Consider the following 56228-nt stretch of genomic DNA (forward strand, 5'->3'; position numbering starts at 1 on the left):
GGGGCGGCCGGTGTTCGCGATGCCCGGGGACGTACGCCAGGAGGAGGCGGCCGGCTGCAACGCATTGCTGCGGGACGGGGAGGCGGCGGTTTGCCTGGGCCCGGATGATGTGTGGAGGGTGCTGAAAGTCGACCCTCAGGCGGCGGTTCCTCCTGGGACGATGGGCTCATGGGAGGACCTCTCCGCGGAAGCGAAGGGGGCCTTCGCGATGTTGGACCGGGTTCCCCGGAGCTTCGACGAGGTGCTGGTCGGCAGCACCTTCTCACCGGCGGCGCTCGCCAGCGCGCTGGTGGAGTTGGAATTGACGGGGCTGGTCATCCAGCACCCCGGAAGGCTGTACGAGAGAATCTAGGTAGGAGAGTCATGGCCACGCGGACGAAGAAGAAGGTGGAAGAGACTGAGGCGGCCGAGGAGAAGGCGCCCGCCAAGAAGGCCGCCGCCAAGAAGGCCGCCAAGAAGAAGCCTGCGGCCAAGAAGAAGACCGCCGCCAAGAAGACGGCGGCCCGCCGCCGCACCAAGAAGGGCGACGAGGACGACCTCCCCACCGTGGAAGCAGACGCGGAGGAGGAGGCCACGCCCCGTGGCAAGGGCCCACACTACCTGGTCGTCGTGGAGTCTCCCGCCAAGGCGAAGACCATCAAGAAGTACCTGGGCTCCGGCTACACGGTGAAGGCCTCGGTGGGCCACGTGAAGGACTTGCCCAAGAGCAAGATGGGCGTCGACGTGGAGCACGACTTCCAGCCCGAGTACACGGTCATCAAGGGCAAGGAGAAGGTCCTCAACGAGCTCAAGAAGATGGCGAAGTCGGCCGACCGCGTGTTCCTGGCCACGGACCCCGACCGCGAGGGCGAGGCCATTGCGTGGCACATCAAGGAGGAGCTGGCGCATCCCGACGCGCTCCGGGTGACCTTCAACGAAATCACCAAGAAGGCCATCCAGGAAGCCATCGCCCAGCCGCGCCAGCTCAACCAGGACAACTACGACTCGCAGCAGACGCGCCGCATCCTCGACCGGCTGGTGGGGTATCAAATCTCCCCGCTGCTCTGGAAGAAGGTGCGCCGTGGCCTGTCCGCCGGCCGCGTGCAGTCCGTGGCGGTGCGCCTCATCGTGGAGCGCGAGGACGAAATCAAGGCCTTCGTCCCCGTGGAGTACTGGACGCTGGACGCGCTGTTGGAGGGCCCCTCCGGGCCGCCGCCGTTCAAGGCCAAGCTGTCCAAGGTGGACGGCAAGAAGGTGGAGCTGAAGGACCGCGCCATCACGGAGGGCCTGGTCGCCGAACTCCAGACGGCCAGCTTCTCGGTGGCCAAGGTGGACCGCCGCGAGCGCCGCCGCAACGCGCCCGCGCCCTTCATCACCTCCAAGCTCCAGCAGGAGGCGGCCAACCGGCTGTCCTTCACCGCGAAGAAGACGATGACGCTGGCGCAGCGCCTCTACGAAGGCGTGCCGCTGGGTGACGAAGGCCAGACGGCGCTCATCACGTACATGCGTACGGACTCCACCCGTCTGTCCGACGACGCGGTGAAGCAGGTGCGCGAGTTCATCGACGGCAAGTACGGCAAGGACTTCCTGCCCGACGAGCCCATGGTGTACCGCAGCAAGAAGAGCGCCCAGGACGCGCACGAGGCCATCCGGCCCACGTCGCTGGAGTACCCGCCGGAGCGGGTGAAGCCCTTCTTCGAGGCCATGGGCGAGGAGGACATGTACCGCCTCTACGAGCTCATCTGGAAGCGCTTCGTCGCGTGTCAGATGAAGCCCGCCGTCTATGACCAGACCAGCGCGGACATCGCCGCGGGCCGGGCCACCTTCCGCGCCTCCGGCAGCACGCTGAAGTTCGCCGGCTACCTGGCGGTCTACGGTGCCGGCCTGACGCCGGAGGAAGAGGCGGAGAAGGAGAAGGCCAAGGCCGCCGGTGACGAGAACGCCGAGGGCGCAGACGCCGTGGGCGAATTGCCGGTGCTCAACGACGGTGACGCGCTGAACCTCCAGAAGCTGCTCCACGAGCAGCACTTCACCCAGCCGCCCCCGCGCTTCAGCGAGGCCACGCTGGTGAAGGAGCTGGAAGAGCGCGGCATCGGCCGCCCGTCCACCTACGCCGCCATTCTCTCCACCATCCAGGACAAGAAGTACGTGGAGAAGCTGGAGGGCCGCTTCCGGCCCACGGACCTGGGGAACATGACCAACGAGATGTTGGTCAAGCACTTCCCCCACGAGTTGGACGTCACCTTCACGGCGACGATGGAGGAGAAGCTCGACCAGATCTCCGAGGGCGGCGCCAACTGGAAGTCCGTGCTGCACGACTTCTACGGGCCCTTCAAGGAGACGCTCGAGAAGGCCGAAGCGGAGATGCGCGACGTCAAGCGGGAGGAGATCAAGACGGACATCCCCTGCGAGAAGTGCGGCAACCTCTTCGTCATCAAGTTCGGGAAGATGGGGCACTTCCTCGCGTGCTCGAACTACCCGGACTGCAAGAACACGAAGGACTTCAAGCGGGACGCCGAAGGCAAGATCGTCATGGTGGAGGAGGAGACCACCGACGAGGTTTGCGAGAAGTGCACCAAGCCCATGGTCATCAAGCGGGGCCGCTTCGGGCGCTTCCTGGCCTGTTCCGGCTACCCGGACTGCAAGACGTCCAAGCCCATCTCCATTGGCGTGTCGTGCCCGGAGTGCAAGGAGGGCTACCTGACGGAGCGCCGCAGTGGCCGCGGGAAGATCTTCTTCGGGTGCAACCGCTACCCGGATTGCAAGTTCGCCGCCTGGGACCGGCCGCTGGCCGAGCCGTGCCCCACCTGCGCGTCTCCCTACCTGCTCCAGAAGTTCTCCAAGCGGGACGGCCCGTACGTGGCGTGCCCCAACAAGGAGTGCGACTACCGGCGCGAAATCACCGAGCAGCCCGGGGGCCCGGGTGGGTCACCCGAAGCCTCCTCGGCTGCTTGAAAGCCCTGTAGTTACATGGGCATGGCCCGCCCTCGGCTTGACAGCCTTGGCGGGCCCGCCCTAGAAGTCCAGGCTGCTCCCTCCCCGGGAACGTCGAACGGGTGCCCGCCTCCGGATGGGCGCGCCCCGGGGGGCGGGCGTCGAAAGGACTCTGGGCGCAATGATTCCCTCGGTAAGCGAGCTGCTGCTGGATGTGACCCTCGCGGCCACGGAAGGGGGCAAGCTGGGCGTCACGGACTCCGTCATCAAGTTCTTCAAGGATGGCGGACCGTTCATGTTCGTGAACCTGTTCTGGCTGGCGTGCTCGCTGGCGGTCGCGCTGGAGCGCATCGTCACCCTGGTGTTCCGCTACAACCTCAACGCGCCGCCCTTCATGGAGCAGATTGCCAAGCTGGTGCGCAGCGGCAACCTGGACCGCGCCGTGAAGGTGTGCGCCATGGCGCCCAACGCGCCGCTGGCCAAGGTGGTCCGCGCGGGCCTGGTGAACGCCAATCGCGGTGAGATTGAGGTCTCCAAGGCGGTGGAAGAGGCCATCGTCGAGCACAGCCCGAACGTGTCCAAGCGCATCCCCTGGCTGTGGTCCCTGGCGAACATCGCCACGTTGGTGGGACTGGTGGGCACCATCTTCGGCCTCATCGGCACCTTCCAGGCGCTGGGCAACGTGCCGGCGGAGCAGAAGCAGGTGCTGCTGTCGGACGGCATCTCCAAGGCGATGAACAACACCGCCTTCGCGCTCTCCATCGCCGTCATCTGCATCATCTTCCACCTGTTCCTCACGTCGTACGCGAAGAGCATGGTGGAGGGGCTGGAGCTCAACGCGCTCAAGCTGGAGAACCTCCTGTCGCGCCGCGGTTCCGTGGACCCGGCCGCCACGGAGCTTGAGGCGCGCGCTTCGTAGAGCGCAAGGGCACGCGGCCATGGCGTTCCACTACTCCCGGCGCAAGCTGAAGGTCCGTGAGGAAGAAGAGGCGGGCGAGCTGAACATCGTCCCGTACCTCGACATCCTCATGAACCTCATCATCTTCATGCTGCTGTCCATCACCGGCCTGGCGACGTTCGGCATCATCAACGTCAACGCCCCCGCCTATGGTGCGCCGACGACGGGCATGGCCCAGGAGAACCCGGACGATGCGCCGAAGCTGACGCTGTCCGTGCTCATCTCCAAGAAGGGGCACTTCGTCAGCAGCGAGAACGCCATCCTCGGGGAGGCGGGTACGCCCACCATCCCCGTGAAGGCGGACGGCGCGCACGATTTCTCCGCGCTCAACGCGAAGATGGTGGAGATCAAGTCCGCCTTCCCCAAGGAGACGAAGGTCATCGTGGGCGCGGACCCGGACGTCCCCTATGAGACGCTGACGCAGACGCTGGACGCCATCCGTGAGACGCAGGGCCGCGAGCGCCGGCTGCTGTTCCCGGACGTCACCCTGGGAGCCATCTGAGCCATGGCCGACCCGACGACATCCGCCGTGGACACGCCCGACGCGGAGACCGTGGCGCGGCTGAGCTACCGCCGGGCCCTGGCGCGCAAGAAGCGCAAGGAGCGCGAGGCGGCGGGGGAGATCAAGGAGCTGAACATCACCGCGATGATGGACATGATGACCATCCTCCTGGTGTTCCTGCTCAAGTCCTTCGCCTCGTCATCCGCGGCGGTGACGGCGTCCGAGGACGTGCGTCCGCCCGTGTCCTCCACGCGCGCCACGCCCAAGGACACCGTGGCCGTCACGATTACCCCCAGGAACGTGCTGGTGGGTGAGCGGGAGGTCCTCCGGCTGCAGAACGGTCAGTTCCCGGCCGACACGCTCCAGGGGCGGCTGGTGCTGCCGCTGGATGCACAGCTGAAGAAGGAAGTGGAGAAGCTGAAGTACATCGCCGCGCGCAACCCGTCGGCGCCCTTCAGCGGGGAGCTGTCCGTCATCGCGGACAAGAAGATTCCCTACGACATGCTCCTCACCGTGCTCTACACGGCGGGGCAGAACGAGCTGGAGAACTACCGCTTCGTGGTGCTCCAGAAAGAGGGCGAATAGCACGCCCCCGGGGCGGCACCGGGAGCGCGCGCTCGCATCGCCTCAGAGAGACGGGCTGGCCATGGGGCCGCCGCGCGTCTCGAGTTCGTGGATGGTGGCGTCCTCCTCGCAGCGGATGGCGAAGGGCAGGGCCTCCAGGCGTTCGATGGGAATCTCGAAGCCGCAGTCCACGCACTCGCCGAACACGCCCATCTCCATGCGGCGCAGCGCCGCGTCGATGAGCATGATTTCGCGCCGCTGCGATTCCATCAGACTGGAGAGGGTGTAGTCGGCCAGCTCGGACTGGGCGTTTTCTTCGTATTCGGGGTCCCGCTCCTGGTTCTTCAGGGCGGTGAGCTCGCGGTGCGCCCCCTCGTTGGCGCTGAGGATCTCCCGGCGGCGCCGCTGCAGGAGTTCGCGGATCCGGTTCAGGTCCAGGGTTCGGCGGGTCGCCATGGCTACGGTCCTCCCAGTCTACGAGTTCAGTGGCGCTCGCCCGGATGCAGGCCGCCCCCGAGCGGCGAACGCGAGAAACGTAGGGGTGCAACCCAGGTAGGGAAACCGCGCCTTCCAGCGGGAGGCGGAGGTGGGCCGGTGGGCAGCCGGCCATGCGCGAATCCGGAGCGAGCGCGTGGAGTCGCCCACGGTTGAATCGACGCTGGGCCAGGGCGTGTCAGTCCTGCTAACAGTTGCAGGACGCCGCGCGGCGCGGGCCTGGAGGAAGCGGATGGCGGATCAGAAGCAGCGGGTGACGGTGATTGGCGGCGGCCTGGCGGGGACGGAGTGCGCCTACCAGCTCGCCCGCCGCGGGGTGCCGGTGGTGCTGCGGGAGATGAAGCCCCAGAAGCGTTCGCCCGCGCACAAGTCGGACACGCTGGCGGAGCTGGTGTGCAGCAACTCGCTGCGCTCGGACAACCCGGAGAGCGCCGTTGGCCTGCTGCACGCGGAGCTGCGCGCGCTGGGCTCGTTGGTGCTGAGCGCGGCGGACGCGAACCGGGTGCCCGCGGGGGACGCGCTGGCGGTGGAGCGTGAGCGCTTCTCCGCCGCGATTACGGAGTCCCTGCTGCGCCAGCCCGGCGTGGAGCTGGTGGCCGGCGAGGTGGAGCAACTGCCCGAGGACGGCCCGGTGGTGATTGCCACGGGACCGCTCACGTCGGACGCGCTGACGCGGGAGCTGGAGCGCCACGTGGGCACCAGGCTCTACTTCTATGATTCCATCGCGCCCATCCTGTCGGCGGACTCCATCGACATGAACGTGGCGTTCCGCCAGAGCCGCTACGGCAAGGGCGGAGGGGACGACTACCTCAACCTGCCGATGACGAAGGACGAGTACTACCGCTTCATCGCCGAGGTGAAGGCGGGGCAGAAGGTGGTGCCGCACGCTTTCGAGGAACCCAAGTACTTCGAAGGGTGTCTGCCCATTGAAGTGATGGCCGAGCGTGGCGACGACACCCTGGCCTACGGGCCCATGAAGCCGGTGGGCCTGAGGGACCCGCGCACGGGCCAGGAGCCCTACGCGGTGGTGCAGCTGCGCATGGAGGACGTGGGCGGCACGTCCTGGAACATGGTGGGCTTCCAGACGCGGCTGACGTGGGGTGAACAGAAGCGCATCTTCAGCGGCTTCATCCCCGGACTTCAGCAAGCGGAGTTCCTCCGGATGGGGCAGATCCACCGGAACACCTTCATCGACTCGCCCCGGCTGCTGGCGAAGGACTTGTCGCTGAAGACGGAGCCCCGGCTCTACTTCGCGGGGCAGATCTCCGGCGTGGAGGGCTACGTGGAGAGCGCGGCATGTGGATACCTGGTGGCGTTGGCGCTGCACGCGCGGCTGACGGGGACGGAGTTCGTTCCGCCGCCAGCCACCACGGCGATGGGCGCGCTGCTGCGGCACGTGACGGGCGAAGCGCACCCGCCGGACTACCCGCACCAGCCCTCCAACATCAGCTTCGGCATCTTTTCGCCGCTGACCGGGCGGATGAAGAAGGCGGAGAAGCGCGCGGCGTATTCGGCGCGAGCGAAGCAGGACCTGGCGGCATGGCTGCCGCATGCGGGCGTCCCGGCGGCGGGCGCCCCCGAGCACGTGGACCAGAGGAGCGCATGATGCGGATGCGGCAGGGGCGGCTGTGGACCGCGGGCCTGATGGCCTCGCTGGTGATGGCGGGCACGGGCTGCAAGCAGGGCGAAAATGGCGGCTCGGAGGCCCCGGGCGTGCGGCGCGCCAAGGCCGCCGCGGCGGCGGAGAAGCCACCTCCGCCCGGTGCCCCCGGCGCGGGGCAGGGGAAGCTCCTGGCCTCGGGCCGCGTGACGGACCTGCGCGTGACGGCGGATGGCCGCTTCGCCACGTACCTGGTCAACGGGAAGAAGCCCGCGCTGGACGGCATTCCGCCGCAGATGGTGCTGGGCGAGCTGTACGTCGTGCCCGTGGAGGGCGGCGAGCCGCGCAAGCTGGGCGAGGGCGTGACGAACGTCCCCGGCGGACAGTTGGTGGCGCCGGGCTCGAAGCACGTCCTCTTCCTCACCGGCTACAACCCGGCGACGCAGTCGGGCGCGCTGAACGTGGCGTCGCTGGATGACGCGAAGGCGGCGCCCGTCATGCTGGGCACGGCGGTCAGCTACATGCTGCCCAGCCCGGATGGGACGAAGCTGGCCTACGTGGATGGCGGCAAGCTGAAGCTGGGCGCGCTGCCGTCAGGGCCCTTCACGGACGTGGCGGGGGAGGTCAGCACCGCCCAGTTCACGCCGGACAGCAAGACGCTGCTCTTCAAGCGCCGGCTGTCCGCGGCGGGGGGCATGGCGGCCATCTCCGTGGAGACGCCGGACGCGCCGCCCGTGAAGGTGGGGGACCAGGTGGGGGACTACGAAGTCTCCCCGGATGGTCAGCGCGTGGCCTTCCAGGTGCGCAGCGAGTCGGTGCGGGGGCTGTATGACTTGTACCTGGCAGAGCTGCCGGAGCTGAAGGTGAAGCGGCTGGCGGTGGCCTCGGGTGTGTTTGCCTTTTCGCCCGACGGCAAGTGGCTGGCCCGCACGGAGAACGGCAAGCCGAACGTGCCCGGGGACTTGTACCTGGGCCCGGCGACGGGGGGCGCGGGGCGCAAGCTGGGCGTGCAGGTGGAGAAGCTGGCCTTCTCGCCGGACTCGCAGGCGGTGGGCTTCCTGGAGAAGTATGACTCGACCGCGAACGCGGGGCTGATGTCGGTGGCCGCGCTGCCGGACGGCACGACGAAGCAGGTGGGCGGCCGCGTGCCCAACTTCGTCTGGGGCTCGGACGGGCGCCATGTGGCGTTCCTCTCGCGCATCCTCAAGCCCGCGTACTCGGTGGACCTGATGCTGTACACCCTGGGGGAGGAGCGGGCGGCGAAGGTGCAGCAGGGCGTCTTTGGCTATGGCTTCACGCCGGGCAACGCGCAGGTGGTGTTCCGCTCCAACTGCATCCGCAATGGACGCTCATGTGACTTCATGGCCATGGACCTGCCCCGGCAGGCGGACCCCCGCACGTGGCTGCAGGGCATCTTCAGCTACAAGCTGTCCGAGGACGGCCAGCGGGTGCTCGTCACGTATGCCCGCATGGACTCGGACACCTACGATGTGGCGGTGTACGACGTGAAGACCCAGGCGCGGAAGACGCTGGACCAGGGCGTCCAGGTGCCGGTGTCTTTCGGGGGCAAGAACGACTCGCTGGCCGTGTACGCGATTACACAGGGCCCGAAGGCCGGCATCTACAGCGTCCCCGCGACGCTGTAGCTTTTGACTGTTGAGGTTCGTGCGATTCGCCGGGCGGTGTGCTTACTTCCTCCGCCTGCATGGCTTCGCTCATCTATCGCCGCTACGGCGGCTCGCTCCAGGTCGACATTCCCTCCTTCGATGTGCTGGTGGAGGCGATCCGCATCCCCGAAACGCAGTGGATCGCCACGGCGTGCCCGTTGGAGGGCTTGAGCTGTGATCCACGCCTGCTGACGTTGATGGACGCGGACGGCAACGGCCGCATCCGCGTGGCGGAGGTGCGCACGGCGGTGGACTGGGCCGCCAGGCAGCTCAAGGACCGGCGCGGCGCGGATGCCTCCAGTGACGTGCTGGAGTTGAACGCGCTCAGCGAGGAGGCGCGGCCCCTGCGCGGCGCGGCGGAGATGATTCTCCGGACGCTGAAGGCGACGGACGCCGGGCGCATCTCCCTGGCGCAGGTTCGCGAGAGCGAGAAGGCCCTGCGCGAGGCCGGGCAGAACGGCGATGGCATCGTCGCTCCCGAGCACCTGCCCGAGCACCTGCGGCCCCTGGCCCAGGAGCTGATGGCCAGCTTTCCCGCGCTGACGAACCGGGCAGGCAAGGCGGGCGTGGACGCGGCGCTGGTGGCGCGCTTCCGCGAGGAACGCGCGAAGCTGCGGGAGCACCGGGAGAAGCAGGGCACGGCGTTCGTCTGGGGTGACATCAGCCTGGAGACGGCCAAGCGCGTGCGCGACGTGGCGCCGCTGCTGGATGCGTACTTCGTGCAGTGCCGGCTGGTGGCCGCGCAGCCCGAAGCGGCGGCGAGCCTGCGCCTGCGCGCGGAGCGGGTGGAGGGCGCGCTGGGTGACATGGCGGCGCTGGGGAAGGCGGCGGGGGACCTGCCCATCGCGCCGCCGGATGCGTCGGGTGTGCTGGAGTGGTCCCGTCTCCTGCGCGGGCCCGCGTACGAGGTGCTGGAGGCGTTCCACACGGACGTCGCCACGCCGATGACGGGGGATTCGCAGCGGCTGTCGGACTCGGCGTGGCGGGGGCTGGCGGCGAAGGCGGATGGCGTGCTGGCGTGGCAGGCGCAGCTCGAGGCGAACCCGGTGCGCAAGCTGATGGACACGCTGCCGTCGGTTTCGGACGCGGACCTGGATGCGCTGGAGGCCGCGAGCGCGGCCGACCTCGCGCTCAAGCCCACGCTGGATGCCATCAACGAGCTCGAGCGGTTGGTGCTCTACCAGCGCTGGCTGCTGCTGTTCTCGAACAACTTCATCAGCATGCCCAACCTCTACATGCCCAAGCGGTTGGCGCTGGTGGAGAAGGGGACGCTCATCCTGGGCGGGCGCAAGTACACGCTGTCGGTGCTGGTGACGAACCGGGCCGCGCACTCCGCGCTCACCTCGCTGGGGACCACCTGCATCCTCTACGTCCAGGTGGCGCCGAAGGACGGGACGCCCGGGTATGAAGTGGCGGTGCCGGTGACGAGCGGCCGGAGCACGGAGCTTGCGGTGGGCAAGCGGGGCGTCTTCTACGACGTGGACGGCGTGGAGAGCGACGCCATCGTGACGCAGGTGGTTCGTCAGCCCGTGTCGCTGTGGGAGTCGATGACCATGCCCTTCGCGCGCATCGGCCAGTTCATCACCAGCAAGGTGGAGGGCCTGGCGTCGGCGGGCGAGAAGACGTTCGATTCGACGCTGGAGCAGGGCTACACGCACGCGACGAATGCGCCGCCGGTGGCGCCTTCTCCGGCGGCGGGCGCGGCTCCCGCTGCAGCCGCCGCAGCACCTCCAGGGGGCGGGCTCGCGGGCATCGTGGCGGCGGGCGGCCTGGCGGCCGCGGCGCTGGGTTCGTCCTTCGCGTTCATCATGACGCAGGTGAAGTCGCTGACGCTGGTGGACCTCATCTCCGCGGCGACGCTGATTGCCATTGTCGTCATGGCCCCGGCGGGGCTCCTGGGCTGGCTGAAGCTGCGCCGACGCAACCTGGCGCTGCTGTTGGAAGGCTCGGGCTGGGCGCTGAATGACCGGCTGATGCTGACGAAGGAGCTGTCCTCGCTGGTGACGCGCCGTCCGAAGCTGCCTTCGAACGCCCGGGTGGACCGCTTGGACATGGTGCGCTCGGCCCTGGTCCGGCAGCAGGAGGACGACGAGGCGGAGGGCGCGTCCGGGTGGACGAAGCTGGCCATCACGCTGGCGGTGATTTTCGTGTTGCTCTGGCAGGTCCGGATTCCGTTGCTGACCTGGTTCTGCCACGCGGGCTGGTTGTCTCAGGACACCTGCCTGGCGCTGTTGCCGTCCCAGGCGGAGCCGGCTCCGGCGGCGGCGGCAGCGCCTGCCGCGGCTCCGGCCAAGGCACCGTAGGCGCACCGCGAATCTTGCCAGGACTTCTCCGGCCCGTAGGCTCATCCTCGATGACGAGCCTGTCGCCGCTGCTGGAGAAGTTCCGCGCCCACCTGGAGGACGAGAAGGGCTCGTCCCCGCACACGGTGCGCAACTACCTCATCGACCTGGTGGACTTCGAGCGCTACCTGGTCGAGCGAATGAAGCTGTCGCTCCTGTCGGGGACGCACGCGGCGATTCGCGGCTACCTGGGCACGTTGAGCACGGACCACGCCCCGGCGAGCCGGGCGCGGCGGCTGGCGAGCATCAAGTCATTCTACAAGTACCTCGTTCGGCAGAAGCTGTTGCCCGCGAGCCCCGCGAAGCTGGTGAAGAGTCCGAAGCTGCCGAAGACGCTGCCCAAGGTGCTGCCAGTGGAGGAGGTCTTCGCCATCCTGGACATGCCTGACGTGAAGACGGTGCTCGGGCTTCGGGACAGGGCGATTCTGGAGCTGCTCTACGGCGGCGGCCTGCGTATCAGTGAGTTGTGCGGGTTGGACCTGCTGGACATCGACCGCAGCGGGCGAATCGTCCGGGTGATGGGCAAGGGGAGCAAGGAGCGGCTCGTGCCCGTGAACGCGCAGTCCATCCGGGCATTGGAGGCGTACCTCACACGGCGGGGGGAGCTGTTGGCCACGATTCGGAAGGATCAGGCGCCAGAGGCGATGTTCCTCAACTTCCGGGGAGGACGCCTGACGCCGAGGAGCATCGCGCGGCACCTGGACACGTACGTGCTGAAGTGCGCGCTGACGCGGAAGGTGAGCCCGCATGCCATGCGTCACTCCTTCGCCACGCACCTGCTGGGCGGGGGCGCGGACATCCGCAGCATCCAGGAGTTGCTGGGCCATTCGAGCCTGTCCACCACGCAGCGGTATACCCAGGTGACGTGGGAGCAGCTCCAGCAGGTCTACGACTCCGCGCATCCGCGGGCGTGACTGCATTGAGTCCAGGAGGTGCGACGTGATGCAGACCGTGGCCGCCATGGCGAACGGGCTTGCCTGGTTCCTCCTCGCACTGGGCGTGTTGACCGACGGGGCCACCGTGTTCCTGTTGGTGACGACAGCACGCAGAAAGCGGATGGCTTCGGGCGTTCCCGTGGTTGCATTGCTGTTCTACGCCCAGTTCTGCTCCATTCGTTCGGCGTTGTCCCTGTCCTGTTTTGCCCCGGTCCTCGCGGCGCTCTGCCTCGTCCATCTGGGCGTGCAGTGGGGCTTGCCGGTGCTATTGGCGCGCCAGCGGTCGTGACGTCGAGCCTGGGGCGCGGGCTGGGCGTTGGGGTAGCGAATCCCCACGTGGGGTGGCATAGCTGTTCGATGTGACCCTTCCCGCGCTCATCACCCTTGGCGTCCTCGTCGTCTCCCTGGTGCTCTTCGTGAGCGACCGGGTGCGGCTGGACATCGTGGCGTTGCTCGCGCTGCTGTCGCTCCTCCTCTTCGACATCGTTCCCGTGGAGGATGCGCTCGCGGGTTTCAGCAACCCGGTGGTCATCATGCTGGTGGGGCTCTTCGTGATTGGCGGCGCCATCACGGAGACAGGACTGGCGGGGTGGCTGGGACAGCGGCTGGGGCACCTCGCTGGGGAAGGGGAGGGGCGCACCATCGCCGTGGTGATGCTGGCCACCGCCTCGCTGTCTGCCTTCATGAGCTCCACGGGGACCGTGGCCATCCTGATGCCAGTGGTGGGAACGCTCGCCCTTCGCCGCGGAATCGCGCCTGCCCGCATCTACCTGCCCTTCGCCTTCGCCGCCCACCTGGGCAGCATGCTGACGCTCATCAGCACCCCGCCCAACCTCATCGTGAGTGGGGCGCTCCGGGACGCGGGCCATGAGCCGTTCCGCTTCTTCACCTTCTTCCCCATCGGCGTGGTCATGCTCGCCGCGGGCATGCTGTTCCTCATCTTCGCTGGCAAATACCTGCTGCCCTCGACGGCGCAGGGGCAGGTCGCGGCGCAGGCCGTGCTGTCGCCCGAGGACTTCGCCACGGAGTACGGCCTGGGGACGTTGTTGCATGCCCTCCGCGTTCCCCGTGGCTCGAAGCTCGTGGGCCGGACGCTCGGCGAAGCCAACCTGCGCTCCGCGCACGCGGTGAACGTGGTGGGCATCTCCTTGGCGGGCGCCGCGCATCCGGTGGTACCGCACCGTCCCTTCGGAGCGGACGAGGTCCTCGTCGTCCAGGGCCATGAGGAGGCCGTCGTCGCGACGGTGGAGCACTGGGGGTTGGAGCGGCTCCCGTCCCTGCAATCCCTGTCACTGCCCCCCGAGGAGTCGCTCGCGGAGGTGGTGATTCCGCGCCGCTCGGCGCTGGTGGGCCGGACGCTCCGGCAGGCGCGCTTTCGTGACCAGTTCCGGGCCACGGTGCTCGCGATTCGCCGGGGCACGGACGCGGTGGTGGATGCCTCGTCTCCCGCACTCAAGGACTTCACGCTGCGGCGCGGCGACACCCTGCTCGTGAAGGGCCGCAAGAAGCACCTGCGCAACCTGTCCGAGGCCCGAAAGGACCTCATCCTGCTCGCCGAACCTGATCCACGCACCGACCGCCTCGCGGATCCTCGGCGGGCGGCGCTCACCGTCGTCATCACCCTGGCGATGCTGACGGTGATGGCCCTGGGGCTGCTGCCCAACGTGGTCGCGGTGCTGCTCGCGGCGGTGGCCATGGTGCTCACGGGCTGCGTGCGCTCCGCGGACGTCTACCGCACGGTGAACTGGGAGAGCGTCGTGCTCATCGCCGGAATGTTCCCGCTGGCCACCGCGCTGGAGCGGACCGGCGTGACACAGTTGGCGGTGGCGGGCCTGGAGCGGCTCTTCACTGGCGCCAGCCCTCATACCGTCGTGGCGGTGCTCGCCATCGTGACGTCCACCCTGGGCTTGTTCATCTCCAACACGGCCACCGCCGTCCTCGTGGCCCCGGTGGCCCTCCGCATCGCGGAGTCCATGGAACTCCGGCCCGAGCCGCTGTTGATGGCGGTGGCCATTACCGCCTCGGCGGCGTTCGCCACGCCCATCGCGTCGCCCGTGAACACGCTGGTCATGAGCCCTGGGGGCTACCGGTTCGCCGACTATGCCCGGGTGGGCATCCCGCTCCAGGTGCTCATCGTCGCGCTGGCGGTGCTGGTGGTGCCGTGGGTGCTTCCTTTTTGAAGTCTGGGAGCAGACAGCCAGTCACTGTTCCTTGGAAACGCCGCGCCCGGCTTGTTAAACCCCGGGTCCTATGTTCCACGGCACCACCATCCTCTGCGTGCGGCGTGACGGGAAGGTCGCCATCGCCAGCGACGGCCAGGTCTCCCTCGAAAAGACCGTGATGAAGAACACGGCGAAGAAGGTCCGCCGGCTGGGCGAAGGCCAGGTGCTCGCCGGCTTCGCTGGCAGCACCGCGGACGCCTTCACGCTCTTCGAGCGCTTCGAGGCCAAGCTCAAGGAGCACCAGAAGAACATGGCCCGCGCCTGCGTGGAGCTGGGCAAGGACTGGCGCACCGACCGCTTCCTCCGCCGGCTGGAGGCGCTCCTCATCGTCGCCGACAAGGAGAAGACGTTCATCCTCTCCGGCGCGGGTGACGTGATTGAGCCCGACTACGGCATCGCCGCCGTGGGCAGTGGTGGCCCCTACGCGTTCGCCGCCGCGCGCGCCCTCATGGCGCACACGCAGATGTCTGCTCGCGACGTGGTGCACCAGTCGCTCACCATCGCGGGTGAAATCGACATCTACACCAACGCCAACATCTCCATCGAAGAGCTCTAGGAGACACACCCCGTGGCCGAATCGCGCAAGTTGTCCGCCTTCACGCCTCGCGAGGTCGTCAGCGAGCTGGACCGCTACATCGTCGGGCAGAACGCCGCCAAGCGCGCCGTCGCCATTGCCCTGCGCAACCGGTGGCGCCGCCAGCAGGTCAACGACGACCTGCGGGACGAAATCCACCCGAAGAACATCATCATGATTGGCCCCACCGGCGTGGGGAAGACGGAGATTGCCCGCCGCCTGGCGAAGCTCGCCCAGGCGCCCTTCGTCAAGGTGGAGGCCTCCAAGTTCACCGAGGTCGGCTACGTCGGCCGTGACGTCGAGTCGATGATCCGCGACCTCGTCGAGGCCGCCATCGCGCTGGTCCGCGAGGAGGAGACCGAGAAGGTCGGCCCCCGCGCGGAGGAGCTGGCCGAGGACCGCTTGATCGAGCTGATGCAGGGCGGCGGCGTGAAGTCGTCGTCCGCGACGCCGCCGTTCGGCTTCGCCCCACCGCCCCCTCCACCGGTCCAGCGGGTCAGCGACACCGCGCGCGAGAAGTTCCGCGCCCAGCTCCGCGCCGGCACCCTGGATGACGTGGAGGTGGAGGTGGAGACCGCGGAGTCGTCGCCCACCTTCATGCGGGGCTTCTCCGGCCAGGGCATGGAGGAGATTGGCGTCAACCTCCAGGACCTCTTCAAGAACATGCCGGGCATGAACAAGACGCGCCGCCGTCGGGTGCGCGTGCCCGAGGCGCTTCAGCTCCTGCGCAAGGAAGAGGCCGCCAAGCTGGTGGACCCCGACCGCGTCCAGCGCGAGGCCGTGGCCCGCGCCGAGATGAACGGCATCATCTTCATCGACGAAATCGACAAGATTGCCAGCCGCGAGGGCGGCAAGGGTGGGGGCGGCCCGGACGTGTCCCGGGAGGGCGTCCAGCGGGACATCCTCCCCATCGTCGAGGGCTCCAGCATCAACACCAAGTATGGCGTGGTGAAGACGGACCACATGCTCTTCATCGCCGCTGGCGCCTTCCACGTCTCCAAGCCCAGCGACCTCATCCCGGAGTTGCAGGGCCGCTTCCCCATCCGCGTGGAGTTGGAGCCCCTGACGGGCGAGGACCTGGTCCGAATCCTCCGGGAGCCGAAGAATTCGCTCTTGCGACAGTACACGGCCCTGCTCAGCACAGAAGGTGTGCGTCTGTCCTTCACCGACGACGCGGTGACGGAGCTGGCGCGCATCGCCCAGCAGGCCAACGAGAGTACGGCGAACATCGGCGCCCGGCGGCTGCACACCATCCTGGAGCGACTGCTGGACGAGGTGTCCTTCTCCGCCAGTGAGATGGGCCCCCGGGATTTCCAGGTGGACGCCGCCTACGTGCGTGAGCGCCTGGCCGCCATCGTCCAGGACGAGGACCTGTCGCGCTACATCCTGTAGCGCGCTATATGCGGAGGGGCACCGTACCGCACGAAGGATGACTGCCTTGTCGCAATCCGAGCCGTCCCTCTCCGCATCGTCCGAATCCTCCACCGACGCCCTGGTCCAGAAGGCGAAGCGCCACCTGCTGCAGAACTACAAGCAGCCGCCCTTCGTCCTGGCTCGGGGCCAGGGGGCTCGTGTCTGGGACACGGATGGCCGCGAGTACCTGGACCTGATTGGTGGCATCGCCACGTGCGCGCTGGGACACTGCCACCCGGACGTCGTGGCCGCCGCGAAGGCGCAGCTGGATTCCTTGTGGCACGTCTCCAACGTCTTCTATTCGCAGCCCCAGATTGACCTGGCCGAGCAGCTCACCGAGTGGTCCGGCCTGTCGCGCGCGTTCTTCTGCAACTCGGGCGCGGAGGCGAACGAGGCGCTGCTCAAGCTGACGCGCAAGGTGATGAAGGACCGCGGTACGCCGGAGCGCTTCGAGGTCATCTCCTTCGACAGCAGCTTCCACGGCCGCACCCTGGCCACCGTCACCGCCACCGGCCAGGCGAAGTACCAGAAGGGCTTCGAGCCGCTGCCCGCCGGCTTCACCCACGTGCCCTACGGCGACCTCGAAGCGGTGCGCAAGGCCGTGGGCCCGGCGACCGCCGCCATCCTCGTGGAGCCCATCCAGGGGGAGGGTGGGGTGCGGATGGCGCCCCTGGGGTTCCTCGCCGGTCTGCGCGCGCTGTGTGACGAGCACGGGCTGCTGCTGCTGGTGGACGAAGTCCAGACGGGCATGGGCCGCACCGGCAAGCCGTTCGGCTTCATGCACGAGGGCATCGTCCCGGACGGCATCAGCGTGGCGAAGGCGCTGGGCAACGGCCTGCCGATTGGCGCCATGCTCTGCAAGGAAGCATTGGGCGCCAGCCTCACGCCGGGCACGCACGGCTCCACCTTTGGTGGCAACCCGGTGGCCGCGGCCGCCGCCAATGCCGTGGTGCGCATCCTCCGCCGTCCCGGCTTCCTGGAGGAGGTCCAGGAGAAGGGCGCCTATCTGCTCGCCCGGGCGCGTGAGCTCCAGGGCCGGCTGCCCGCGGGCCGCATCCAGGCCGTGCGCGGCCAGGGGCTGCTGGTGGGCGTGGAGTTGGATCGCGAGGTGGCGCCCGTCATCGCCCAACTGCGCGGCGAGGGGCTGCTGGTGAATGCCGCTGGCGACCGCACGCTGCGCTTCGCGCCGCCCTTCATCGTCACCGTGCGCGAGTTGGATGAAGGCCTGTCCATTCTCGAGCGCGTGCTCGCCGCCAACTGACCGGCGTAGCCGTGGTCCACCGCATGGGGAAGGGTTCACGGACGTTTGACGCCCTGCGTCCGGAACCCTAGTCTGGAAACTCCAGAAGGCTTTCCTCGGACTGTCACTGTGAGTGCGCCAAACACGATCATCGGGCTGGGGGCCCTGACGGATCACATCGCCACGGTGCCCCAACTGGATGCAGCGCGTCTCCAGCTCACCGCGGAAGAGGGCTCAGTGCTCCAACTCGTGGGGCGCGTGGAGCGCATCGACCAGGTGCTGGCGCGCTCCAAGCTGGGCGAGCCGCGCACCATCGCCGTGCTGCTGGCGCTGCGGGCCAAGGGCGCCATCGTCCCCGCCCGGGTGGTGCCTCGGGGCGCGCCCGCGCCCGTGGTGGACGCGGCCATGGCCGAGGAGGTGGACCTCGAGCCGGAGCGGAAGAAGGAGATCATCGAACTGGAGCGCTCGCTCGACGCGATGGACCACTTCGCCGTGTTGGGGCTGAAGCCCGGGGCTCCCGCGTCGGAGGTGAAGCAGGCGTATTACAACGCCTCGCGCCGCTTCCATCCGGACCGCTACTTCGGGAAGAACCTGGGCAGCTTCCGCGCCCGCATGGAGCGCATCTTCCGGCGCCTCACGGACGCGCACAACGTGCTCATGCAGCCCGACAAGCGCGAGGCCTACCTGCGCGCGAATCCGGCACTGGCTCAGGCCGAACGCGCCGCCGCGCCGCCGCCCCCCGCCGCGCCGCCTCCGTCCGTGCCTTCGCAGGAGCTGCTGACGCCAGAGCCGCCGCCCGTGCATCAGGTTTCATCGCCTCCCCCGGCGCCCCGTCCGCCCGTGGCTTCCAGCGGGCCTTCATCCATTCCGCCGCCGTCGCGTCCGCTGGCGCCACCGCCGGATGATGGCGCGTCCGAAGCGCGCCGGGCGGAGCGGCAGGCCCGTTTGGCCCGGCATCCCTACCTGGCCCGCACGGGCCGGCTGGCCGAGCTGATTGCCCGGGGCAAGGCCGCCATCGCCAGTGGCGACTGGGAGCGGGCCTATCACGACTTCCATCAGGTCCAGACGATGGACCCGAAGAACCGCGAAGCCGCGCTTCTCCTCGTCAAGGCGCGCCGGGGGCATGACTCACAGCGGGCGACCATCGAGGTCGCTCGAGGGCGGGAGATGGAGCGGCATGGCGACACGCATGGCGCCATGTCGGCCTACCGGCTCGCCTGCTCGCTGGACGACCAGAACGCCGAGGCGGCCTGGCGCTGCGCCCGCCTGGGGCACCTGTTGGGGCAGGATGCAGCCGAAAGCCGAGGGCTGGCGCAGCGCGCCGTGGAGCTGGAACCCGACAAGGTCGAGCACCAACTGACGCTGGGAAAGGTGCTGTTGGACGGCGGATCGAAGAAACTCGCGAAGCGAGCCTTCGAGGACGCGGCGAAGCTGGCCCCGGACAACGCGGAAGCGAAGGCCGCGCTCAAGAAGCTGCGCTGGACGTTCTAGGAGTAAGTACGGTTCCCCATGGCTGAGCCCGAACCCCTCATTGGCATCGACCTGGGAACGACGAACAGCATCGTCGCCACCGTCCAGGACGGCCAGCCCGTCGTCATCAAGAACCGCACGGGCCAGGGGCTCACGCCCTCCGTCGTGGCCATGGCGAAGAACGGCAAGCGGCTGGTGGGCAGCATCGCCAAGCGGCAGGCCATCACCAATCCGCAGGAGACGGTGTACGCGGCCAAGCGGCTCATCGGCCGGAAGTTCTCCTCGCACGAGGTGCAGGACTCGCTGCGCGCGCTGTCCTACGAGGTGGTGGCGGGGCAGCACGACGACTTGCGCATCCGCATGGGCGGCAAGGACCTGTCCGTCCCCGAAATCAGCGCCATGATCCTCCAGGAGCTGAAGGCGGACGCGGAGGCGCACTTCGGCCGGCCCGTCTCCAAGGCCGTCATCACGGTGCCGGCCTACTTCAACGACGCCCAGCGCCAGGCCACCAAGGACGCGGGCCGCATCGCCGGGCTGGACGTGCTGCGAATCATCAACGAGCCCACGGCCGCGGCGCTGGCCTACGGCTTCGGCCGCACGGTGAACGGGCGCGTGGCGGTGCTGGACCTGGGGGGCGGCACCTTCGACGTGTCCGTGCTGGATATCTCCCAGGGCGTCTTCGACGTGGTGGGCACCGGCGGTGACACCCATCTGGGCGGTGAGGACTGGGACAACCGCATCATCGAATGGCTCGTCTTCGGCTTCGCGAAGGAGCACGGCATCGACCTGCGCAAGGACCGCATGGCGTTGCAGCGGCTCAAGGACGCGGCGGAGAAGGCCAAGGTGGAGCTGTCCAGCGTGCGCGAGGCGGGGCTCAACCTGCCCTTCATCTGCACGCCGCCCGGCGGTGGTGCGGCGCTGCACCTGCAAGCCACGCTGAGCCGCGACAAGCTGGATGACCTGACGTCCGACCTGGCGGAGCGGGTGGTGGGGCTTACCACCGAGGTGCTGGGCGAGGCGGGCGTGCGCGCCTCCGAGCTCAAGGAAGTCATCCTCGTGGGCGGCATGTCGCGCATGCCGAAAATCGTGGAGGCCGTGCGCGGCTACTTCCGCCGCGAGCCCTGCAAGGGCGTCCATCCGGACGAGGTGGTGGCGCTGGGCGCCGCGATTCAGGCCCACGCGCTGGTGCAGCCGGAGCACGAACTGCTCTTGCTGGACGTGACGCCGCAGAGCCTGGGCGTGGCCATCGCCGGGGGCTCCGTGCGTCGGCTCATCTCCAAGAACACCACGGTGCCCACGTCGGCCACGGAGGTCTTCGCCACGTCGAAGGACTTCCAGCGCGTCGTGAAGATCATGGTGCTCCAGGGGGAGCACGACCTGGCGCACCAGAACGAACTGCTGGGCGAGTTCGTCCTCACCGGCCTGCGGGAGGCGCCACGGGGCCAGGTGGAGATTGACGTCACCTTCGACATCAACGCGGAAGGCATCGTCTCCGTGCACGCGAAGGACCGGGAGACGGGGCTTCGCCAGTCCATCACCGTCACCGCGTCCAGCGGCCTCACGGAGGAGGAGCTCCAGCGCATCATGGACGAGCAGCGCGGCTACCTCATCGCCGCGCGGGCGTCCGAGGAGCTGAAGTCGCGGCGCGTGGAGCTGGACTCGCTTGCGCGCGACGTGGTGGACGCGCTGACGCGGGCGCGGCTTCTGCCAGGTGGGGGCGGTCTGGCGCCGGATGTGATGCCTCGCGCGGAGCAGGTGCTGGAGCACGCGCGCGCGGTCCGCGCGGGTGAGGACATGGCGGCGCTGGGCCGCGCGTGTGAACTGCTCACGGGATGTCTGGCGCAGTTCAAGGGCCCGGCGCCCGGGGGCACGGGGCGGTAGATGAGCAGCCAGCGCGCGAACCAGCTCATCGAGGCAGGACTGTGGCTGCGCCTCAGTGGCGACGCGCAGGGGGCGCAGCGTCTCTTCGAGCGCGCGCTGGAGCTGGATCCGACCAACACCCGCGCCCGGGACTACCTGGCGGCCGCCGCGGGCGCGCCTTCGCGGGGCGCGGCGACGCCGTTCGAGCGGCCTCTGGAGTTGGAGCCTTCGCCGGGGCGGCTGGCGCCCACCGACGCGGACCTGCCCGTCTCACCGGCGCTGGAAGGCGACTGGGGCGCATGGGCGGAGGGACAGGGCGGCCCCTCGGAGGCCGGTGGCAAGTCGCCGCCAGCGCTCGTCGTCTTTCCGGAGGCGCTGGACGGCGCGCCGGCGGACGTGCTGGAGCTGCTGGCGCGCGACGTGGTCATCGAGTTCGACGAGCCCGTCATCCAGGCGAAGGGGGACACCGACGAGTACGGCATCCCCGAGGGCCACACCCAGGAGCTCGGCCTCCCCGTGATGGAGAGCGAGCTGGACCTGCTCCTGCGCGGGGCCGAGGACCTGTTGGAACTGGATGACCACTCCGGCGCGGTGGACCTGCTCTTCAAGGCGAAGGAGCTGGCGCCGTCGGACCTCCGCGTGGAGTCGCTGCGCGCGCGCAGTGAGCGGATGCTGATGGCCCGGCTGGAGTCCAAGCTGGGCGACCTGGGCCGGGTGCCCGCGGTGCGCCTGCAGCCGGACGACATCATCTGGCTCAACCTGGACCACCGCGCCGGCTTCGTGCTGGCGCAGATTGATGGCTCGGTGAGCTACGAGGACCTCTTCTCGCTGTCGGGGATGACGCGGCTGGATACCGCGCGCATCCTCGTCCAGCTCATCGATGAAGGCGTCATCTCCGCGGGCTGACGGCTAGCCGCGGATGATGGCCGTCCACGTGCCCTTCACCACCAGGGTGCCGTGCTGGTTGCGCGACTCGCTGGTGACGATGACGAAGCCCATGCGGGCGCGCTCGTAGAGGTCCGCGATGCGGCCGGTGGTCGTCATCACATCGCCGGGGCGCATGACGTCCAGGAACTCCAGGTCCTGTTCGCCGTGCACCAGCATCTGCATGTTGATGTTCAGCGCGGGGTCCACGATGGCGGCGCTGAAGGGGCGGATGGCGAAGACGACGGCGAAGCTGGGGAAGGCGATGAGGCCTCCGTGAGGCCCCGCCTTGGCGACCTGCGCGTCGTAGAGGAGCGGGCTGACGTGCGCGGGAGGCTCGCCCGGCGTTCCAGCGCCCGGCTTCGCGCCGCCGACGGCGAGCGTGAACTCGCGCATCTTCTCTTCGCCCAGGGTGTAGTGGTACGGGCCGTACTCACGGCCGATGAATTGCTTGTCGAGGGCCATGGTCGTTACCCGATGAAGGCTTCGACGATGGCGCCCTTGAGGACGTCCTCGCCGCGCTGGTTGGTGGCGGAGACTTCCGCCGTGAGCCGCCCGTCCTGGACGGCGGTGACCCGGCCCTGGAAGGTAATCGTGTCCTCGGGCCGCACCGGGCGCGAGAAGCGCGCCTTCACGCGGCGGACGCGGCCGGGGTCCTCCACGAAGCCGGCAATGGCCTCCACCACCCAACCCAGGGTGCACAGCCCCTGGAGGATGTTGCCTTGGAGCCCGGCGGCGGAGCCCGCCTCCGGGTCGATGTGGATGGGGTTGTAATCCCCCGAGGCGCCCGCGTAGTAAATCGGCCGGTACCGGTCGCACTCGCGGACGTGCGTGAACGTGTCGCCTGGCTGGTAGGTGCGTGGCATGGGAACCGTGGATCTACCACGGCTGGCCGCCGCGCGTGCTCAGGGACGCTCTGCGTCGGGTGCCGTGCCCTGATCCAACGGGTCGTCCTCGTCCGAGCCCTCGCGGCGCTTGCGGTACTGGTCCCGCACGTAGGCCACGAGCTGATCCAGATAGGACGACAGGGGAGGGCACCGCACGCCGGTGCCGTCCAGCAGCTCCAGCGTGTTGTGGCAATTGTAGATGGCCAGGTGGTTGACGTAGCTGATGGCGGCGCGCTGTGGGCGGGCCAGCTTCTCCAGCAGCGGCAGTCGCAGCATGACGTCCGCCGCCCGCGCGGAGAGGTTGAAGCGCGGCAGCTTCTTGTTCGACTTCTCCGCGATGAGCTCGTACACGCGGCGCGCGCTCATCGGGTTGGGGTCCACCAGGTGGAAGGTGTTGCCCTGGGCGCGCGGGTCCTTCGACAGGCGCCACACCGCCTCCACCACGTAGTCCACCGGCACCACGTTCAGCGGCGCCACGCCGTTGCCCGGCAAGGGCAGGGGCACCACCAGCGGCGAGGTGACCAGGAGGATGCCCAGGTAGTAGGGCCCCTCGAAGCGGTCGATCTCCCCCGTGCGGGAGTCACCCACCACGCTGGATGGACGGAAGACGGTGATGGGCAGGGTGGCGCCCGCGCGCTGCACCAGCCGCTCCGCCTGGAACTTCGTCTCCTCATAGGCGTTGCGGAAGCCCTGGCCCCGGTCCAGCTCGTCCTCGGCGATGACGCCCAGGCGGTCGCCGGACACGTAGCAGGTGGAGAAGTAGTTGAACCGCGTGAGCTTCCCGCAGTCCCGAGCCAGCTCCAGCATGTTGCGGGTGCCGTCCACGTTCACCCGCCAGGCCGTCTCCTTGGCCACGCCGAGCTGGGCCACCGCCGCCAGGTGGAAGATGTCCGTCACCCGCTCGCACAGGCGCTGGTACTCCTCGCCCGACAAGCCCAGGTGCATGTCCACCACGTCACCGGTGAGCAGCTCCACCTTGGCGCCCTTCACGCGGGCGGCGTGCTGTTGCGCTTCCTTGAACGACTTGGGCTGCACCAGCGCGTAGATGTGCCCCTTCGGGTCCTCGCGGGCGATGTGTTCCACCAGCCGCTTGCCGATGAATCCCGGGTAGCCGGTGAGGAAGTACGTTCCGGCCGTGGCCTTCTTGCGCGTCTCGCTCATGCGGCGCGCAGCATACCCGGCGCTCAGCCGCGCGCGAGCATGGCGCGCCACATCGCCTCAACCTGGGCGCGGGTGGAGGCCAGGTCCCCACTGTTGTCAATGACCCAGGTGGCGTGGGCGCGCTTGTCGTCCAGGGGGAGCTGGGCGGCCAGCCGGGCGTCAGCGGCGTCGGAGTCCAGCCCGTCGCGCGACATCAGCCGGGCCTTCTGGAGCTCCCGGGGCACCCACACCACCGCCACGGCCTCCATCCAGGCGTGCATGCCGCTTTCGATGAGCAGGGGCACGTCGTAGATGACGCGCGTCACGCCCCGTTCCTCCAGCGCCTGGAGCTTGTCCATGAAGGCCTGACGCACCAGCGGGTGGGTGATGTCGTTGAGCGCGGCGCGCTCCGCGGGGTCCCCGAAGACGCGTGCGCCCAGCTTCACCCGGTCCAGCCGGCCGTCCGAGCCCACCACGCCGGGGAAGCGCGCCGCCACCGCGGCGAGCCCGGGCGTGCCCGGCTCCACCACCTCGCGGGCAATCACGTCCGCGTCCAGCACCTCCGCGCCCAGCTCCCTCAGGATGCGCGTCACGGTGCTCTTGCCGGAGGCGATGCCTCCCGTCAGTCCGAAGACGTGCATGGGCGTGGCCCTACTTCGCGGCCTTCTGCGTGGTGAACGTCAACGACTGAACCGTCTTGCCGTCCTCGTTGAAGAAGATGGCCAGGCCCAGGCGGGGGTAGAGGAAGTAGGTGCGGAAGTCGTCCGTCAGCTTGCGCAGGTAGCAGGGCGTGGCGGGCGCGGCGCCGGAGGGGCAGGAGGGGCCGTAGCTGTTCTCCACCGTCTCCTTGTCGATGATGGGCCCGGGGAACACGTCGATGCGCTCCACCAGCTGCGTGTCCGGATCCACCTTGAACTGGGTCTGGGTGGTGCCCTTGATGGCCTCCTTGGACAGGTAGGCGATGATCTCCTTGCCGTCCTGTTTGACGGTGCGCGAGGGCTCACCGAACTTCTTGATGATGTCGTCGCGCTTCGACACGCCCGGCTCAATGCCCTGCCAGGGCTTGGCGGCGGCGGGGACGGCGAAGGTGAGGACGGCGAGGACGGTCAGGATGCGCATACGGCTCCTCCCTGCTGGAACGGGCGGGCAAGGCTCTAGCAATCCCCTATACCCGACGGAAGTTTCTGCCGGTCATTCAACCACGAGACGCCTTGCCCCGTCCGGGGGGCTCTGCTACTCCGGCTTCATGCGCGTTCCTGGCATCAGGATCCTCTCCCTTCTCGTGCTGGCCGCCGCTGGGGCGGCCGGGGGCGCCGACTTCGTAGGCCCGGACAGCTGCAAGGGTTGCCACCCCGAGGCCTACGACGCCTGGATGCAGTCGAAGCACGCCCGGGCGGAGAGTTCGCTCACCGACCAGCAGAAGAAGGACGGGCGCTGCCTGTCCTGCCACTCGCCGGAGCAGGTCACCCAGGCGACGGTGAATGTCACCTGTGAGACATGCCACGGCGGCGGGCAGTACTACTCACCCGAGTACGTGATGAAGGACTCGGAGCTGGCGCGCCTGGTGGGCCTGGTGGACCCCTCTGAGAAGCAGTGCCGCTCCTGCCACGACGCTTCCTCGCCCTCCCTCCGGCCGTTCGACTTCAAGGAGTCGCTCAAGGCCATCGACCACTGGTCCGCCGAGCGCGCCCGCCGCGCCGCGGATCCGTCGGCCAAGAAATGACGTTGTGATCAAGGTCCTCGACGCACGCTTCGTCACCACCGCCGTGGAGCCCAAGGGCTACCCGACGGACCACATGGCGGAGGTGGCCTTCGTCGGCCGCTCCAACGTGGGGAAATCCTCCATGATCAACGCGCTCACCGGCCGCAAGAAGCTGGTGCGCGTGTCCAACACGCCGGGGCGCACCCGGACGTTGAACTTCTTCGACGTGGACCTGGAGCGCGGCGGCGTGCGCCACCAGCTCCGCCTGGCCGACCTGCCGGGCTACGGCTTCGCCAAGGCCAGCAAGGCGGACAAGGCCCAGTGGGAGAAGATGATCACCACCTACCTGGAGAAGCGGCACCGCCTGGAGGCCGTGGTCAGCATCGTGGACGTGGAGGTGGGGCCCACGCCGGACGACCTCACCACGCTCGACTATCTCCAGGCGCACAACCGCCGGGTGCTGGTGGTGGCCACCAAGGTGGACCGGCTCACCAAGGCCAGGCGCAAGCCGCGGCTGGTGGAGCTCTCCAAGCTGATGGACCTGCCGCTGGAGGTCATCCTCCCTTTCTCCTCCACGGAGAAGCTGGGCGTGGATGAGGTCTGGGGCGCGCTGCTCGACACCTTCGGCAAGTCCACCCGCGTCTGAGGGCCGCCGGCATCATCCGGTAGCCGCCGCTCCCGGTGGGGTTCTGCTCCCGGGCCGGGGGGCGCTGTGGTAGGGACCGCGCCGTGTCCGAAAACGGCAAGGGAAATGGAAGCGACACGCAGCTGGCTCCCCGGGAGCTGCGTCAGCGGTTGATGAGGCTGTCCCCGCGTCAGCGGGTGGACGCCCTCCTGGATGTCGCGGAGGCCCGCGCGCTGGTGCGCTCGATGCCCGCCGAGGACCTCTACGTCACCATCCAGGAGCTGGGGCTCGCGGACTCGACGGAGCTGGTGCAGCTCGCCTCGCCCGGCCAGTTCCGCGCCTTCGTGGACCTGGCCGGCTGGCGGCGGGACGCGCTGGACTCGCACGCCGTCCTCACCTGGCTGCGCGCCGCGCGGGGCGGGGTGGAGGACACGGGGGAGTTCCTTCGCAAGCTGCACGCGCTGGACCTGGAGGTGCTCGAAATCCTCCTGCGCGAGTTCATCGAGGTGCACGACCTGGAAGAGAACCCGGACGTCAACCCGCCGGGCGTGACGATGGAGACCCCGGAGGGGCGTTACCTCGTCGAAATCAAGGTGGAGGGCGTGGAGATGTCCGCCGTCCGCTCGCTCCTCAACGACCTCATCGCGGAGAACCCCTTCGAGGCCGTGCGCCTGCTGGAGGCCGTGCGCTGGGAGATTCCCAGCGAGCTGGAGGAGACGGCGTACCAGTTCCGCCGCGGCCGACTCCAGGACATGGGCTTCCCGTCGCTGGAGGAGGCGGTGTCCCTGTTCAGCCGTGTGGACGTGGCGCCCGCGCCCATGTCCGCCGCGCGTCCAGGGCTGGCGCCCACCACGGGCCATGTGGACTACCTGGAGGCGGCCTTCCGCGGCCTGACGATGGTGGAGGCGGTGAACGCGGAGGACGAGCTGCGCGAGGTGGCCAGCGCCGCGCTGGTGGCGGACCTGGCGGACCCGGGGGATTTGGACGCCATCCGCCGCGCGAGCGAGACGGTGCGCGACTACCTGTCCCTGGCGCTCGAGCACCTGACGGGCGCGGACCCGGAGCGCGCCACGGACGTGCTGCGCGACACGCCGCTGCGGCGCATCTTCCAGACGGGCTTCTCGCTCACGCTCCAGCTCAAGTTCCGCGCGGACCGGCTGGCCAAGGCGCCGGGCGCCCTGGTGGAGGGCGTGCTGATGGTGCTTCCGGAGGAGGCGGCCGCCATCTCCGCGCTGCGCCAGAAGCGACCCCGCCGGGCGCTGCGCGTGGAAGGCGCGGAGCCGGTGCCGTTCCGCTCCCGGCGCGAGCTGGCCGCCACCGAGGCGTTGCTGGCCCGCGCGGAGGCCCAGGTGCAGGTGTTCCGCGGGGTGCTGGGTGGCACCGACGACTCGGCGCGCGAGGCCCTGGCCCGCTTCGGCGTGCCCCTGGAGACGCTGGGTCTGGAGCGCCTCCTGGCCGCGGTGGTGGCCATGGCGGTGCTGGAGGAGCGCGCGGAGGCGCGCCCCGTGCCGCTGGGGCGGGTGGTGGAGCTGGGCCAGCGCCTCTTTGAAGGCGCCCCGGGAGCGCCGCGCCTGCGCGCCTCCGCGGCCGAGCGCGCCCAGAAGGGCCTGGAGCCGGCGGTGGCGCCGGAGGCGCATGCGGAGCTGCGCCGTCTGGTGACGCTGACCCTGTCGCGGCTGTTGGAGGAGCTGGGCACGCCCTGGCTCCAGGACGGGCGGCTGGAGCCGATGGCCTCGGCGGTTCTTCCGATGGAGAGCAGCCCCGTCCCGTAGGAATTTCAGTCCGGGGCGGCCCGCACGTCTGGCGAGGCCGCCCCGTTCTAGAAGATTCAGGGCTTTGCCCGACGGGGCCCCTGGCATGTCCTCTGCTTTCGCCCAGGCACGCGTATTGGTGCGCGACGCAACTGCCGGGAGGTGGAGTGAATGGTGCTGGGAGAGCAGGGGCAGCGCCGTGACGTGTGGGCCTTCTATGCGCTGACCGCTTTCGCGGCGGTCATGTACGCGGTGCCGGGTGAGTGGATTCCGGCGCTCGCGCCGCTGCGCCTCGCGTTGGTGACGTCGGGGCTGGCGGCGGGACTCATGGTGATACGCCGGCTGGGGCGGGCGGAGCCGCTGTACGTGGACGGCTCGCGCGGTCTGGCGCTGATCGCCTTCTCCACGCTGGCGGTCGCGTCCGTCGGCTGGTCCGTGATTCCGGAGGTGACGACCACCACGGGCATCGAACTGCTGAAGCTGACGGCCATCTACATCACCTTCGTCAACGTCATCACCACCCGCCGCCGGCTGGCGGTGGTGTGCGGGGCCATGGTGCTGGCGTCGGTGGTGACGTCCATTGGCGCCATCAACTGGTACCTGGTGGGCGAGGACCTGGTGGAAGGCTTCCGCGCGCGCTGGGTGGGCGTCTACGCGGACCCGAACCACATGGCCATGAACCTGGCGCTGGTGGTGCCGCTGGCGGTGGCCTTCGTGGCCCGCAAGGGAAGCGGCTGGCTGTGGCGTCTGGCGTGTCTGACGGCGGCCATCCTGGCGGTGGCGGCCATCGTCGTCTCGCACTCGCGCGGCGGCTTCATCGGTCTCTCCGCGGCCATGGCGCTGTGGGCCATCCGCGAGAAGCGCCGCATCCAGGCCATTGTCGTGGGCTCGCTCTTCGTGATGGGCCTGCTCGTCTTCGCGCCCCAGAGCTTCTGGGAGCGCAACGAGACGGTGGCCGAGTTCCACGAGGACGCGTCCGCCATGGGCCGTGTCTACGCGTGGCAGGTGGCCAGCCGCATCAGCCTGGACAGGCCGCTGCTGGGCGTGGGGGCGGGCGGCTTCCGCTACGCGTGGCCCATGTACGCGCCCCCCGAGGCGCGCCGGGCGTACGTGGCCCACAACATCTTCCTGGACGTCATCGGCGAGCTGGGCTGGGTGGGCTTGTTCTTCTTCATGGTGTTCACGGGCGGTGCCGCGAGCGGCGCCTTCGAGGCGTCGCGGGACAAGGAAGTGGGGTGGCTGGCGCGAGCCTTGTCCGCGTCCGTCGTGGGCTACCTCGTGTGTGACTTGTTCTCCGGCTACATCCTGTCCGCGCACTGCTACGTACTCTTCGGTCTGGCGGCGGCGGCGCACCGGGTGGCGCGCGCGTCCCAGGCAGCGGACATGCAACGGGTTCCGGCTCCGAGCGGGCCGGTGGTGGCGACGTGGGAGGGGTCCGGACATGCGGCGTGAGGAGGCGCGGATGGGGCAGGAGCCCCTCCGTCTGGTTCAGTTCACCCGGTCTTTCCACATTGGGGGGACTGAGGTGCAGGTGCTGGAGCTGTTGCGGGGACTGCCCGCGAGCTACCGGTTGCAGGTGTCCGTGCTGGATGATTCGGGGCCGCTGATTGGCGCGGTGTGGAAGCTGGGCCACGCGCCCGCGGCCTTCCCGCTCAAGGGCTCCGTGGTGCAGCCGAACACGGCGTATCAGGTGTACCGCATGGCGCGCTGGCTCAAGGCGAACCGCGTGGAGCTGGTGCACGTGCATGACTTCTACTCCACGATGGTGGCCGTGCCGGCGGCGAAGCTGGCGGGCACGAAGGTCATCGTGGGCCGGTTGGACCTGGCGCACTGGCAGGGGCGGGCGCGGCGCGCGGTGCAGTCGCGGCTGTGCCGCATGGCGGACCATGTGATTGGCAACGCGGAGGCCATCCGCCACCAGCTCATCACCGAGGAGGGCTTGCCGGCCTCTCGCGTGTCCGTCATCCACAACGGCCTGGACTTGCCGCGCTTCGAGTCCCGCAGGCGCGAAGGGCTGCGCGGGCCGCTTCCCGACACAGGCGCCGCGCCAGTGGTGGTCCACGTGGCCAACATGAATCACCCGGTGAAGCGGCAGGAGGACCTGCTGCTCGCGCTGGCCCAGCTGCGCCACTCCGGCATCACGCTGCACGCCTTCCTGGTGGGTGATGGTCCGCGCCGGCCGGGCCTGGAGAGGCTGGCCGGTGAGCTGGGCGTGTCCGATACCGTGCACTTCCTGCGGCACCGCACGGACGTGCCCGCCATCTACGCCCGGGCGACCTTCGGCGTCCTCTGCTCCTCCGCGGAGGGCATGTCCAACGCGGTGATGGAGGGCATGGCCGCGGGGCTTCCCATGGTGGTGACGCGCGTGGGGGGCAACACCGACCTGGTTCGCGATGGCGAACGTGGCCTCGTGGTGGACCCCGAGCGTCCCGCACAGCTGGCCCAGGCCTTCCGTCAGCTTCTCGCGAATCCCGAGAATGCGAGAAGCATGGGGCGTGCGGCGCGGGACTTCGTGGCGCGCGAGCTCTCCCTGGAGAAGATGGTCCGGCGCCATGACGCGCTGTATCAGCGGATTGCCCGGGGCGCGGACGCCTGAGGCATGTCAGAGCGGTGTGGATACTGCGTCTCCACCGGGCGCAATGAGGGCGGGGCCGGGGCGTAGGGACGGGGGCATCCCACCCCTTCCGGAGCCCGCACATGGTCCTGCCCTTGCTGCTCATCCTCGCCGCCGCGCCGTCCACCCAGACGTGGACTTTCAATACGGACGGTACGCCTGAAGTTCACATCGGCAATGTTGATGGCGCGGTGCGCGTAGATGCGGTAGACGGGAATGACGTGGTAATCACGGTTGTTTGGGAAGGCGCGGAGAGTTCTCGGAACGAAGTGGGCGTGGAAGTCGTCCAAGAAAAGGGTGCCATTCGGGCGCGGGTTTGTTGCGGTCCGTGTGAACAAGAAACGGGGTCCTGCCGTCGGAGGGGGCCCTCGGTGAGGTTCACGGCGAAGGTGCCACGGCGGGCGCGTTTGGATTTGGCGACGGTGGGTGGTCCGGTGACGGTGGCGGGCGTGACGGGGCGGCAGTCGCTGGCGACAGTCAATGGCCGTGTGGAAGTGAGCGGTTCCGAGGAGCGGTTGGATGTCAGCACGGTGAACGGCACCGTGGCGTTGGCACCGCGGAAGGTCGTGGCTACTTCTGTGTCCTCGGTGGGCGGGGATGTCCGGCTGAAGCTGCCGGCCCGGGCGGATGTGAAATTGGAATTCAATACTGTCGGTGGTCGTTTCAACGACAGTCCCGCGAGGTTGGGAGGCCGCGAGCAGACGTATGGCTCGGGCACCCATGCGGTGGATGTCAGCACGGTCGGCGGCTCGCTCACCGTGCAGCAATAGCTTTCGAGGCCCGTCAAGCACTGGGCCCGGGGCGCTCGCCGGTGAAACTCCAAGGCGCCGGCGAGCGCTCATTTTTTATCCGCGGATTGGCGCGGCGCGTCAACTGGGTGCGCCCGGCTTCCGGTGCTCGGCGCCGATGACGTCGCGGACCTGCTTGTAGCCGTCGCGGGCGAGCAGGGTGGCCAGGGTGGGGAGGATGTTTCCCACCATGCCCGGGCCCTCGTAGATGAAGCCCGTGTACACCTGCACCACGGACGCCCCCGCGCGGAGCTTCTCGTAGACGTCCTGGGCGGTGAAGACGCCCCCCACGCCGATGATGGGCAGCGCGCCCCCGCTGCGCAGCCAGGCGCGGCGGATGACGGCGTTGGCGGGCTCGCGGACGGGCGCGCCGGACAGGCCGCCGGCTTCCTTGGCCAGGGGATGCTCGAAGGGCCGGGCCACGGTGGTGTTGGTGGCGATGAGGCCGGCGAGCTTCTGGGCCCGCGCGACATCCACCACCTCGTCCACGGCCTCGGGGGACAGATCCGGGGCAATCTTGAGGAACAGCGGCTTGCCCGGGGCCACGGTGGCCAGGCGCTCCTGCACCGCGCCCAGGAGCTGTCCCAACTGTTCGGGCTCCTGGAGCTTGCGCAGGCCCGGCGTATTGGGGGACGAGGCGTTGACCACCACGTAGTCGCCCAGGGGCGCCAGCGCGTCCACGCAGGCCACGTAGTCATCCACCGCCTGCTCCAGCGGCGTGTCCTTGTTCTTGCCGATGTTCACCCCCAGCGGTCCCGGACGCCACGTCTGCATCCGCAGCCGCGCGGCGGCCTGGGTGGCGCCGTGGTTGTTGAAGCCCATGCGGTTGATGAGCGCGCGGTGCTCCGGCAGGCGGAACAGGCGAGGGCTGGGGTTGCCGGGCTGGGGCCTGGGCGTGAGGGTGCCAATCTCCACCGCGGAGAAGCCGCAGGCGAAGAGGCCATCCACCGCCTCCGCGTCCTTGTCCAGGCCGGCGGCCAGCGCCACGGGGTGGGCGAAGCGCAAGCCGGCCACCTCGACGGCCAGGCCGGGCGGGGCGCCCTCCAGGGCCTTCTCGCGCAGGGACTCGCACAAGTCCCGTGAGCGGCCCAGGTAGTGGAGCCCCGCCATGCCGAGCCGGTGCGCGCGCTCCGCGGAGAGCTGGAAGAGGAGCGAGCGGGTGAGTCCGTACATGGCGTGGCTCACGCGGGGATGAACGAGGCTTCCCGGGCCCAGGCGAGCGTCTGATCCACCTGCTCGGGCGTGAGGATGCCGTTCTGTTCGATGATGTCGATCTCCCGCCGCATGTCTGTCTCCAGCAGGTAGGGGCCGTCGGTGTTGATGGTGAACTTCACCTTGCGGTCCCAGAAGGTGCGGACGATGTGGCGCAGCTCCTCCACGCCCTCCACGGCCTTGGTGTGCAGGTTGGACGTGGGGCACAGCTCCAGGACGATGTCTCGCTCGCGCAGCACCTTCATCGCGTGCTCGTCGTAGGCGGCGCGGATGCCGTGGCCGATGCGGTGCGGCTGGAGCTTCTCCACCACGGCCATGACCCCCTCGGCGCCGGTGCCGCGCGTCTCGCCGGTGTGCACCGTGCACTTGAGCCCGGCGCGGCGCGCCCGTGAGAAGAGCTCTTCGTACTGGGTGACGACCTCCGGCTTCAGCTCCATGGCGTTCGTCTCCGTGCCGGCCAGGTCGATGCCGTACACGCCGCGCGTGCGGTACTTGATGGCCTTGTCCACGATGATGCTGTTGAGCCGGTGGTCGAACTCGCGGGCCAGGCAGAAGATGAGGCCCATCTTCACGCCGTACTCCAGCACCGCGCGGTCCATGCCGCGCAGCGCGGCGTGGATGATGTGGTCCAGGTCCAGCTCGGAGTTCAGGTTGCGCTTCATCGGGTTGAAGCGCAGCTCCATCTGCGTCACGCGGCTGCCGCGGTACTCCTTGCCGATGACCTCGTAGACGGAGCGCTCAATCGCGCTGGGGGACGACTGGATCTTCTCCGTCCAGGTGTGGAGGATCTTCAGGTAGTCGTCCAGGCTCCCCACCTTGCCCGGACGGGAGGTGATGAGCTCCACGAAGTCGAAGTAGTTCTTCACCGGGAGCTTGAAGCCCTGCTGGTGGGCGATGGACCAGAGGATGTGGGGCGCCACAGCGCCACCCACGTGGATATGCAGGTCGATCAGATCGCGTGCCATGGAGGCATGTATGCACAGTGCCGGGCTCGCGTAAAGACTACCGCCGGAGCAGCACGTACACCGCGCCGGTGCCCCCGTCCTGAGGCCGTGCGCTGGCGAACGCCAGCACCATCCGGCCAATCCGCTTCTCGGACAGCCAACCCTTGAGCCGCTCCTTCAGCACGGGAATCTGGTCCTTGGAGTTCAAACCGCGACCGTGCACGACGAGCATGCAGCGCATCTTCGCGCGGCGGCTGTCACCCAGGAAGCGCTCCAGCGCGTCGCGCGCCTCGCTCTGTGTCTTCCCGTGCAGGTCCAGCTGTCCCTGGATGGCGAAGTCGCCCCGGCGCAGCGCGCGCAGCAGGTTCCGGTCGATGCCGGGGCTCGCCCCTTCGATGCACTCGTCCGTGCCGGTGAAGTCGAAGTCGCCCTGGCCGGCGACCAGCTCGGAGAGCTGCGCGAGCGCCTCCGCGTTTTCATCGATGATTGCGGGCAGGCGCGGGTTGGGCGCGGGCGCTTCGCCCCGGTGGGTGAGTTGCTGCACGCCGTCCATGGCGGAGAAGAAGAGGGAGGCATCGTCCTCCTCGCGGACCTTGGGCGCCGTCGCGGCCCGGGGCGGGGGCGCCGCGGCCTTGCGCTTCGCCACCTCCGCCGCGGCCTTCTCCTTCGCCTCCTTCTTCTCCTGGTCCTTCATCACCTGGATGACGGACTTGAAGGGGTTGTTGCTGAAAGCCGCTTCCTTCTTCTTGGGGCCGTTGCGCTGCTGACTCATGGCGGAAAGTGCGTCCTCGTCGTGGTCGACTGTGAGGGATGTAATCCGGCGCTACAGCCCGCGCAGGCGCCGAATCTCTTCGTAGGCGTCGCGGATCTGCTGGAAGCGACGGGCGGCCTGCTCGGCGGCCTGACGGCCGAGGTGGGCGGATTTGTCGGGGTGGTGCTCCGCGGCGAGCTGCCGGAAGGCGCGCTTCACCTCGACGTCGGTGGCATCCGGCGTCAGGCCCAGCGCGGCGTAGTGTTCATCCCCGGCGCCCAGGTGCTGGGCGATGATGGCCTGCTCGTCCGCCTCGGAGATGCCCAGGCCCTCGGCGACGCGGCGCAGGACCTCCCGTTCGGAGCGCTGCATTCCTCCGTCGGCCAGCGCCAGCTCGTAGAGCGTGTCCAGCAGCCGGCGCCGCTCGGCCGAGGGGAGCTGGGCATGGCAGGCGCTGACGGCCGCGTCCAGGTCGGGCGGGTGGGCCAGGAAGACCTTGAGGTGGCTCCGGACGACCTCCAGGGCCTCGGGGCCGTAGCCCAGGGTCGTCTGGAAGTAGCGCCGCACCACGCGCACCTCGTCGCGGCGGACCTCGCCATCCGCGTGGGCCACCTCGACGAACACGGCGCACAAGTCACTGGCGAACTGCTCGTAGGGCTCCTCCTCGCGAGGCACGAGCGCCGCCTCCGACGTGGCGTCATGGGCGGACGCGTAGGGGGCGTGCGAGAAGCCGGACAGCGCCTCCGGGTCTTCGGGCGGCAGGGCGTTCTGGGCGTCGTAGTAGCGCCCCGCGAAGCCGCCCGCGATGAGCAGCAGGACAATGGCCCAGGGGCTGCCCACGAGCAGCCCCGCCATCAACCCCAGCATTGCTCCCAGCACTGTTCCTGCGCCCATGGCCGACGTCCCGCTCCCTTTCCTGCGGGAGAGTTTCGCATAGAGTGGCACGGGTGAACGCCCAGTTGATTGATGGCAAGGCAGTTGCGGCGCGCGTGCGAGCGGAGGTCAAGGCGGAGGTCGACCGGCTCAAGCTCGAGCATGGCCTGACGCCGGGGCTGGCCGTGGTGCGCGTGGGGGAGGACCCCGCCTCCAAGGTCTACGTCAATGGGAAGAAGAAGGCCGCGGAGGAGGTGGGCTTCCGCTCCTGGGAGCTCCACCCGGACGAGGGCATCACCCAGGCGGCGCTGCTGGAGGTCATCCACCAGCTCAACGCGGACCCGGCGGTGCACGGCATCCTGGTCCAGCTGCCGTTGCCCAGGCACATCGACCCGGACGCCATCATCTCCGCCGTGAAGCCTGAGAAGGACGTGGACGGCTTCCACCCGCTCAACGCCGGCAACCTGCTGCTGGGCCGGTCCACCACCCGGGCGTGCACGCCCTACGGGGTGATGCGGCTGCTGGAGGAGATTGGCTGCGACCCCGCGGGCAAGCGGGCGGTGGTGGTGGGGCGCAGCAACATCGTGGGCAAGCCCATGGCGCTGATGCTGCTCCAGAAGAACGCCACGGTGACCGTCTGCCACAGCAAGAGCGACCTGCACCGGGAAGTGGAGGGCGCGGACATCCTGGTCGTGGCGGTGGGCGTGGCCGAGCTGGTGAAGGGCGCGTGGATCAAGCCCGGCGCGGTGGTGATTGACGTGGGGATGAATCGCAAGCCGGACGGCAAGCTCGTGGGCGACGTGGAGTTCGCGGCTGCCGCCGAACGCGCGTCGTTCATCACCCCCGTGCCCGGTGGCGTGGGGCCCATGACCATCGCCATGCTGATGCGCAACACGCTCGACGCGGCCGTCCGCTACGGCCTGGTGCCTGTCGTCAGGTAGGCCGTGAGGGTGACGCGCTGGGGCCCCGGCCCCAGCTCCGCCTGCGCGTACTCGTGCATGGACCAGAGCAGCGGCTCCCACTGCGCGCCCAGCGCCCTGCGCGCCAGCATGACGGGCGCGCTGGAGCGGGTGGTGGCATCCACCATGGCCGCCGTGGATGGGTAGTCGATGGCGCCTTCCACCTCGTTCACCGTGACGTGGGTGAAGCCCGCGCTGGACATCTCCCGCTGACAGGTGTCGGGGGCGGACAGGGGGATGGCGCCCGGCTGTGAGGGCTTCGCGCCCATCTGCTCCCAGAGGCGCGTGTACACGGCGCGCAGCTCTTTCGAGCGCTCGAAGGGCGTCCAACTGGACACGACAGCCCGGCCGCCCGGCTTCAGGACCCGGTGAAGCTCCTGGAAGCCTCGTGCCCGGTCCGGGAAGAACATCAGGCCGAACATGGAGAAGGCGGCGTCGAAAGCGCTCGCCTCGAAGGGCAGCGCCATGCCGTCACCCTCCAGGATGTCGATGTCGAGCTTCGCCTCCGCGGTCCGGGCGCGCAGGGCGGCGATCATCTCCGGGGAGAAATCCACCGCGGTGACGCGGGCGCCGTCACGCGCGGCGAGCAGCGCGAGCGTGCCCGGCCCCGTGGCGACGTCCACGACACGCGTCCCTTGCGCGACGCCGGCCCGGAGCAGGGCATCCTTGGAGAACGTCTCGAAGGTGGGCATCAGCTCGCGCACGTACTCCGGCGCCACCAGGTTCCAGGCCTCGGGTTGGGCAAGGGGCGAGACGGCGGACATGGGGGCTCCTGGACGTGGGGGCTCGGCATGGCCCGGTTCCCGTGGAAGCCTGCATGGCGGGGCCTGAAGGCGCAATTTTGTCGCGACAGTCAGGGCCCCCACCGTTCAGCGGCGTGCGTCCGCTGTACGCGCGCCCGGGCGTTGTCCTAGCGTGTTTCGCGTCACCGTGGGGGAGGCAACACCATGCCGAGTCGCGAGGAGCAGATCGCCGGGGGAATCTACGGATTGCTGGTGGGGGATGCGTTGGGCGTGCCCTACGAGTTCCACGCACCCGAGCGGATTCCACCACCCGAGGACATCGACTTCCAGCCGCCCGAGGGCTTCCAGCGCGCGCATGGCGGGGTCCCGCCGGGGACCTGGTCCGACGATGGCGCGCATGCGCTGTGCCTGCTGGACTCGTTGCTCTTCCATGGGCGATTGGACCCGGAAGACCTGGGCCGCCGCCTGGTGAACTGGCTGGAGTGGGGCTACCTCGCGGTGGATGGCCAGGTGTTCGACGTGGGCATCCAGACACGCACGGCACTGGCCTCGGTCCACGCGGGGACGCCCGCGCTGATGGCCGGCCCCAAGGACGAACGAGACAACGGCAATGGCTCGTTGATGCGCGTGCTGCCATTGGCGCTCTGGCATTCAGGCAATGACGCGAAGCTCGCCTCGGACGCGATGACCCAGTCTCGCGTCACGCATGGACACATGCGCTCCCAGGTGTGCTGTGCGCTGTATTGCTTGTGGGCCCGCCGCATCCTCCTGGGCGCACGTGCTTCGGATGCATGGACGGACGCGGTGGAGACGTTCCGCAATCTGTATCCCGAAGGCTTCGAGGCGCGCACCGAACTGGACGCGCATGTCCTGCCGCCGGGCTGGGAGGAGATTCGAGGCACGGGCACGGGCTACGTGGTGGATTGTCTCCGCTCCGCGCGCCAGTGCGTGCTCGAGCACGGCACGTACGAGCAGGTGGTGAAGGCCGCGGTGCGCCTGGGCCGGGATACCGACACCACCGCGGCGGTGGCGGGAGGTATCGCCGGGCTCATCCACGGCGTGAATGGCATCCCCGCGCGTTGGCGTGAGTCGTTGCGCGGGGGCGAGTTGTTACATCCCATGTTGCAGAAGCTGCTCAAGTGCGTCGTGCGTTGAGTTTGACGCGGCGTCGCCCCGCACAGGTGCAGACGTTGACCCTGCGCGAGCCCGCACGTTTCGCGAATGTCGTGCCGGGCAGCGACCTGGTCTGTGTGAGCGCCGCGCCGACCTCGGAGCTCCAGGGGTCGGACGCGGGCCCGCCCATGCCCGCCCGGTGTCAGCCCGTGTGCGTGTTGCTGGCCCCTCCGGAGCAACGGATGCGGGTCACCATGACCACCCCCTGACACATGCCTCGGTTCTGCGACGCTTGTTCAATCCCTGTCGATGGAACGAGCGGGTGACGGTGTGTTTCACACCGTCATCAACGAGCCCCAAGGGCAAGTTGCATGTTTCTGTTGGAACAGTCTGCTTATTCCGACAAGTTTGGATTGCCAGGAGTGTGTAAGGGGTTAGGATGGCGACTCATCCGGGGGGGCCGGTATGGCCGGGGTGAGTCACGCAATGATTGACCAGGATGTGGGCGCGCCTGTGCTTCGGGGGCGATTCGGTCATACACGCGGGGAGAACGTGCGGACGGAGGGTACCGTGTCAACGGAGACTTCCGGCAACATGGTGCTCACACGTGGGGTCGACGCGCTGGAGGTGCGGGTGGAAGCACTGCTCGGCGAGCACCTGGAGGCCGTGCGACGGCGGGTGGACTCTCGCTTCGCCGCGCTGATGGTGGGGCAGTGGCTGGTCGCCATCGCGGTGGCGGCGGTGCTGTCGCCCTTCGCCTGGCAGGGGACGTCGCGGGTGGTGCATCCCCATCTGCAGGTGGCGGTGGTGCTGGGCGGCCTGCTGTCCGCCTTCCCGCTGGTGCTGGTTCGGCTGCGGGCCGGGGACGTCGTCACGCGGCACGTGGTGGCGGTAGCGCAGATGCTCTGGGCCGCGCTCTTCATCCACCTGACGGGTGGCCGCATCGAAACGCACTTCTATGTGTTCGGCTCGCTGGCCTTCCTGGCCTTCTACCGGGACCCGGCGGTGATGGCGACCGCCACCGTCACGGCGGTGCTGGAGCACTGCCTGCGCGGCATCTGGTGGCCGGAGTCCATCTTCGGCGTGTCGAATCCCGCGTGGTGGCGCTTCCTGGAACACTCCTTCTGGATGGTGTTCGTCAACGGGGTGCTGGTGATTGCGTGCCGCGAGACGCTGGGGGAGATGCGGCGCGTGGCGGTGCAGCAGGTGTTGCTGGAGGGTGCGTACGCGAACGAGCGCGTGGACCATGAGCATGCGCTGGCGCGCGTGCGCCGGGAGATGAGCTCCTACCGTGAGCAGGCCGCGAGGGTGGAGAAGCTGGCGGCGGTGGGGCGGATGACGGCGACGGTGAGCCACGAGCTGCGCAACCCGCTGGCCGCGGCCCGCACCGCCAACGCCGTGGTCGTCCGTCACCTGCGCAAGCTGGACGTGACGCTGGCGGACCAGCGGCTCCAGCGCTTCCTGGAGATCATCGAGCGCGAGCTGGCGGTGTGTTCACGCATCTCCTCCGAGCTGCTGGACTTCGCCCGCGAGCGTCCGCTGGAGCTGCGGCCCTGCTCGCTGCACGCGTTGATGGAGGAGGTGCTGGACGTGGTGCCGAGCCGCGAAGGCGTGCGCATCCAGAACAGCGTCCCCCTATCGCTGGAGTCGCCCTGGGTGGACCGGGAGCTGCTGCGCAAGGTGCTCATCAACCTGGTGCAGAACGCGGTGGAGGCCATGCCCGCGGGCCGTCTGGGCCGGGTGGACGTGTTCGCGGAAGGCGGCAATGGCGGCGCCTTCATCATCCGCGTGTCCGACAACGGAACGGGCATCCCGGAGGCGATGCAGGAGCGCATCTTCGAGCCGCTCTTCACGACGAAGCCCGCGGGCACGGGCCTGGGATTGTCGGTGGTGGCCAGCACGGTGCGGCAGCACGGCGGCACCCTGCGCGTGGAGAGCCGGGAAGGGGAGGGCAGCGTCTTCACCCTCTGCCTCCCGGCGGGTTGCCCCGCCGCCGAGGTCGCCCTCTAGCACCAGGACACCTCGTACTCGCCATCCAGCAGGCCCGTGGCACGCCCGCGGATGTACGTGTCGCGGGCGCCAATGGCGGCCAGCGCCGCGCGGAGCACGCCCTCGTGGTAGCTGTGCGGCATGAAGTCGCGGAACATGGTGAGGCGGCCCTGGCGCTCGCCCATCCACGCCACGTCCCGTTCGCCGTAGCTGACGGCGGTGCTGTAGCCGGACGGCAGGTTGCTGACGAGCCGGCGCGGGCAGCCACCGGACAATGCCAGGAAGCTGCGCCCCACCACGGTGCTCAGGAAGTCCTGTGCGGACCGGGCGCCAATGGTCTGCATGGCCGCCTCGAAGCCGCCCAGCCGCGGCGCCAGCAACCCCGCGGCGCTGAAGGACAGCCGCAGGAAGCTGGTGATGGGGTACAGGAAGAAGGGCACGAAGGCGCGCTCGCGCGAGGCCGCCAGGCACCGCGCCGCGGCGGCCTCCCCCGCTTCCTTCCGGACCACGTCCAGCGCCCCCAGGAAGAACATGCCCCGGGCGCGGTCCTTCTCCTCCGCGCGGCTCAGCCGCCGAGCCAGCTCCGTCAAAGGTTCAGGCGTTTCCCGCTCGACCTCAAACGCAATCATGGCCACCCCTGCGCTGGGAGGCGGCACTCGACGTGCGCGCCCCTCCGTGTGTGGCTACGAAAGTGAGGGAAACCGAGAAAGTGTGAAAGCCCGCACCGCTGCAACCCCGGGGCAGGGGGAGCGCCATTGGTGAACAGAGTGGGGGCTGCGTCAGAGGGAGCGCCGGGCTCCAGATGCCAGGCGGCGTGGCCGCGGGCGGTGTGACCTGAACATCAATTCACGGCGGTTGGCCGACGCTCCAACCGCCGCGTTTTGAACGCTCAGGCCTGGAAGGCTTCGCGAACCCCGTCGCGACGCAAGGTGAAGAGCATCCACACCGCCACCGGCACGCCAATGACGCAGCCGGGAGACAGGATGTAGAGCGCGGTGATGCCGCCCACCGTGGCAAGTCCGTAGCCCTTCAGGTTGAGCGCGCTGATGGCGCCCCAGGCGGAAAGCACCCCGCAGAGGATGCCCACCAGCAGCATCAGCGCCAGCGTGGGCGAAAGCTCCAGCGTGGACGCCTCCGCGCCCGCGGGGACGAAGGGCGAGGTCACCTTCAGCGCCGCCAGCACGAAACCGGCGATGTTGTAGATGACGTTCAGCACGCCCACGCACAGCAGGAAGAAGGCGGGCGGACGGATGATGTTGAGGACCTTGCTACGCGGGTCGCTTGGGGGCAGTTGGATTCCAGGACCACTCATGAACGGGCTCGCAGTGCGCTCACGATCATCCGCGTCGCCGGGGACTTGTTGAGCGTGTAGAAATGGATGCCAGGCACGCCGCGCGACAGCAGCTCCATGCACTGCACCGTCGCATGGGCCACGCCGAGTTGGGCCATGGCCTCCGGGTTGTCCTTCACCCGCTCGAGCTGCAACGCCAGGCGCATGGGCACGGTGGCTCCGCACAGGCGCGTGAATCGTTGAATCTGCTCGTAGTTGGTGATGGGCATGATGCCGGGGACGATGGGGACGTTGATGCCCGCGCGGCGCGCCCGCTCCACGAAGTCGAAGTAGAACGCGTTGTCGAAGAAGAGCTGCGTCACCACGAAGTCCAGGCCGGCATCCACCTTGGCCTTGAGATGACGCAGGTCGTCGTCACGGGAGGGCGTCTCCACGTGGCCCTCCGGATAGCACGCTCCCCCGAGGCAGAAGTTGAAATCCTCTTCTCGGATGAATCGCACCATCTCCGATGCGTAGCGGAAACCCCCGGGCGCGGGCTCGAAGATTGTCTGCCCCTTGGGTGGGTCTCCGCGCAGCACCAGGATGTTGTCCACCTTCGCGGCCGACAAGCGCTCCAGCACGGTGCGCAGCTCCGCCGGGGAGTGCCCCCCGCATGTCAGGTGCGCCATCGCCTCGATGCCCGCCTCCTGTTTGATGCGCAGCACCAACTCCACCGTCTTCGCCCGCGTGCTGCCTCCCGCGCCTTCCGTCACGGAGACGAACCCCGGCTGCAGGGTCGCCAGGTCTTCCAGCGCCTTGAGCAGGTTGGCCTCGCCCTCGTCCGTCCGGGGCGGGAAGAACTCGAAGGAGAAGCACGGGTCAGAAGGATTCAACCGATTACGAATCTTCATGTCTCCCCCAGTGTAGACGCTCCGCGTCGTCCTTGATCGGGCAAGTCTCGCGGCTATAGTCCGCGCCGTTTTCCACACCCCTCCAGGAGAATGAAGATGGCCCGGCAAACGCCCCTCAACGCGGCACACCGCAAGCTGGGGGCCCGGATGGTCGACTTCGCTGGCTGGGACATGCCCGTCCAGTACAGCTCCGTCATCGGCGAGCATGAGGCCGTGCGCACCGGCGTCGGCCTGTTCGACGTCTCCCACATGGGGGAGGTGGATTTCTCCGGCCCCGGCGCCCTGGACACGGTCAACGCGCTCATCTCCAACGACCTGACCCGCATCGCGGACGGGCAGGCGCTGTATGCGGGCTTGCTCGACGAGCGAGGCACCTTCGTGGACGACGTGGTCGCCTACCGCTTCAGCCCCGAGCGCATCCTCATCTGCGTCAACTCCAGCAACCGCGAGAAGGACGTCGCGTGGATGAAGGCGCACGCCAAGGGTGTGGCACCCGTGGACCGGAGCGATGACTACGCGCAGATTGCCGTGCAGGGCCCCAAGGCCACCGGCCTGGTCCAGCGCATGACGAAGACGGACCTGTCGAAGATTGGCACCTACCGCTTCGCCGAGGGCGAGGTCGCCGGGGTGAAGTGCCTCATCTCCCGCACCGGCTACACCGGCGAGGACGGCTTCGAGCTGTACAGCGCGGCCGGGGACGCGGTGGCGCTGTGGGACGCGCTGCTCACCGAAGGCCAGCAGGACGGCGTGAAGCCGTGTGGCCTGGGCGCCCGTGACAGCCTCCGCACGGAGATGAAGTACGCGCTCTACGGCAACGACATCGACGACCAGCACACCGCGCTGGAGGCCGGGCTGGGGTGGATCGTCAAGCTCGACAAGGCGGCCTTCATCGGCAAGGAAGCGCTGGTGGCGCAGAAGGCCGCGGGCGTGAAGCGCAAGCTGGTGGGCTTCGAGCTGACCGGCAGCGGCATTCCGCGCCACGGCTACGCCATCCTCAAGGACGGCGCGCCGGTGGGGGAGGTGACCAGCGGCACCATGGGCCCCACCGTGAAGAAGGCCATTGGCATCGGCTACGTGCCCACCGAGCTGTCCGCGGAGGGCTCCACCTTCGACGTGGACATCCGCGGTCGCGCGGTGCCCGCCGTGGTGGTGAAGACCCCGTTCTACAAGAAGCCCTGAAGCATTCCCGTTCCAACCAGGAGCAATGACATGGCCGACAACATCCCCGGCGACCTGAAGTACACCCGTGAGCACGAGTGGGCCCGCGTCCAGGGCACCTCGGTGGTGGTGGGCGTCACGCAGCACGCGCAGGAGTCCCTGGGCGACGTGGTCTACGTGGAGCTGCCCAAGGTGGGCTCCATGGTGACGGAGGGCAAGCAGTTCGGCGTCATCGAGTCCACCAAGGCGGTGTCGGAGCTGTACTCGCCGCTGACGGGCAAGGTGGTGAAGGTGAACGACGGGCTGTCGGACAACCCCTCCACCGTGAACACGGACCCCTACGGTGAGGGCTGGATTGTGGAAATCGAGCCCTCGGACCCCAAGCAGGTGGACGGACTCCTGGACGCCGCCGCGTACACCGCCCTGGTCCAGAACAGCTGAGAGTGAAGGGACGGGGACTGGTTGTTAGAGACGGTCCTCGACTTCTCGACGCACGACTCGCCCGCGAGCTACAAAGCCATGTCCTTGAACTGGAAGTATCAGGAGCCGTTTGCCGGCCGTCACAATGGTCCGGATGACACCGAGCTGAAGCAGCTGTTGTCCGCGCTGGGCGTGGACTCGCTCGATGCCTTCATCGACCAGGCCGTCCCGCCCGCCATCCGCGCCAAGGAGCCGCTGAAGCTCGCGACCGCGCGCGGCGAGCACGAACTGCTGGCGGCCTTGGAGTCCATCGCCGCGAAGAACCAGGTGTTCCGGTCCTTCATCGGCATGGGCTACCACGACACGCACACGCCGAACGTCATCCTCCGCAACGTCTTCCAGAACCCGGGCTGGTACACCCAGTACACGCCCTACCAGGCGGAGATTGCGCAGGGCCGGCTGGAGGCGCTGCTCAACTTCCAGACGCTGGTCATGGACCTGACGGGGCTGGAGGTGGCCAACGCCTCGCTGCTGGATGAAGGCACCGCCGCCGCCGAGGCCATGGCCATGGCCCTGGCCATGCACCAGAAGGGCGAGGAGGCCGGCGCGGCCTTCTTCGTCTCCGAAGGCTGCCACCCGCAGACGGTGGACGTGGTGCGCACCCGCGCCCAGCCGCTGGGCGTGGAGGTGGTGGTGGGTGACCACCGCACGGTGGACTTGAGCTCAAAGAAGTTCGTGGGCGCGCTGGTGCAGTACCCGACCACCGACGGCGCGGTGCATGACTACCGCGCCTTCGGCGAGCAGGTGCACGCCGCGGGCGGCCTGTTCGTGGTGGCCGCGGACCTGCTCAGCCTGACGCTGCTGACGCCGCCGGGTGAGTTCGGCGCGGACGTGGCGGTGGGCAGCGCCCAGCGCTTCGGCGTTCCCATGGGCTACGGCGGCCCGCACGCAGGCTACTTCGCCACGAAGAACGCCTACACCCGCGTCATGCCCGGCCGCATCATCGGCGTGTCCGAGGACGCGCAGGGACGCCGCGCGTTGCGCATGGCGCTCCAGACGCGTGAGCAGCACATCCGCCGCGAGAAGGCGACGAGCAACATCTGCACCGCGCAGGTGCTGCTGGCCGTCATCGCCAGCATGTACGCCGTCTACCATGGCCCCTCCGGGCTGAAGGCCATCGCCGAGCGCGTGCACGGCCTGACGGTGCTGCTGGCGCGCGGGCTGGCGAAGCTGGGCCTCAAGCTGAAGCACGACCAGTACTTCGACACGCTGCGCGTGGAGCTGACGGCGCCGCACGTGCGCGCGGTGCTGGGGGCCGCCGAGGCGGCGCGGATGAACTTCCGCCGCATTGACGAGAAGACGCTGGGCGTGTCCCTGGACGAGACGACGCGGCCCGCGGACGTGGAGGACATCCTGGCGGCCTTCGCCACCGGCACTGGCAAGTCCTCCGCGCCGGTGTTGGCGGACCTGGTGGGGATCGGCGTGGAGAGCACCGTGGCGCAGGCGCTGCGCCGCTCGAGCGCGTACCTCACGCACCCCGTCTTCAACAGCTACCACTCCGAGACGGAGATGCTGCGCTACATCCGGCGGCTCGAGGCGAAGGACCTGTCCCTCACGCACTCGATGATTCCGCTGGGCAGCTGCACCATGAAGCTCAACGCCACCGCGGAGATGATTCCGGTGACGTGGCCCCAGTTCGGTCGGCTGCACCCGTTCGCGCCCACCTCGCAGGCGGCTGGCTACAAGGTCATCTTCGAGCAACTGGAGCAGATGCTCACGCAGGTGACGGGCTTCGCGGGTTGTTCGCTCCAGCCCAACGCCGGAAGCCAGGGTGAGTACGCGGGCCTGCTCGTCATCCGCGCGTACCACCAGAGCCGCGGCCAGGGGCACCGGGACGTGTGCTTGATTCCGTCCTCCGCGCACGGCACCAACCCGGCTTCGGCGGTGATGGCCGGCTACAAGGTCGTCGTCACCCGGTGCGATGAGAACGGCAACATCGACCTGGATGACCTGCGCGCGAAGGCGGAGGCGCACAAGGACGCGCTCGCCGCGCTGATGGTGACGTACCCGTCCACCCACGGCGTGTTCGAGGAGGAGATTCGCGAAATCTGCGCCATCGTCCACGAGCGCGGCGGCCAGGTGTACATGGACGGCGCGAACCTCAACGCGCAGGTGGGCCTCACCTCGCCCGGGCTGGTGGGCGCGGACGTGTGCCACATCAATCTGCACAAGACGTTCTGCATCCCGCACGGCGGCGGCGGCCCGGGCATGGGCCCCATCTGCGTGGCCAGCCACCTGGTGAAGTTCCTGCCGGGGCACCCCGTCATCCAGACGGGCGGCTCGGAGGCCATTGGCGCCATCTCCGCGGCGCCGTGGGGCAGCGCGAGCATCCTGCTCATCTCCTGGATGTACATCGCGATGATGGGCGGCGAGGGCCTCACCCAGGCCACCAAGCTGGCCATCCTCAACGCCAACTACGTCGCTGAGCGGCTCAACGCCCACTACCCGGTGCTGTACCGGGGCAAGCGCGGCAAGGTGGCGCACGAGTGCATCGTCGACCTGCGCCCGCTCAAGAAGACGGCGGGCGTGGAGGTGGAGGACGTGGCCAAGCGGCTCATGGACTACGGCTTCCACGCGCCCACCGTGTCCTTCCCGGTGGCGGGCACGCTCATGATTGAACCGACGGAGAGCGAGTCCAAGGCGGAGCTGGACCGTTTCTGCGACGCGATGATCGCCATCCGTCAGGAGATTCGGGACATCGAGGAGGGCCGCATGCCCAAGGACAACAACGTCCTCAAGCACGCCCCGCACACCGCGCGCGTCGTCGCCGCGCCGGAGTGGAACCGTCCCTACTCGCGCGAGCAGGCCGTGTTCCCCACGCCGTGGGTCCGCGACAACAAGTTCTGGCCCTCCGTGGGCCGGCTCAACAGCGTGCTCGGTGACCGCAAGCTGGTCTGCTCGTGCCCGCCCATCGAGGACTACATGACGCCGGAGCCGAAGGCCGCCACGGCCTGACGCACCCCGCGCATCAGGTGATGCCATGGGCCGTCTCCCTTGTCGGGGAGGCGGCCTTTGTCTTTACGCGGGTGTGGCCAGCGCGGCGCGGTCCGGCTCTACGTGGACCACCACGTCCACCACCTGGGGATAGGCATCATGCAGCGTGCGCTCCACGCGGTCCGCTACCTCATGGGCCTGCGCGGTGGTGAGCTGCGGGTCCACCTCGATTTTGAGGTCCACGTAGACGCTCTCCTCCATGCCGCGGCTGCGCACGTCACTGCAGGAGCGCACGCCCGGCACCGCCAGCGTGTGCCGTTTCACCTCGTCTGGGTCCAGGCGCGCCGTGTCGGAGAGGATGCCCACCGCCTGCCGGACGATGCCGTAGGCCACCCAGGCCACGAACACCATCACGGCCAGCGCAATCAGCCCATCCGCGCGCGGGTAGCCCAGCCACACCAGCAGCAGGGAGCCCAGCACCGCGAGGGTGACGTAGACGTCGGACATCGTGTGGCTCGCGTCCGCCAGCAGCAGGGAACTCTTGTACTTGCGCCCGTAGTACCGCTCCACCCGCGTCACCACCATGTTCACCACCAGGGTGAAGGCCATGACGGCCGCCATGGTGCCCGTCACCTGCGGATGCTTGTCGTTGAGCACGGAGTCGAGCGCCATGCGCCCCAGCTCCAGCATGCCCACGCCAATCATCGCGCCAATGCCCAGCGACGCGAGCGCCTCGAACTTGCCGTGGCCGTAGGGGTGGTCCTCGTCCGCTGGGCGTGACGCCACGCCCATGGCCACCAGCCCCAGCACGTTGGAGCCGCCGTCGATGAACGAGTGCAGCCCGTCCGCCGTCACGGCCGCGGACTGGCTGAGCATTCCGAAAATCAGCTTGGCGCTGGCTACCACCCAGTTGGCCACGAGGATGCCCAGCAGCACCCTGCGGACCTTCCGGTTCCGCTCCTGCTGCGCGAGATTTCTGTCGGTGAGCGTCGTTGCTTCCACGGGGCCGCACGGTACTTCAGTACGTGCTCAGTTGGGCTGGCGGAAGAGCCGCATCTTCGGGCCGCCGCCCATCTCCATGAAAAAGCCGAACTGGAACTTCACCTTGGCGTCGTCCGACAGCAGGCCGGGCGGCGGGTTGGGGAAGGGCTGCGCGCGTTTGAAGGACGAGACTGCCTCGAAGTCGAGGAAGTCGAGCCCGCTGCTCTTCTCCACCTGGATGTCCGTCACCTGGCCGCGCTCGTCGAGCGTGATTTGCAGCAGCGTGTACCGGTCCCTCCCCGTGTAGATGCCGCCGGTGGGGTCTCTCCGGCGCAGCTGCTCGTTGGGGTTCCAGTGCATGCCCACGCTCTGCTTCACGCGGTTGAAGAAGCTGGCGTACTTCCACTCACGCGTGTTGAGGAGGGTGCCATCGCCTTCCTCCGCGTCCTGCAGGTGGTCATTGGGCGCGGCGCCCAGGACCTTGTCCATGACGGCGCGCGACGGCGTCAGCGACGCCAGCCCCGGCGCGCCCGCGCGGCCCGTGGAGCCGGCTTCCTCGCCGCCGGTGCCGGGCTGGATGTTGAGGCGCTTGGAGTTGCCCACCACCTCGTCGCTCTCGTTCTGGTTGTTCACCGTCATGCCCGGACCCGGCGACGTCGGGTCCGTCTTCATCGCCACCTCGTTCTTCTTTCGGGCGTCGGGAAGCTCGAAGGCGGGCTTCTGGCCCCCCTGGGACACGGGCCGCTCGTCGTTGCCCAGGCCGTTGTTTCCGGCCGTGCGCGGCGGCGTCTGCGCGTCCGTATTCTGACCTTCTTGATTCTGCGGTGCCGTCCGCTGGGGCATGGCGTTCCGGTAGAAGGGCGTCTGCTCCCGAGCGCGCGTCTCCTTGTCCACGCGGTTGTTGCTCTCCGCGAGGTACTTCGCGTTCGGGTCCACCTCGTCGTTGCCGGGCGCGACGTCCACCACCTGCCCCTTGGGCGTCTCGTCGGGCTTCTTCTCCTCCGGCTTCTTGTCCTGGGCCTTGGGGCGCTCCGAGGCCTGGGACTTCGTCTGGGGGGAGGCCTTGCCGCGGTTCTGCGCCCATTGGTCGGCGGTGAGCGGCCGTACGGCCACGGAGGTGGGCCGCGTCACCGGCTTGCGTGCCTTCTCGTCGCCCTGGAGTGAACTCGTCAGCAGCAGGGTTCCCACGTAGACGGCATGGAGGAGCAGGGCGAGCGCAATCGCCGCGGCGAAACGCCCCGCGGACGACCCCTGCCGCCTCCGGCGGCGCCAGCTTGTTGGAGAACCCGTGCTCACGGCGGGATGATAAACCTCCGAACGGGCGGACTAGTCCCGTCGCGTTCGCGGCTGAACAGGTGAAAGGTCGGGTCGATTCGCGGGCCGCGCACGGGTTTGAAGGATAACCCCTCCCAGCCTCAATAGATGGGGGCCACCTCGGCACCGTTGAAGTAGTGACGGAGGATGTCCTGGTAGCGCTGCCCGGCCTCCGCCCGGCCAATGGCGCCCGTCTGGCACATTCCTACGCCGTGCCCCCAGCCCCCGCCACGGAAAAGCCAGCCGGTGAGCCGGCCCTCTGCGTCCCGCTCGGCCTCCACCACCGCCATGCTGCTGTTGAGCATGCCGAACAGGCGGCGGATGTTGAGCTCGCCGCGCACCTGGGTGGCCCCCTTGTCGCCGGACACCGTCAGCACGGCCGCGCGGCCGGAGACGCCCCGGTCCGTCAACGCCAGCGCCTGGATGCGCCCCACGCCCAGCCGCTTCAGGCGGGTGTCCACCTGCTCGGCCGTGAAGCGCTTCTCCCACCGGAACTTGCTGGGCTGCGCGAAGCTGGACAGCCGGCAGGCGGCCGGGAGGTTGGCGGTCGTCAGCCAGCGCTCCAGGCTGGCGGGCAGGGGATGGGCACCCACGGGGCCGATGACGTCCGGGCGGCCACGAAGGCTGGGGTCCGGAGGCCCGCCCCACACCACGTCGTTGTCCTCGGTGTGGCCGCCGCAGACGGCGCTGTAGACGGAGTCCACCAGGCGGCCGTCCTCGCTGAAGAGGCCCTCGCCCCGGGTGGCCTCCACCGCGGTGGTGGTGCTGGCGGCCTCACCGGTGCGGCCCCGGTAGACGGCGCAGTGTTGCTCCGAGCACAGGAGGTAGGGGTCCGCCAGGTGCTTGATGCCCACCTTCGCCAGCACCTCGCCGCGCGCGGTGACGGCCTGGGCCTTGAGCGCCTCCGAGTGGGCGCGGGCGAAGATCTCCGCGGGGACCAGGCCCTTGAGCAGGTCCTCCAGGGGAACGACGTTCACCACCGCCAGTCGGCCCGAACGGTCCACGACGAGCTGGAGCGCGCCCCGGAAGGTGCGGTCCTCGAAGCCGTGGAAGTCGTAGCCCACGCCGTATTCGACCTGGCGCACGTCGAAGCCCGCGCCGTCGGGCGTCTCCGCGTCCAGCCGGTCCTGGGCCATGCCCACGACGACGCCCGCCTCGTCGCGCACCTCCAGGATGGCCTTGGAGGGCGTGCGCACCTCTTCAAAGAGCGTCGTCTGGACGCCGTGGCTGCGCAGCAGCTCCGCCTGCTTGTGGCCGGCGGCCTCGGGCGTGAGGACCTCATCCAGCAGCAGCAGCGTGCGCCGGTTGTCGATGACCTTGCCGGCGATGCCGTAGACGGAGCCCAGGACCTGGGCCCGGACCGCGAGCCCCTTCTTACGCCATGACTCCAGCGCCACCTGGAGTCCCGCGCGGTCAGCCATGCGGAACTCAGCCAGTTGCACGCGCGCGGACAGCACCGCCGGGCTCCCCTGCGTCACCCGGACCGTCCAGCGCGTGCCCGCGGCGGCGTCGAGCATCTTCTCGTCGGGCCCTCCGAAGCGCAGGCGCATCCGGCCTCGCGGAGAGAAGGTGACCTCGTTCCGGCCCTCCATCAGGCGCACGGGTACGCGAGGCTCACCCCCACGGAAGTCCAGGCGCTTGAGGTCTCCCGGCGTGGGAATCCCCTGCGCCAGCGGGTCCTCGAGCGGCGGTGACTCCGTGCCTGGTGACGGGGCCTCGTGGCCGTCGGGCGCGGTCGCAGGTGCGCTGCCGGTCGCGCCAGACGACGCGCTGGGCGTGCCCAAGGTCTCCGGTCCAGGAGCCGAAGCGTCCGCGTCGGTAGCGCCCGCTTCGCCGTCCTGTGCGGCTGGCGTGGCCTCGGATGAAGACACGACGGCCGGCCCGGTCGCGGAGGCACGAGGACTGTCCGCCGCGGGTTTCGAGGCCACGCAGGCGGAGAGCAGGACGGCGGCGAGAAGCTGTGTGACGGCGTGGCGCACGGGGGGCGACACCGTACTGTCGCACCTCCATGCTGTCACGGACCGTTCGTCGTGCGCCCGCCGGGCAGGCTGGCTGGTACGTGCCGGGACTCGAGGGGATGAATAGCGCACAGGGCTTCCGGCGTTGCCCCTGCTCATGAAAATCCGACACGGCAACTGCCTGAAGCTGACGTTCCTGGCCACGGGCCTGCTCCTGCTGAGCTCGGCGGCCTGCTCGGGCTCCGACAGTGAAGGGACGCCCGTGCCCGTTCAGGGGTCGACCCCTCGCCCCGTGCCCATGCCCACGCCCGCGTCTGGGTCGGCGGAGTCGCCCCCGCCCACTCGAACCTTCGCCACGCGTCCGCCCGTGGGCGTGCAGGCGGTGGCGGGGACTCCGGTGGCCGCGCTACCGGACCACGCGGACCACGTGAACATCGAGGACCCTTCGCCTCAACCGGCCGTCAACGCCACGGCGACGGTCGTCGCCGCGGAGGCGCCCGTCTACACCCGCGAGTGGGTGGTGAGCACGTCGGGCAACGACGCCGGGGACGGCAGCGCCGCGCAGCCGCTGCGCACGCTCAACAAGGCCATCGGCCTGGCCAGCCCGGGTGAGCTCATCCGTGTCATGCCTGGCACCTACGCGGAGCGCGTCATCATCGGTGACAACGCGAAGCCGGGCACGGCCGACGCGAAAATCACGCTCCAGGGCGAGGGCAGCCCGCGCATCGTCCTAGGCCCCGGCGAGCACGGGCTGGTGCAGGTGCGCCAGCCGCATTGGATCATCGACGGCTTCGAAATCGATATGGAGGGCCAGACGCCCTTCGCCGTCACGTTCGAGGGCGACGTGACGGGCTCGATGCTCGTCAACTCGGACCTGCACGGCGGCACGGGCGGCGGCGCGGTGACGACGTTCAACAACGCCACCGGGCCCATCATCGAGAACAACCACATCCACGACTTCGTGAAGACCACCGACAACGAGGACTCGCACGGCGTCGTGGTGCAGCCCACGTCGCGCGACGTCACCGTGCGCAACAACGACATCCACGACAACTCCGGTGACTCCGTGCAGTGCCTGGGGCCCGAGGGCTTCAGCAACCTGCCGCCCGCGGAGAACCTGCTGGTGGAGAACAACCACTTCTACGGCAACCGCGAGAACGCCGTGGACATCAAGACGTGCTACGGGGTGACCATCCGCAACAACCGGATGCACCACTTCCTCCCGACCTCCACGGCGCGGGGGGACGTCGTCGTCATCCACTACTCCGCGAGCAACGTGCTGGTGGAGGACAACGAAATCTACGACGGCGCGAAGGGCATCGCGGTGGGGGGCACCCGTGACGGCGCCATGCCCACCGGCGTCGTCATCCGCCGCAATCGCGTGTACGACATGACCGAGGCCGGAGGCGGGGAGGGCACGGGCATCCGCCTGGAGAACTCGAAGGGCACCCGGGTGGTGAACAACACCGTCACCCGCACGGCCACGGCGCTCATCATCGGCCATGGCACCGGCGGCCCCACCCAGTCCCCGGTGGTGCAGAACAACATCTTCGCGGAAGCCCCCATCGCGGTGAACATGGGCCCGATGGCTCCGGGGATGAAGATGGGCAACAACCTCTTCCCAGCGGGCGCCCAGTTCAAGAAGGACGGCAAGCCCGTGGACCTCACGGCCTACCAGTCCACCTCGGGAGACACCACCTCACGCCTCGGCTCGGCGGACCTCGGGGCGGCGTTCGCGCCGGGGCCCATGGCGCTGGACTCGGGCGCTGACATCGGCATCCCGTTCTGCGGTGGGGGGCCGGACATCGGCGCGGTGGAGGTCGGCTGCTGAACCGTCCACTCAGCCCCTGAAAAGGACAAGGCCCGATGCGGAGTGACTTCCGCACCGGGCCTTGTGTCTTTGAGGCGCCACCCGGATTCGAACCGGGGAATGAAGGTTTTGCAGACCTTTGCCTTACCACTTGGCTATGGCGCCGAGATGATGGGGTCGGCTTTATACGCAGCCCGCCACCGCGCGGTCAAGGATGCAACAGCTGCCAGCGGTGCATGCGTCCCGTTACCATGCCGTTACCAGAAGGTTCCACCCCGGGTGTGTGCGCACAGGCACCCGAAAGGACGAGGTGCTCGAAAGATGCTTCACGGCCAAGGGCTGTACCTGGAAGAGCATGACGCGTTTCGTCGCACCGTACGTGCGGTGGTGGAGAAGGAGGTTCTTCCCTTCGTGAAGGAGTGGGAGGCCCGGGAGGAGTTCCCCCGGGAGCTCTTCACCCGCTTTGGCGAGCTGGGCTTCCTCGGCCTGAAGTACCCGGTGGAGTACGGGGGCTCGGCCGCGGGGGAGCTGTATGAGGCGGTGTTGCTGGAGGAACTGGGGCGCTGTGGCTCGGGCGGTGTGTCCGCGGGGCTGGGAGCCCAGTTCACCATCTCCACGGGGCCCATCCATCAGTTCGGCACGGACGCGCAGAAGCACCGCTGGCTGGCTCCCGCCATCCGGGGCGAGAAGATTGGCGCGCTGGGCATCACCGAACCGGACGCGGGCTCGGACGTGGCGGGGCTGCGCACCACCGCCCGGCGCGAGGGCGACAGCTACATCCTCAACGGCTCCAAGACGTACATCACCAACGGCGTGCGCGCGGACTTCGTGGTGCTGGCGGTGAAGACGGATCCGTCCGCGGGTCACAAGGGCCTGTCCATGGTGGTGGTGGAGAAGGGCACGCCGGGCTTCTCCGTGGGGCGCAAGCTGGACAAGCTCGGATGGCGCGCCTCGGACACCGCGGAGCTGTTCTTCGAGGACTGCCGCGTGCCCGCGGAGAATCTGCTCGGTGTGGAAGGGCAGGGCTTCGCGCAGATCATGGGCAACTTCCAGTGGGAGCGCCTGTCGCTCGCGCTGGGGGCGGTGGGAGCCATGGAGGACATGCTGGAGACGGTGCTGGCGCACGTGAAGTCACGGCGTGCCTTCGGCCAGTCGCTCCACCAGTTCCAGGTGGTGCGCCACAAGCTGGCGGAGCTCTTCACCGCGCGCGAGTCGGCGCGTCAGCTCACCTACCACGCGCTGCGGCTGCACGTGGCCGGCGAGTGGGCGGTGGCGCAGACGTCCATGGCGAAGAAGGTGGCCACCGAGACGTGCTGCCGCGTCGCGGATGAGTGTCTCCAGCTCCATGGCGGCGCGGGCTACATGATGGAGTACGACATCCAGCGCCACTGGCGTGACGCGCGGCTGGGGCCCATCGGCGGTGGCACCAGTGAGGTGATGAACGAGATCATCGCCAAGCAGCTCGGCCTGTAGGGCGGGGGCGCGGTGCGGCACGGCGCCTCGTCTGTCACATGGAGGGCAGGCGGGGGAGCGGCGCGGGAAGAGGCCCTTGGCGCTCCGGGTTGCTCGAAGAGACCCCGCGGAGGTCACCGTGGAGCCCATCATCGTCTGTGCCGAGCTTTACATGCGTCTGGGGGACGACGAAGTGCTCGTCCTCGACTGTCGCGACGCTGCCGATTGGGAGCGTTACGAGCAGCACATCCCAGGGGCATTGCGGATGACGTCCGCGGAAATCGCCCGCGACCACCACATGCTCCCGGATGACGAGCTCATCGTCTTGTGTGGTTGCTCGCCGGACGGAAGGGACACGCGCCGTGTCTGCCGGCTGCTCCGGATGAAGGGCCGCGAGGCCGTCTGCCTCGACGGCGGACTGCTCGCGTGGGTCACAGGGGGCTTCCCCACGGAGCGGCACAGCCGGGCGCCCGTCGCCGCGATGCCCCGCTGAGCACCAGGGTGGATGCGGTGCGTCGTCAAACGGTGTTATGGAGCGGGCGACATCCTCCTCTGGAGACTGGAGAAACGCCCCCATGGCCAGGCTTCGCGCGGCCCTCATCGGTGCCACTGGACTCGCCGGACAGCAATTCATCGCCGCCCTGAAGAATCACCCCTCCATCGAGCTGACGGGGCTCGCGGCCTCGCCTCGCTCAGCGGGCAAGACGTATGCGGAGGCGCTGAAAACGGCGAGTGGCATGACGGCCTGGTTCGTCCCGGAGCCGCTGCCCGCCGATCTCGCCGGCATGAAGGTGGTGGCCGGTGACGCGCTCGAGGCCAGGGATTACGACCTGGTCTTCTCCGCCGTGGAGGCGGACGTGGCGCGCGAACTGGAGCCGCGGCTGGCGAAGGACATCCCAGTCTTCTCCGCCGCCAGCGCGTTCCGATACGAAGAAGACGTCCCGTTGCTGATTCCCCCCGTCAACGCCGCGCACGCGCCTCTCATCCGGGAGCAGCAGCGCCGGCGTGGCTGGAAGGGCTTCATCGTCCCCATCCCCAACTGCACCACCACCGGCCTGGCGGTGACGCTGGCGCCGCTGGTGGAGCGCTTCGGGGTGAAGGCGGTGCTGATGACCAGCCTCCAGGCCATGTCCGGCGCCGGCCGCTCGCCGGGCGTCATCGGCATGGACATCCTCGACAACGTCATCCCCTATATTCCCAAGGAGGAGCACAAGGTCGAGGTGGAGACGAAGAAGATTCTCGGCGCGCTGCGTCCAGCGGGTGACGGCCTCACGCCGCATGACGTTCGGGTGTCCTGCACCTGCACCCGCGTGGCGGTGATGGAGGGCCACACCGAGTCCGTCTTCGTCTCATTGGACAAGAAGGCGACTGTGGCCGAAGTGACCCAGGCCCTGCGGGAGTGGAAGGGCGCCGAGCTGGCTCGGAACCTGCCGTCCGCCGCGCCGCGCTGGATTGAAGTGCTGGACGATCCCTTCCGACCCCAGCCCCGTTTGGACCGGGACACCCATGGCGGTATGGCCACCACCGTCGGACGCATCCGCGAGGATGGCGTCCTGGAGAACGGCTTCAAGTACGTGCTGGTGTCGCACAACACCAAGATGGGTGCCGCGCGAGGCGCCATCCTCGTGGCCGAGCTGCTGTTGGCCCAGGGCTTGGTGGGCTGAGCCCCGCTCCCTGCGAAGGGGTGGCACAGATTCAGGGTGCCATCGTCAGTTCGAACCACTACTCTGCGCGCCCACGGACGCGCCTGGTTTCAACCGAGAGGAGACTTTTCAATGGCCTACGTCGTTGCCGACCCTTGCATCAAGTGCAAGTACACCGACTGTGTCGAGGTGTGCCCAGTCAACTGCTTTTACGAGGGTGCCAACTTCCTGGTCATCCACCCGGATGAGTGTATCGACTGCGGTGCTTGCGAGCCGGTGTGCCCCACCAAGGCCATTTTCCCGGAGACGGAGCTCCCGGAGCAGTGGAAGGAATACAAGGCGCTGAACGCCGACCTGTCCACCAAGTGGCCCAACATCGCGGAGAAGAAGTCCGCGCTGCCCGAGGCCGAGGAGTTCAAGTCGAAGGACGGCAAGCGCTCCCTGCTGGATCCGGCGCCGGGCTCGTAGTCCACGGACCGTTGCGTGTCCCGGAAGGCCCTTTCGCGCGACGGCGAGAGGGCCTTCTCCGTTGCGGGGAGCTACTCCG

At 68.8% G+C, this 56228-nt stretch carries 53 protein-coding genes and 1 tRNA gene (1 of these 54 running past the window's edge); 35 read left to right on the plus strand and 19 right to left on the minus strand.

The window, feature by feature from the left end:
- From HNV26_RS16325 to HNV26_RS16345, 5 genes are all read left to right on the plus strand, one after another.
- The coding region (locus tag HNV26_RS16325) for a DprA-like winged helix domain-containing protein (protein ID WP_495525090.1) at positions 1-352 on the plus strand (352 nt) is incomplete at its 5' end.
- A gap of 11 nt (positions 353-363) precedes the next feature.
- Complete coding sequence (topA, locus tag HNV26_RS16330; protein ID WP_171445173.1) at positions 364-2934, plus strand: type I DNA topoisomerase; 2571 nt, start codon at positions 364-366, stop codon at positions 2932-2934.
- 160 nt (positions 2935-3094) lie between these two features.
- Positions 3095-3832 (plus strand): MotA/TolQ/ExbB proton channel family protein, encoded by a 738-nt coding sequence (locus HNV26_RS16335; protein WP_171445172.1) that lies wholly within the window; start codon positions 3095-3097, stop codon positions 3830-3832.
- 19 nt (positions 3833-3851) lie between these two features.
- Positions 3852-4373: an ExbD/TolR family protein gene (locus HNV26_RS16340; protein ID WP_011553060.1), complete on the plus strand. Its 522-nt coding sequence runs from the start codon at positions 3852-3854 to the stop codon at positions 4371-4373.
- 3 nt (positions 4374-4376) lie between these two features.
- A complete protein-coding gene (locus tag HNV26_RS16345) occupies positions 4377-4958 on the plus strand; it encodes an ExbD/TolR family protein (RefSeq protein ID WP_171445171.1) in 582 nt (193 codons plus the stop codon).
- Between the two features lie 42 nt (positions 4959-5000).
- Here the strand turns inward: HNV26_RS16345 and HNV26_RS16350 are convergent, their stop codons facing one another.
- A complete protein-coding gene (locus tag HNV26_RS16350; RefSeq protein WP_171445170.1) occupies positions 5001-5393 on the minus strand; it encodes a TraR/DksA family transcriptional regulator in 393 nt (130 codons plus the stop codon).
- A gap of 271 nt (positions 5394-5664) precedes the next feature.
- Here HNV26_RS16350 and trmFO point away from each other — a divergent pair, with 271 nt between their 5' ends.
- The 12 genes from trmFO to HNV26_RS16410 all read left to right on the plus strand — a co-directional run bounded on the left by trmFO (position 5665) and on the right by HNV26_RS16410 (position 21661).
- Positions 5665-7038 (plus strand): methylenetetrahydrofolate--tRNA-(uracil(54)-C(5))-methyltransferase (FADH(2)-oxidizing) TrmFO, encoded by a 1374-nt coding sequence (gene trmFO, locus HNV26_RS16355; protein WP_171445169.1) that lies wholly within the window; start codon positions 5665-5667, stop codon positions 7036-7038.
- The gene (locus HNV26_RS16360; RefSeq protein WP_171445168.1) at positions 7035-8678 is read left to right on the plus strand and encodes a PD40 domain-containing protein; all 1644 of its coding nucleotides are present in this window, start codon (positions 7035-7037) and stop codon (positions 8676-8678) included. Before trmFO ends, HNV26_RS16360 begins: the two co-directional genes overlap by 4 nt.
- 59 nt (positions 8679-8737) lie before the next feature.
- Positions 8738-11002: an EF-hand domain-containing protein gene (locus tag HNV26_RS38425; RefSeq protein WP_253816666.1), complete on the plus strand. Its 2265-nt coding sequence runs from the start codon at positions 8738-8740 to the stop codon at positions 11000-11002.
- A gap of 50 nt (positions 11003-11052) precedes the next feature.
- The gene (locus tag HNV26_RS16370) at positions 11053-11955 is read left to right on the plus strand and encodes a tyrosine recombinase XerC (protein ID WP_171445167.1); all 903 of its coding nucleotides are present in this window, start codon (positions 11053-11055) and stop codon (positions 11953-11955) included.
- A 28-nt stretch (positions 11956-11983) separates the two neighbouring features.
- Positions 11984-12265, plus strand: a complete 282-nt coding sequence (locus HNV26_RS16375) for a hypothetical protein (protein WP_171445175.1) — start codon at positions 11984-11986, stop codon at positions 12263-12265.
- A gap of 70 nt (positions 12266-12335) precedes the next feature.
- Entirely contained in the window at positions 12336-14156 is a 1821-nt protein-coding gene (locus HNV26_RS16380) for an SLC13 family permease (RefSeq protein ID WP_171452829.1), read from the plus strand.
- A gap of 70 nt (positions 14157-14226) precedes the next feature.
- A complete protein-coding gene (hslV, locus tag HNV26_RS16385) occupies positions 14227-14754 on the plus strand; it encodes an ATP-dependent protease subunit HslV (protein WP_011553068.1) in 528 nt (175 codons plus the stop codon).
- A 12-nt stretch (positions 14755-14766) separates the two neighbouring features.
- Positions 14767-16164, plus strand: coding sequence for an ATP-dependent protease ATPase subunit HslU (gene hslU / locus HNV26_RS16390; RefSeq protein WP_171442226.1), 1398 nt, complete (start codon positions 14767-14769; stop codon positions 16162-16164).
- A 37-nt stretch (positions 16165-16201) separates the two neighbouring features.
- Positions 16202-17446: an acetylornithine transaminase gene (locus tag HNV26_RS16395; protein WP_171442227.1), complete on the plus strand. Its 1245-nt coding sequence runs from the start codon at positions 16202-16204 to the stop codon at positions 17444-17446.
- Between the two features lie 108 nt (positions 17447-17554).
- Positions 17555-18916 (plus strand): J domain-containing protein, encoded by a 1362-nt coding sequence (locus HNV26_RS16400; RefSeq protein ID WP_171442228.1) that lies wholly within the window; start codon positions 17555-17557, stop codon positions 18914-18916.
- A gap of 18 nt (positions 18917-18934) precedes the next feature.
- Positions 18935-20776 (plus strand): molecular chaperone DnaK, encoded by a 1842-nt coding sequence (gene dnaK / locus HNV26_RS16405; protein ID WP_171442229.1) that lies wholly within the window; start codon positions 18935-18937, stop codon positions 20774-20776.
- A complete protein-coding gene (locus HNV26_RS16410; RefSeq protein ID WP_171442230.1) occupies positions 20777-21661 on the plus strand; it encodes a tetratricopeptide repeat protein in 885 nt (294 codons plus the stop codon).
- Between the two features lie 3 nt (positions 21662-21664).
- Here HNV26_RS16410 and HNV26_RS16415 read toward each other — a convergent pair whose 3' ends face one another.
- Genes HNV26_RS16415 through HNV26_RS16435 form a run of 5 tightly spaced genes read right to left on the minus strand, consistent with a single transcriptional unit; the run spans position 21665 to position 24825 of the window.
- On the minus strand, positions 21665-22144 hold the full coding sequence (locus HNV26_RS16415) for an FAS1-like dehydratase domain-containing protein (protein ID WP_171442231.1): 480 nt from the start codon (positions 22142-22144) through the stop codon (positions 21665-21667).
- Between the two features lie 5 nt (positions 22145-22149).
- Positions 22150-22545, minus strand: coding sequence for a MaoC family dehydratase (locus HNV26_RS16420; protein ID WP_171442232.1), 396 nt, complete (start codon positions 22543-22545; stop codon positions 22150-22152).
- Positions 22546-22584: 39 nt separating this feature from the next.
- Positions 22585-23727, minus strand: a complete 1143-nt coding sequence (locus tag HNV26_RS16425) for an SDR family oxidoreductase (RefSeq protein ID WP_171442233.1) — start codon at positions 23725-23727, stop codon at positions 22585-22587.
- A 23-nt stretch (positions 23728-23750) separates the two neighbouring features.
- Positions 23751-24347, minus strand: coding sequence for a dephospho-CoA kinase (gene coaE / locus HNV26_RS16430; RefSeq protein ID WP_171442234.1), 597 nt, complete (start codon positions 24345-24347; stop codon positions 23751-23753).
- A gap of 10 nt (positions 24348-24357) precedes the next feature.
- On the minus strand, positions 24358-24825 hold the full coding sequence (locus HNV26_RS16435) for a hypothetical protein (protein ID WP_171442235.1): 468 nt from the start codon (positions 24823-24825) through the stop codon (positions 24358-24360).
- Between the two features lie 127 nt (positions 24826-24952).
- Here HNV26_RS16435 and HNV26_RS16440 point away from each other — a divergent pair, with 127 nt between their 5' ends.
- The 6 genes from HNV26_RS16440 to HNV26_RS38430 all read left to right on the plus strand — a co-directional run bounded on the left by HNV26_RS16440 (position 24953) and on the right by HNV26_RS38430 (position 31168).
- Positions 24953-25429 (plus strand): cytochrome c3 family protein, encoded by a 477-nt coding sequence (locus HNV26_RS16440; protein ID WP_228556458.1) that lies wholly within the window; start codon positions 24953-24955, stop codon positions 25427-25429.
- Between the two features lie 4 nt (positions 25430-25433).
- Entirely contained in the window at positions 25434-26054 is a 621-nt protein-coding gene (yihA, locus tag HNV26_RS16445; RefSeq protein ID WP_171442237.1) for a ribosome biogenesis GTP-binding protein YihA/YsxC, read from the plus strand.
- A 35-nt stretch (positions 26055-26089) separates the two neighbouring features.
- Complete coding sequence (locus HNV26_RS16450; RefSeq protein ID WP_171442238.1) at positions 26090-27805, plus strand: DUF6178 family protein; 1716 nt, start codon at positions 26090-26092, stop codon at positions 27803-27805.
- Positions 27806-27955: 150 nt separating this feature from the next.
- Positions 27956-29236, plus strand: coding sequence for a spore coat polysaccharide polymerase ExoJ (gene exoJ / locus HNV26_RS16455; protein ID WP_171442239.1), 1281 nt, complete (start codon positions 27956-27958; stop codon positions 29234-29236).
- Positions 29226-30380, plus strand: a complete 1155-nt coding sequence (gene exoK, locus HNV26_RS16460; RefSeq protein WP_171442240.1) for a spore coat polysaccharide biosynthesis glycosyltransferase ExoK — start codon at positions 29226-29228, stop codon at positions 30378-30380. The genes exoJ and exoK overlap by 11 nt, the downstream gene beginning before the upstream one ends.
- A 101-nt stretch (positions 30381-30481) precedes the next feature.
- Positions 30482-31168, plus strand: a complete 687-nt coding sequence (locus tag HNV26_RS38430; protein ID WP_253816667.1) for a DUF4097 family beta strand repeat-containing protein — start codon at positions 30482-30484, stop codon at positions 31166-31168.
- 99 nt (positions 31169-31267) lie between these two features.
- Here HNV26_RS38430 and HNV26_RS16470 read toward each other — a convergent pair whose 3' ends face one another.
- Genes HNV26_RS16470 through HNV26_RS16485 form a run of 4 tightly spaced genes read right to left on the minus strand, consistent with a single transcriptional unit; the run spans position 31268 to position 34987 of the window.
- Entirely contained in the window at positions 31268-32359 is a 1092-nt protein-coding gene (locus tag HNV26_RS16470) for a quinone-dependent dihydroorotate dehydrogenase (RefSeq protein ID WP_171442266.1), read from the minus strand.
- A gap of 8 nt (positions 32360-32367) precedes the next feature.
- Entirely contained in the window at positions 32368-33363 is a 996-nt protein-coding gene (locus HNV26_RS16475; RefSeq protein ID WP_140790716.1) for an amidohydrolase family protein, read from the minus strand.
- Between the two features lie 37 nt (positions 33364-33400).
- Positions 33401-34114, minus strand: a complete 714-nt coding sequence (locus HNV26_RS16480) for a Smr/MutS family protein (protein WP_171442241.1) — start codon at positions 34112-34114, stop codon at positions 33401-33403.
- 51 nt (positions 34115-34165) lie between these two features.
- Positions 34166-34987, minus strand: a complete 822-nt coding sequence (locus tag HNV26_RS16485) for a TerB family tellurite resistance protein (RefSeq protein WP_171442242.1) — start codon at positions 34985-34987, stop codon at positions 34166-34168.
- A gap of 53 nt (positions 34988-35040) precedes the next feature.
- Between HNV26_RS16485 and folD the strand changes: the two genes are divergently transcribed.
- The gene (gene folD, locus HNV26_RS16490; protein ID WP_171442267.1) at positions 35041-35907 is read left to right on the plus strand and encodes a bifunctional methylenetetrahydrofolate dehydrogenase/methenyltetrahydrofolate cyclohydrolase FolD; all 867 of its coding nucleotides are present in this window, start codon (positions 35041-35043) and stop codon (positions 35905-35907) included.
- Here folD and HNV26_RS16495 read toward each other — a convergent pair.
- Positions 35880-36689, minus strand: a complete 810-nt coding sequence (locus HNV26_RS16495; protein WP_171442243.1) for a class I SAM-dependent methyltransferase — start codon at positions 36687-36689, stop codon at positions 35880-35882. The genes folD and HNV26_RS16495 overlap by 28 nt on opposite strands.
- 183 nt (positions 36690-36872) lie before the next feature.
- Here HNV26_RS16495 and HNV26_RS16500 point away from each other — a divergent pair, with 183 nt between their 5' ends.
- The 3 genes from HNV26_RS16500 (at position 36873) to HNV26_RS16505 (ending at position 39791) form a co-directional block, all read left to right on the plus strand.
- Complete coding sequence (locus HNV26_RS16500; RefSeq protein WP_171442244.1) at positions 36873-37823, plus strand: ADP-ribosylglycohydrolase family protein; 951 nt, start codon at positions 36873-36875, stop codon at positions 37821-37823.
- A complete protein-coding gene (locus HNV26_RS37910) occupies positions 37820-38050 on the plus strand; it encodes a hypothetical protein (protein ID WP_253816668.1) in 231 nt (76 codons plus the stop codon). The genes HNV26_RS16500 and HNV26_RS37910 overlap by 4 nt, the downstream gene beginning before the upstream one ends.
- Before the next feature lie 217 nt (positions 38051-38267).
- Positions 38268-39791, plus strand: a complete 1524-nt coding sequence (locus HNV26_RS16505; RefSeq protein ID WP_171442245.1) for a sensor histidine kinase — start codon at positions 38268-38270, stop codon at positions 39789-39791.
- Here HNV26_RS16505 and HNV26_RS16510 read toward each other — a convergent pair.
- From HNV26_RS16510 to metF, 3 genes are all read right to left on the minus strand, one after another.
- Positions 39788-40399: a DUF2378 family protein gene (locus HNV26_RS16510; RefSeq protein WP_216612400.1), complete on the minus strand. Its 612-nt coding sequence runs from the start codon at positions 40397-40399 to the stop codon at positions 39788-39790. The genes HNV26_RS16505 and HNV26_RS16510 overlap by 4 nt on opposite strands.
- A 260-nt stretch (positions 40400-40659) precedes the next feature.
- A complete protein-coding gene (locus tag HNV26_RS16515) occupies positions 40660-41082 on the minus strand; it encodes a hypothetical protein (protein ID WP_140862291.1) in 423 nt (140 codons plus the stop codon).
- Positions 41079-41951: a methylenetetrahydrofolate reductase [NAD(P)H] gene (metF, locus tag HNV26_RS16520; protein ID WP_171442247.1), complete on the minus strand. Its 873-nt coding sequence runs from the start codon at positions 41949-41951 to the stop codon at positions 41079-41081. The genes HNV26_RS16515 and metF overlap by 4 nt, the downstream gene beginning before the upstream one ends.
- Positions 41952-42047: 96 nt before the next feature.
- On the opposite strand from metF, the gene gcvT reads away from it, so the two are divergent.
- From gcvT to gcvP, 3 genes are all read left to right on the plus strand, one after another.
- Positions 42048-43130, plus strand: coding sequence for a glycine cleavage system aminomethyltransferase GcvT (gene gcvT, locus HNV26_RS16525; RefSeq protein ID WP_171442248.1), 1083 nt, complete (start codon positions 42048-42050; stop codon positions 43128-43130).
- A 30-nt stretch (positions 43131-43160) separates the two neighbouring features.
- Complete coding sequence (gene gcvH, locus HNV26_RS16530; RefSeq protein ID WP_171442249.1) at positions 43161-43550, plus strand: glycine cleavage system protein GcvH; 390 nt, start codon at positions 43161-43163, stop codon at positions 43548-43550.
- Positions 43551-43628: 78 nt separating this feature from the next.
- Positions 43629-46544: an aminomethyl-transferring glycine dehydrogenase gene (gene gcvP / locus HNV26_RS16535; protein ID WP_171442250.1), complete on the plus strand. Its 2916-nt coding sequence runs from the start codon at positions 43629-43631 to the stop codon at positions 46542-46544.
- A 63-nt stretch (positions 46545-46607) separates the two neighbouring features.
- Here gcvP and HNV26_RS16540 read toward each other — a convergent pair whose 3' ends face one another.
- The 3 genes from HNV26_RS16540 to HNV26_RS16550 all read right to left on the minus strand — a co-directional run bounded on the left by HNV26_RS16540 (position 46608) and on the right by HNV26_RS16550 (position 50836).
- Positions 46608-47525, minus strand: coding sequence for a cation diffusion facilitator family transporter (locus HNV26_RS16540; RefSeq protein ID WP_171442251.1), 918 nt, complete (start codon positions 47523-47525; stop codon positions 46608-46610).
- 27 nt (positions 47526-47552) lie between these two features.
- Complete coding sequence (locus HNV26_RS16545) at positions 47553-48800, minus strand: TonB family protein (protein ID WP_171442252.1); 1248 nt, start codon at positions 48798-48800, stop codon at positions 47553-47555.
- Between the two features lie 119 nt (positions 48801-48919).
- On the minus strand, positions 48920-50836 hold the full coding sequence (locus HNV26_RS16550) for a SpoIID/LytB domain-containing protein (RefSeq protein WP_171442253.1): 1917 nt from the start codon (positions 50834-50836) through the stop codon (positions 48920-48922).
- Between the two features lie 85 nt (positions 50837-50921).
- Between HNV26_RS16550 and HNV26_RS16555 the strand changes: the two genes are divergently transcribed.
- Positions 50922-52607: a right-handed parallel beta-helix repeat-containing protein gene (locus HNV26_RS16555; RefSeq protein ID WP_171442254.1), complete on the plus strand. Its 1686-nt coding sequence runs from the start codon at positions 50922-50924 to the stop codon at positions 52605-52607.
- A gap of 72 nt (positions 52608-52679) precedes the next feature.
- Here the strand turns inward: HNV26_RS16555 and HNV26_RS16560 are convergent.
- Positions 52680-52751, minus strand: a tRNA-Cys gene (locus HNV26_RS16560).
- 156 nt (positions 52752-52907) lie between these two features.
- On the opposite strand from HNV26_RS16560, the gene HNV26_RS16565 reads away from it, so the two are divergent.
- From HNV26_RS16565 to fdxA, 4 genes are all read left to right on the plus strand, one after another.
- Positions 52908-54059: an acyl-CoA dehydrogenase family protein gene (locus tag HNV26_RS16565; protein WP_171442255.1), complete on the plus strand. Its 1152-nt coding sequence runs from the start codon at positions 52908-52910 to the stop codon at positions 54057-54059.
- Between the two features lie 118 nt (positions 54060-54177).
- The gene (locus tag HNV26_RS16570) at positions 54178-54531 is read left to right on the plus strand and encodes a rhodanese-like domain-containing protein (RefSeq protein ID WP_171442269.1); all 354 of its coding nucleotides are present in this window, start codon (positions 54178-54180) and stop codon (positions 54529-54531) included.
- A gap of 82 nt (positions 54532-54613) precedes the next feature.
- The gene (gene asd, locus HNV26_RS16575; protein WP_171442256.1) at positions 54614-55702 is read left to right on the plus strand and encodes an aspartate-semialdehyde dehydrogenase; all 1089 of its coding nucleotides are present in this window, start codon (positions 54614-54616) and stop codon (positions 55700-55702) included.
- Positions 55703-55813: 111 nt separating this feature from the next.
- Positions 55814-56149 (plus strand): ferredoxin FdxA, encoded by a 336-nt coding sequence (fdxA, locus tag HNV26_RS16580; protein ID WP_011553106.1) that lies wholly within the window; start codon positions 55814-55816, stop codon positions 56147-56149.
- Between the two features lie 71 nt (positions 56150-56220).
- Here fdxA and HNV26_RS16585 read toward each other — a convergent pair.
- Positions 56221-56228, minus strand: part of the annotated coding region (locus HNV26_RS16585) for a hypothetical protein (protein ID WP_253816670.1) (this coding region is incomplete at its 5' end). Its footprint extends 704 nt past the window's final position; 8 of its 712 annotated nt are in view.

The sequence above is a fragment of the Myxococcus xanthus genome (assembly GCF_013116825.1).
GTDB classification, from domain to species: domain Bacteria; phylum Myxococcota; class Myxococcia; order Myxococcales; family Myxococcaceae; genus Myxococcus; species Myxococcus xanthus_B.

What these genes read in the sequence shown, in the direction of transcription:
- topA (WP_171445173.1), top strand. Translation starts at nt 364, where the DNA reads ATGGCCACGCGGACGAAGAAGAAGGTGGAAGAGACTGAGGCGGCCGAG.
- HNV26_RS16335 (WP_171445172.1), top strand. Translation starts at nt 3,095, where the DNA reads ATGATTCCCTCGGTAAGCGAGCTGCTGCTGGATGTGACCCTCGCGGCC.
- HNV26_RS16340 (WP_011553060.1), top strand. Translation starts at nt 3,852, where the DNA reads ATGGCGTTCCACTACTCCCGGCGCAAGCTGAAGGTCCGTGAGGAAGAA.
- HNV26_RS16345 (WP_171445171.1), top strand. Translation starts at nt 4,377, where the DNA reads ATGGCCGACCCGACGACATCCGCCGTGGACACGCCCGACGCGGAGACC.
- HNV26_RS16350 (WP_171445170.1), bottom strand. Translation starts at nt 5,393, where the DNA reads ATGGCGACCCGCCGAACCCTGGACCTGAACCGGATCCGCGAACTCCTG.
- trmFO (WP_171445169.1), top strand. Translation starts at nt 5,665, where the DNA reads ATGGCGGATCAGAAGCAGCGGGTGACGGTGATTGGCGGCGGCCTGGCG.
- HNV26_RS16360 (WP_171445168.1), top strand. Translation starts at nt 7,035, where the DNA reads ATGATGCGGATGCGGCAGGGGCGGCTGTGGACCGCGGGCCTGATGGCC.
- HNV26_RS38425 (WP_253816666.1), top strand. Translation starts at nt 8,738, where the DNA reads ATGGCTTCGCTCATCTATCGCCGCTACGGCGGCTCGCTCCAGGTCGAC.
- HNV26_RS16370 (WP_171445167.1), top strand. Translation starts at nt 11,053, where the DNA reads ATGACGAGCCTGTCGCCGCTGCTGGAGAAGTTCCGCGCCCACCTGGAG.
- HNV26_RS16375 (WP_171445175.1), top strand. Translation starts at nt 11,984, where the DNA reads ATGCAGACCGTGGCCGCCATGGCGAACGGGCTTGCCTGGTTCCTCCTC.
- hslV (WP_011553068.1), top strand. Translation starts at nt 14,227, where the DNA reads ATGTTCCACGGCACCACCATCCTCTGCGTGCGGCGTGACGGGAAGGTC.
- HNV26_RS16395 (WP_171442227.1), top strand. Translation starts at nt 16,202, where the DNA reads ATGACTGCCTTGTCGCAATCCGAGCCGTCCCTCTCCGCATCGTCCGAA.
- dnaK (WP_171442229.1), top strand. Translation starts at nt 18,935, where the DNA reads ATGGCTGAGCCCGAACCCCTCATTGGCATCGACCTGGGAACGACGAAC.
- HNV26_RS16410 (WP_171442230.1), top strand. Translation starts at nt 20,777, where the DNA reads ATGAGCAGCCAGCGCGCGAACCAGCTCATCGAGGCAGGACTGTGGCTG.
- HNV26_RS16415 (WP_171442231.1), bottom strand. Translation starts at nt 22,144, where the DNA reads ATGGCCCTCGACAAGCAATTCATCGGCCGTGAGTACGGCCCGTACCAC.
- HNV26_RS16420 (WP_171442232.1), bottom strand. Translation starts at nt 22,545, where the DNA reads ATGCCACGCACCTACCAGCCAGGCGACACGTTCACGCACGTCCGCGAG.
- HNV26_RS16425 (WP_171442233.1), bottom strand. Translation starts at nt 23,727, where the DNA reads ATGAGCGAGACGCGCAAGAAGGCCACGGCCGGAACGTACTTCCTCACC.
- coaE (WP_171442234.1), bottom strand. Translation starts at nt 24,347, where the DNA reads ATGCACGTCTTCGGACTGACGGGAGGCATCGCCTCCGGCAAGAGCACC.
- HNV26_RS16435 (WP_171442235.1), bottom strand. Translation starts at nt 24,825, where the DNA reads ATGCGCATCCTGACCGTCCTCGCCGTCCTCACCTTCGCCGTCCCCGCC.
- HNV26_RS16440 (WP_228556458.1), top strand. Translation starts at nt 24,953, where the DNA reads ATGCGCGTTCCTGGCATCAGGATCCTCTCCCTTCTCGTGCTGGCCGCC.
- exoJ (WP_171442239.1), top strand. Translation starts at nt 27,956, where the DNA reads ATGGTGCTGGGAGAGCAGGGGCAGCGCCGTGACGTGTGGGCCTTCTAT.
- exoK (WP_171442240.1), top strand. Translation starts at nt 29,226, where the DNA reads ATGCGGCGTGAGGAGGCGCGGATGGGGCAGGAGCCCCTCCGTCTGGTT.
- HNV26_RS38430 (WP_253816667.1), top strand. Translation starts at nt 30,482, where the DNA reads ATGGTCCTGCCCTTGCTGCTCATCCTCGCCGCCGCGCCGTCCACCCAG.
- HNV26_RS16470 (WP_171442266.1), bottom strand. Translation starts at nt 32,359, where the DNA reads ATGTACGGACTCACCCGCTCGCTCCTCTTCCAGCTCTCCGCGGAGCGC.
- HNV26_RS16475 (WP_140790716.1), bottom strand. Translation starts at nt 33,363, where the DNA reads ATGGCACGCGATCTGATCGACCTGCATATCCACGTGGGTGGCGCTGTG.
- HNV26_RS16480 (WP_171442241.1), bottom strand. Translation starts at nt 34,114, where the DNA reads ATGAGTCAGCAGCGCAACGGCCCCAAGAAGAAGGAAGCGGCTTTCAGC.
- HNV26_RS16485 (WP_171442242.1), bottom strand. Translation starts at nt 34,987, where the DNA reads ATGGGCGCAGGAACAGTGCTGGGAGCAATGCTGGGGTTGATGGCGGGG.
- HNV26_RS16495 (WP_171442243.1), bottom strand. Translation starts at nt 36,689, where the DNA reads ATGTCCGCCGTCTCGCCCCTTGCCCAACCCGAGGCCTGGAACCTGGTG.
- HNV26_RS16500 (WP_171442244.1), top strand. Translation starts at nt 36,873, where the DNA reads ATGCCGAGTCGCGAGGAGCAGATCGCCGGGGGAATCTACGGATTGCTG.
- HNV26_RS16505 (WP_171442245.1), top strand. Translation starts at nt 38,268, where the DNA reads ATGATTGACCAGGATGTGGGCGCGCCTGTGCTTCGGGGGCGATTCGGT.
- HNV26_RS16510 (WP_216612400.1), bottom strand. Translation starts at nt 40,399, where the DNA reads ATGATTGCGTTTGAGGTCGAGCGGGAAACGCCTGAACCTTTGACGGAG.
- HNV26_RS16515 (WP_140862291.1), bottom strand. Translation starts at nt 41,082, where the DNA reads ATGAGTGGTCCTGGAATCCAACTGCCCCCAAGCGACCCGCGTAGCAAG.
- metF (WP_171442247.1), bottom strand. Translation starts at nt 41,951, where the DNA reads ATGAAGATTCGTAATCGGTTGAATCCTTCTGACCCGTGCTTCTCCTTC.
- gcvT (WP_171442248.1), top strand. Translation starts at nt 42,048, where the DNA reads ATGGCCCGGCAAACGCCCCTCAACGCGGCACACCGCAAGCTGGGGGCC.
- gcvH (WP_171442249.1), top strand. Translation starts at nt 43,161, where the DNA reads ATGGCCGACAACATCCCCGGCGACCTGAAGTACACCCGTGAGCACGAG.
- gcvP (WP_171442250.1), top strand. Translation starts at nt 43,629, where the DNA reads ATGTCCTTGAACTGGAAGTATCAGGAGCCGTTTGCCGGCCGTCACAAT.
- HNV26_RS16565 (WP_171442255.1), top strand. Translation starts at nt 52,908, where the DNA reads ATGCTTCACGGCCAAGGGCTGTACCTGGAAGAGCATGACGCGTTTCGT.
- asd (WP_171442256.1), top strand. Translation starts at nt 54,614, where the DNA reads ATGGCCAGGCTTCGCGCGGCCCTCATCGGTGCCACTGGACTCGCCGGA.
- fdxA (WP_011553106.1), top strand. Translation starts at nt 55,814, where the DNA reads ATGGCCTACGTCGTTGCCGACCCTTGCATCAAGTGCAAGTACACCGAC.